The sequence below is a fragment of the Bacillus sp. ME78 genome, from assembly GCF_903970865.1.
Lineage (GTDB): Bacteria > Bacillota > Bacilli > Bacillales > Bacillaceae_G > Bacillus_A > Bacillus_A cereus.
The window spans coordinates 1-57,671 of the sequence record NZ_CAJCKK010000006.1; the positions used below are offsets into that span (position 1 = coordinate 1).

Genomic DNA, 57,671 nt, shown 5'->3' on the forward strand with positions numbered 1-57,671 from the left:
TGATGGCAGAGAGGTCACACCCGTTCCCATACCGAACACGGAAGTTAAGCTCTCTAGCGCCGATGGTAGTTGGGACCTTGTCCCTGTGAGAGTAGGACGTCGCCAAGCAAAAACCTAAGTCGTTTCGACTTAGGTTTTTTTGTGTTTATTTTTATTTATCGAATGTTATAATCCATAAATTTAATAACGCTAAAGACGAAAAAAGAATGAAATAGAGACTGTTTAAAATAATAGCAATGATTTTTTGTGTTCCGGATTTTCCTAATACCGCTAAAGCAATACTTAAAATAGGAAACATTATTTCTATCATAAGTATATATTTTAAATAATGAGATGCTATAAATAAGTATTCAATAATTACAACAATTACTGCGATAGAAAAAATGAATAGGATAATAGCGTAGTTCTTTATTTCACGTTTATCCTCCTTAGAAATTAAATCGTTATAATAAAAGTTCTATTGATGTGTAGAATACAAGATTGTACATATTGTGATTTAAAACATACTGAAGTACTATATAAACGATTATAAGTAAATAGATCTCTAGAAATATATATTCTAATTCCCTTTTCTTCTTGCATATAGTTGCAATTCTTCTTTTGAATATAACTAAAACACGAACGTTATTGACTACTAATAAAAAAACATTCGATTATTTATTGACATCGTTTATGAAATATTGTTAATATAGCCATAGAAACAATAATATAAGACCTCATATAATCGCGGGGATATGGCCTGCAAGTCTCTACCTAACGACCGTTATTCGTTAGACTATGAGGGAAAGTCACTCGGTATTTTTCTATTCACAAGGGATACGTATGCCTGAGTAGAGCGCTTTCTCTCATAGTAAAAGAGAAACTGTTCTATTTCAGGCTTTTTTTATTTGAATCGGGGGGATTCTAATATGAAATCACTAGTTGGAGTCATAATGGGAAGTACATCAGACTGGGAAACAATGAAATATGCTTGTGACATTTTAGATGAATTAAATATACCGTATGAGAAAAAAGTTGTATCCGCTCATCGGACTCCGGATTATATGTTTGAATATGCAGAGACGGCTCGTGAACGTGGATTGAAAGTTATTATTGCTGGAGCTGGTGGAGCAGCACATTTACCAGGAATGGTTGCAGCGAAGACAAATCTTCCTGTAATTGGAGTTCCAGTTCAATCAAAAGCATTAAACGGCTTAGATTCATTATTATCCATCGTCCAAATGCCAGGAGGTGTTCCAGTTGCAACTGTTGCAATTGGTAAAGCCGGTTCAACGAATGCTGGATTACTTGCTGCACAAATACTTGGATCATTCCATGATGATATACATGATGCATTAGAATTGAGACGAGAAGCGATTGAAAAAGATGTGCGTGAAGGTAGTGAGCTAGTATGACGAGAATCATTTTACCTGGAAAAAAAATCGGCATTATTGGAGGCGGCCAGCTAGGAAGAATGATGGCATTGGCAGCCAAGGAGATGGGATATAAAATTGCTGTTTTAGATCCTACAAAGCATTCACCATGTGCACAAGTTGCTGATATTGAAATTGTTGCACCGTATGACGATTTAAAGGCAATTCAGCATTTAGCAGAGATAAGTGATGTTGTCACATATGAATTTGAGAATATTGATTATAGATGTTTACAATGGCTTGAAAAACATGCTTACTTGCCACAAGGTAGTCAGTTGTTAAATAAAACGCAAAATCGTTTTACAGAAAAGAATGCAATTGAGAAGGCTGGGTTACCGTTAGCAACGTATAGATTAGTTCAAAATCAAGATCAGCTTACAGAAGCAATTGCTGAGTTATCATTCCCTTCCGTCTTAAAAACGACGACAGGTGGATATGATGGGAAAGGGCAAGTTGTTTTAAGAAGTGAGGCTGATGTTGAGACAGCAAGAGATCTTGTGGATAAAGCAGAGTGTATTTTAGAGAAATGGGTGCCTTTTGAAAAAGAAGTATCCGTTATTGTGATTCGTAGTGTAAGTGGTGAAACGAAAGTATTTCCGGTAGCGGAAAATATTCATGTAAATAACATTTTGCATGAATCTATCGTTCCAGCTCGTATTACAGAAGAGCTTTCTCAAAAAGCAATTGCTTATGCAAAGGTACTTGCGGATGAATTAAAACTTGTGGGAACACTAGCTGTAGAGATGTTTGCTACAGCTAATGGTGAGATTTACATTAATGAATTAGCACCAAGACCTCACAATTCAGGACACTATACACAGGATGCATGTGAAACGAGCCAATTTGGTCAACATATTCGAGCAATCTGTAATTTACCTCTTGGAGAAACAAATTTGTTAAAACCAGTTGTCATGGTAAACATTTTAGGCGAACATATAGAAGGGGTCCTAAGACAAGTGAATAGATTAACCGGGTGCTATTTACACTTGTATGGAAAAGAAGAAGCAAAAGCACAGCGAAAAATGGGGCATGTTAATATTTTAAATGATAATATTGAAGTCGCTCTAGAAAAAGCAAAGAGTTTGCATATTTGGGACCATCAAGAACAACTGTTGGAGGGAAAAAGATGATTAGTCGTTATACACGCCCTGAAATGGGTGCGATTTGGACGGAAGAGAACAAATTTAAAGCGTGGTTAGAAGTTGAGATTTTAGCTTGTGAAGCATGGGCTGAGCTTGGCGATATTCCAAAAGAAGATGTTAAAAAAATTCGTGAACATGCATCATTTGATATTGATCGTATTTATGAAATTGAAAAAGAAACACGTCATGACGTAGTTGCATTCACTCGTGCTGTATCAGAAACGCCAGCACTAGGCGAAGAACGTAAATGGGTTCATTACGGTTTAACATCTACAGATGTAGTAGATACAGCATTATCTTACATCTTAAAACAAGCGAATGAAATTATATTAAAAGACTTAGAGAACTTTGTAAGCATTTTAGCTAACAAAGCGAAAGAGCATAAATACACAATCATGATGGGAAGAACACACGGTGTTCATGCAGAACCAACAACATTCGGTTTAAAACTTGGTCTTTGGTATGAAGAGATGAAACGTAACGTAGAACGTTTCAAACAAGCTGCTGATACAGTTCGTGTTGGTAAACTATCTGGTGCGGTTGGTACATATGCAAATATCGATCCATTCGTAGAAAAATATGTTTGTGAAAATCTAGGATTAGAAGCAGCACCAATTTCAACACAAACATTGCAACGTGATCGTCACGCACACTACATGTCAACACTTGCATTAATCGCAACATCTATCGAAAAGATGGCAGTTGAGATTCGTGGCTTACAAAAGAGTGAAACACGTGAAGTTGAAGAAGCTTTCGCAAAAGGCCAAAAAGGTTCTTCTGCAATGCCACATAAGCGTAATCCAATTGGATCTGAAAATATGACTGGTTTAGCTCGTGTTATCCGCGGTTATATGATGACAGCTTATGAGAATGTTCCATTGTGGCATGAGCGTGACATTTCTCACTCTTCAGCAGAACGCGTAATTTTACCAGATGCTACAATCGCATTAAATTACATGTTAAATCGCTTTGGTAATATCGTTAAAAACTTAACTGTATACCCAGAGAATATGAAACGCAATATGACAAGAACATACGGCTTAATTTATTCTCAGCGCGTAATGCTTACACTAATCGACAAAGGTATGGTACGTGAAGAAGCTTATGATATCGTACAGCCTAAAGCGATGGAAGCTTGGGAAACACAAGTACAATTTAAAGAGCTTGTAGAAGCTGATGAGCGCATTACAAGCAAGTTAACACAAGAAGAAATTAATGAATGCTTCAACTATGAGCATCATATGCAACACGTTGATACAATCTTTGAACGACTTGGATTAAACGAAGCGTAAAATTTCATATGGCACAGAATAGAGTCATTCTGTGCCATTCTTTATAAAAATATTATTCACATTTTTCAAACTACAGGGGGCTTGCGAAATGCAAAAGCTAGAATTGCTGTATGAAGGTAAGGCAAAAAGAATTTATCGTACAGAATCAGCAGATATGGTTTGGGTAGAGTACAAAGATAGTGCGACTGCTTTCAATGGGGAGAAAAAAGAGACGATTACAGGAAAAGGTCGTTTGAACAATGAGATTACAACTTTATTGTTCAGAAAGTTACAAGAAGTAGGAATTAAAACACATTTTGTTGAGAAGTTATCTGAAACAGAACAACTTGTTAAAAAAGTGAGTATTATTCCTTTAGAAGTTGTCACAAGAAATGTAATTGCAGGAAGTCTTTCAAAACGATTAGGAATGGAAGAGGGAACTGTACTTGCAGAACCAATCGTAGAATTTTACTTCAAAGATGATAATTTAGGAGATCCGCTTGTAACGGAAGATCATATTCGTGTATTAAACGTTGCATCGCCAGAGCAAGTAAGCGTATTACGAGATATGGCTCTACAAATCAATCAAGTGTTGATTGATCATTTCGCAAGCTGTCGTGTAAGATTAGTAGATTTCAAATTAGAGTTTGGTGTAACGGAAGAGGGAGAAATCATATTAGCGGATGAAATTTCACCAGATACTTGCCGTTTATGGGATGAAACGAGCAATGAGAAGTTTGATAAAGACGTATTCCGTCGCGATCTTGGAAATTTAACAGATGCTTATGAAGAGATTTTAAAACGTTTAGGGGGAATTTCACATGTATAAAGTTAAGGTATATGTAACATTAAGAGAAAGCGTATTAGATCCACAAGGAACAGCGGTAAAAGGAGCTCTTCATAGTCTTTCATTCACAGAAGTACAAGACGTTCGAATCGGAAAGTACATGGAACTAACAATTGATAAATCTGTATCTGACTTAGATAGCAAGGTAAAAGAAATGTGTGAAAAACTATTAGCGAACGTTGTAATGGAAGACTTCCGTTATGAAGTTGAGGAGGTTGTCGCACAGTGAAATTTGCCGTAATAGTATTTCCAGGTTCGAACTGTGATGTCGATATGTTCCATGCAATTAAAGATGAGCTTGGCGAAGAAGTAGATTACGTTTGGCACGATACAGAGAATTTAGATGAATATGATGCAATTTTACTACCAGGTGGATTCTCTTACGGTGACTACTTACGCTGCGGTGCTATTTCTCGCTTTGCTAATGCAATGAAAGCAGTACAAAAAGCTGCTGAGCAAGGAAAGCCGATTTTAGGTGTATGTAATGGATTCCAGATTCTTGTTGAATCAGGATTACTACCAGGAGCATTAATGAGAAACGAAAACTTAAAATTTATGTGTCGTACTGTTCAGTTGCGTGTTGAAAATAATGAAACAATGTTTACATCACAATATGAAAAAAATGAAGTAATCAATATTCCAATCGCTCATGGTGAGGGGAATTACTATTGTGACGAAGAGACTCTTAAAAGATTAGAAGAGAATAATCAAATCGCATTCCGTTACGTAGAAAATCCTAACGGTAGCGTTTCAGATATTGCTGGTATTGTAAACGAAAAAGGAAATGTACTTGGTATGATGCCACATCCAGAGCGTGCTGTAGATGAATTACTTGGCGGTGCTGAAGGGTTAAAAGTCTTTCAATCTATCTTAAAACAGTGGAGGGAAACATATGTCGTTAATGCTTGAACCAAATCCAACACAAATTAAAGAAGAGCGTATATATGCGGAAATGGGGCTAACAGACGAAGAGTTTGCCATGGTTGAAAAGATTTTAGGTCGTCTGCCAAATTATACAGAAACAGGATTGTTCTCTGTAATGTGGTCTGAACATTGTAGTTATAAAAATTCAAAACCAGTTCTTCGTAAGTTTCCAACGACAGGTGAGCGCGTTCTGCAAGGACCTGGAGAAGGCGCTGGAATTGTAGATATCGGTGATAATCAAGCAGTTGTATTTAAAATGGAAAGTCATAACCATCCTTCAGCTATTGAACCATATCAAGGAGCAGCAACAGGTGTTGGTGGTATTATTCGTGATGTATTCTCTATGGGAGCACGTCCGGTAGCTCTATTAAACTCACTTCGTTTCGGTGAATTACAGTCACCACGTGTGAAATATTTATTCGAAGAAGTAGTAGCAGGAATTGCAGGATACGGTAACTGCATCGGTATTCCGACTGTTGGCGGCGAAGTACAATTTGATCCATGTTATGAAGGAAATCCACTTGTAAATGCAATGTGCGTAGGTTTGATTAACCACGAAGACATTAAAAAAGGGCAAGCGCACGGTGCTGGTAACACAGTAATGTACGTAGGAGCATCAACTGGTCGTGACGGTATTCACGGTGCAACATTCGCGTCGGAAGAACTATCTGAAAGCTCAGAAGCGAAACGTCCAGCGGTTCAAGTAGGGGATCCATTTATGGAAAAACTTCTTATTGAAGCGTGTTTAGAATTAATTCAATCTGATGCACTTGTTGGAATTCAAGATATGGGTGCGGCTGGTTTAACATCATCATCTGCAGAAATGGCAAGTAAAGCAGGAATGGGTATTGAAATGTACTTAGATGATGTACCACAGCGTGAAACAGGAATGACACCATATGAAATGATGCTATCTGAATCACAAGAGCGTATGTTAATTGTTGTGAAAAAAGGTAGAGAACAAGAAATAGTAGATTTATTTGAGAAGTATGGTCTTGCAGCGGTTACGATGGGGAAAGTAACGGAAGATAAAATGCTTCGTTTATTCCATAAAGGTGAAAAGGTAGCTGAAGTTCCAGCAGATGCTTTAGCAGAAGAAGCACCAATTTATCATAAACCATCAAAAGAAGCAGCATACTTTGCTGAATTCCAAGCAATGAAAATGGAAACGCCAAAAGTAGAAAATTATAAAGAAGCGTTATTCGCTCTATTACAGCAACCAACAATTGCAAGTAAAGAGTGGGTATACGATCAATACGATTACCAAGTTCGTACAAGCACAGTTGTTACACCAGGTTCAGATGCAGCAGTTGTACGTGTACGCGGTACAGAAAAAGGATTAGCAATGACGACAGATTGTAATTCTCGCTACATTTATCTAGATCCAGAAATGGGCGGTAAAATTGCAGTAGCAGAGGCAGCGCGTAATATCGTATGCTCTGGCGGTGAGCCACTTGCAATTACAGATTGCTTAAACTTCGGTAACCCAGAAAAACCAGAAATCTTCTGGCAAATTGAGAAATCAGTAGACGGTATGAGTGAAGCTTGTCGCACATTACAAACACCAGTTATCGGCGGAAATGTATCGATGTATAACGAACGTAGTGGCGAAGCTGTATATCCAACACCAACTGTTGGGATGGTCGGACTTGTACATGACTTAAAACATGTAACAACACAAGAGTTTAAGCAAGCTGGTGATTTAGTTTATATAATCGGTGAGACGAAAGCTGAGTTTGGCGGAAGTGAATTACAGAAAATGATTCACGGAAAAATTTTCGGTCAATCACCAAGTATCGATCTAGATGTAGAATTAAAACGCCAAAAACAAGTATTAGAAGCAATTCAAGCTGGTCTTGTTCAATCTGCACATGATGTTGCTGAGGGTGGTTTAGCAGTTGCAATTTCAGAAAGTGCAATTGGTGCTAACGGCTTAGGTGCTACTGTGAAATTAGATGGAGAAGCAACAGCAGCATTATTCGCTGAATCACAGTCTCGCTTCGTGATAACTGTAAAACGTGAAAATAAAGAGGCGTTTGAGAAAACGGTAGAAGCAATCCAAGTTGGAGAAGTAACAAGTACAAATGAAGTAACAATTCATAATGAAGAAAATGAAGTATTACTTACAGCAAATGTAGATGAAATGAGAAAGGCTTGGAAAGGGGCAATCCCATGCTTGCTGAAATAAAGGGGTTAAACGAAGAATGTGGCGTTTTCGGAATTTGGGGGCATGAAAATGCAGCACAAGTTTCATACTACGGATTGCACAGTTTACAGCACCGTGGGCAAGAAGGCGCAGGCATTGTCGTAAATAATGGAGAAAAAATCGTCGGTCACAAGGGGTTAGGTTTAATATCAGAAGTGTTTTCAAGAGGTGAGTTAGAAGGATTAAATGGAAAATCAGCAATCGGGCATGTACGATATGCAACAGCTGGTGGAAGTGAAGTTGCTAACGTTCAACCATTGTTGTTCCGTTTTTCCGATCATAGTATGGCGTTAGCTCATAACGGAAATTTAATTAACGCAAAAATGCTTCGTCGTGAATTAGAAGCAGAGGGAAGTATTTTTCAAACTAGTTCAGATACAGAAGTACTTTTACATCTTATTAAACGTAGTACGAAAGACTCTTTAATTGAAAGTGTAAAAGAGGCTCTGAATAAAGTGAAAGGTGCGTTTGCGTATCTTTTACTAACTGGAAATGAAATGATCGTTGCGTTAGATCCAAATGGATTCCGTCCGCTTTCAATTGGAAAGATGGGGGATGCTTACGTTGTAGCATCTGAAACATGTGCTTTTGATGTAGTAGGTGCAACATACATTCGCGATGTAGAACCTGGTGAATTACTTATCATTAATGATGAAGGAATTCACGTAGATCGTTTCACAAACGATGTAGAACATGCGATTTGTAGTATGGAATATATTTACTTTGCACGACCAGATTCTAATATTGCTGGTGTTAACGTTCATGCAGCGCGTAAAAATATGGGAAAACGTTTAGCAGCGGAAGCTCCTATTGAAGCGGATGTTGTTACTGGTGTACCAGACTCTAGTATTTCAGCTGCGATTGGCTATGCAGAGGCAACAGGCATTCCGTATGAATTAGGATTAATTAAAAATCGTTACGTTGGACGTACTTTTATCCAGCCTTCTCAAGAACTGCGTGAGCAAGGGGTTAAGATGAAGCTTTCCGCAGTAAGAGGTGTGGTTGAGGGGAAACGAGTTGTTATGATTGATGATTCTATCGTAAGAGGAACGACAAGTAAACGAATTGTTCGTATGCTTCGTGAGGCTGGAGCGACAGAAGTTCATGTAAGAATTGCTTCACCACCTCTGAAATATCCATGTTTCTATGGTATTGATATTCAAACGAGAAAAGAATTAATTGCAGCAAATAATACAGTAGAAGAAATCCGCGAAATGATCGGAGCAGATTCTTTAACATTTTTAAGCGAAGATGGATTAGTAGATGCAATTGGACGTCCATATGAAGGGAAATATGGCGGCCTATGCATGGCTTACTTTAATGGGGACTATCCAACAGCTCTTTATGATTATGAGCAAGAGCTTTTAGAAAGTATGAAATAAGAAAAGTGAAAAAAGCTTCTACTTCTTTTGCTGTAGAAGCTAGCTTTTTTCTTAAAACGGCCCGCCCTGGATGGGGAGAAATTAAAAGACGAGGTGTAAATAACGATGGCGAATGCATATAAGCAAGCAGGAGTAGATATTGAAGCTGGATATGAAGCGGTATCTCGCATGAAAAAACACGTACAAACAACTATGAGAAAAGAAGTACTAGGCGGTTTAGGCGGTTTTGGAGGTATGTTTGATCTATCAAAATTTGCATTAGAAGAACCTGTATTAGTATCTGGAACAGATGGCGTGGGAACAAAATTGATGCTCGCTTTTATGGCAGATAAACATGACACAATTGGTATTGATGCAGTAGCAATGTGTGTAAATGATATTGTTGTCCAAGGAGCAGAGCCGCTTTTCTTCCTTGATTATATTGCTTGTGGTAAAGCTGAACCTAGTAAAATTGAAAACATCGTCAAAGGTATATCAGAGGGCTGTCGCCAAGCTGGTTGTGCATTAATCGGTGGAGAAACAGCTGAAATGCCAGGAATGTATTCTACGGAAGAATATGATTTAGCTGGTTTTACAGTTGGGATTGTTGATAAAAAGAAAATTGTAACAGGTGAAAAGATTGAAGCTGGTCACGTGCTAATTGGCTTAGCATCTAGCGGTATTCATAGCAATGGTTACTCTTTAGTACGAAAAGTGTTACTAGAAGATGGAGAACTATCTTTAGAGCGTATTTATGGACGGTTAGAACTACCTCTTGGTGAAGAATTATTAAAACCAACGAAAATTTATGTCAAACCTATTTTAGAACTATTGAAGAAGCATGAAGTATACGGTATGGCGCATATTACAGGGGGCGGATTTATTGAAAATATCCCACGTATGTTGCCAGAAGGAATTGGTGCTGAGATTGAACTAGGATCTTGGAAAATTCAGCCGATCTTCCATTTGCTTCAAGAAGTTGGGAAACTGGAAGAGAAAGAAATGTTCAATATTTTTAACATGGGTATTGGTATGGTAGTAGCAGTGAAGGAAGAAGATGCAAAAGATGTTGTTCGTCTTCTTGAAGAGCAAGGAGAAACGGCTCGTATTATTGGACGTACTATACAAGGAGCTGGCGTTACTTTTAATGGGGGCACAGCACTATGAGTAGATTAGCAGTTTTTGCTTCTGGAAGCGGATCTAACTTTCAATCTCTCGTTAATGCGGTAGAAGAAAAAAGATTGGATGCAGAAATTAGTTTATTAGTATGTGATAAACCAGAAGCACGCGCTGTTGGACGGGCAAATTATCATCATATTCCGTGTTTCGCTTTTTTAGCGAAAGCATATGAGTCCAAAGAAGCGTTTGAAAAAGAGATATTAAAGAAGCTAGAAGAATATGAAGTTGATTATATTATTTTAGCTGGATATATGCGTTTAATCGGGCCGACGTTACTAGAAGCATACGGCGGAAAGATTATTAATATTCATCCATCATTACTACCGAGCTTTCCGGGTAAAGATGCTGTCGGTCAAGCGTTAGAAGCAGGTGTGAAAGTAACTGGAGTAACAATTCATTATGTAGATGCAGGTATGGATACAGGACCAATTATTGCGCAAGAAGCAGTGGTTGTTTCTGAAGGGGATACGAGAGAAAGCTTACAAAAGAAAATTCAGCAAGTTGAACATAAATTATACGTAAATACAGTGAATCAAATTGTTCAGTCTGTGAAAGAAACAACTGTTAACTAACATACAACCAGGGGTGAAGGATAAATGAAAAAGCGTGCATTAGTAAGTGTTTCAGATAAAACAGGAGTAGTAGAATTTGTTAAAGGGTTACTAGAGCAAGGGATTGAAGTTATTTCAACAGGTGGTACGAAAAAGTTACTAGAAGAAAACGGCTTACAAGTAATTGGTATTTCTGAAGTAACTGGTTTCCCTGAAATTATGGATGGTCGTGTGAAAACTTTACATCCAAATATTCATGGTGGTCTATTAGCAGTTCGTGATAATGAAACACATGTAGCGCAAATGAATGAATTAGGTATTCAAGCAATTGATTTTGTTGTTGTTAACTTATACCCATTTAAAGAAACAATCGCTAAGCCTGATGTAACATTTGCTGATGCAATTGAAAATATTGATATCGGTGGCCCGACAATGATTCGCTCTGCTGCGAAAAATCATAAATTCGTATCTGTAATTGTAGATCCGGTAGATTATGATATTGTGTTAGCAGAACTGAAAGAGAACGGTGAAGTAGCAGAGGAAACGAAACGTAAACTAGCAGCGAAAGTATTCCGTCATACAGCAGCGTATGATGCGTTAATTTCTAACTACTTAACAGAGCAAATGGGTGAAGAAAGTCCAGAAACATTAACTGTGACATTTGAGAAAAAGCAAGACTTACGTTATGGCGAGAACCCACATCAAAAAGCAACTTTCTATAAAGCGCCATTCGCAGCAACTTCTTCTGTTGCATACGCAGAACAATTACACGGTAAAGAATTATCGTATAACAATATTAATGATGCAGACGCAGCGCTTAGCATCGTAAAAGAATTTACAGAACCAGCAGTAGTAGCAGTAAAACATATGAATCCATGTGGTGTTGGAGTAGGAACTAATATTCACGAAGCATATACTCGTGCTTATGAAGCAGATCCAGTATCAATCTTCGGCGGTATTATTGCAGCAAATCGTGAAATTGATAAAGCTACAGCAGAAAAGTTACATGAAATTTTCTTAGAAATTGTTATCGCACCTTCGTTCTCGCAAGAAGCTTTAGAAGTGTTGCAAAGTAAGAAGAACTTGCGTTTATTAACTATAAATATTGAAAAAGCGACAAGTGCAAGCAAAAAACTAACTTCTGTACAAGGCGGACTTCTCGTTCAAGAGGAAGATACGTTATCATTAGATGAAAGTACAATTTCAATTCCAACGAAACGTGAACCTTCAGAGCAAGAATGGAAAGATTTAAAACTAGCTTGGAAAGTTGTAAAACATGTGAAATCAAATGCAATTGTTTTAGCGAAAGATGACATGACAATTGGTGTCGGTGCGGGACAGATGAACCGTGTAGGCTCTGCAAAAATCGCGATTACACAAGCTGGTGAAAAAGCACAAGGTAGCGCACTTGCATCTGATGCTTTCTTCCCAATGCCAGATACATTAGAAGAAGCAGCAAAAGCGGGAATTACAGCAATCATTCAACCAGGCGGATCGATCCGTGATGAAGATTCTATTAAAGTGGCAGATACGTATGGGATTGCTATGGTGTTCACTGGCGTACGTCATTTCAAACACTAATAGAGGATGTTTAAAAAGTCCGGTCAAGATAACCTTCGCATGTCGTCGTTGCATCGCCAGTGCGGTACTCATGTAGGAAAGCTACACTCCGTGTCCTCCTGGCAAATGCGCCTAGACCTGCTCGGTGCTCTTGATCCTCCTTTTTAAACCTTTATTGAGATGGATGTTTAAAAAGTCCGGTCAAGATAACCTTTTATTGATATGAAAAAGCAAACTAGGAGCATAGCTTCTAGTTTGTACTTATTTAATTATTGGGGGATGAAATATGAATGTTTTAGTAATTGGCCGCGGTGGGCGTGAGCATGCTTTAGCTTGGAAGTTTGCACAATCTGCAAAAGTGAAAAAGGTATATGTAGCACCAGGTAATGAAGGTATGCGAGATGTTGCAATACCAGTTGATATTGATGAAAATGATTTTGATGCATTAGTTTTATTTGCCAAAGAGAATAATATTGAGTTAACTTTCGTTGGACCAGAAATTCCACTTATGAATGGAATTGTTGATCGTTTTAAAGAAGAGGGACTTCGCGTATTTGGTCCGAATAAAGCGGCTGCTGTTATTGAAGGTAGTAAAGCTTTTACAAAAGAGCTTATGAAAAAGTATGATATTCCAACTGCGGCGTACGAAACTTTTACCGATTATGAAGAAGCAGTACAGTATATTCAAAAAGTTGGTGCACCAATCGTTATTAAAGCTGACGGATTAGCTGCTGGTAAAGGGGTAACGGTAGCAATGACGCTTGAAGAGGCATTACAGGCTGTGAAAGAAATGCTACAAGATGTGAAGTTCGGCGCGGCAAGTAAGAAGGTTGTTATTGAAGAGTTTTTAGATGGACAAGAATTTTCATTAATGGCATTTGTAAATGGAACAACTGTACATCCGATGGTAATCGCTCAGGACCATAAACGAGCTTTTGATGCTGATAAAGGCCCAAATACAGGCGGAATGGGTGCATATTCTCCAGTACCACAAATTCCAGAATCAGCAGTCCAAGAAGCGATTCAAACCGTATTACATCCAACTGCTCAAGCAATGATCCAAGAAAATCGATCATTTACAGGGATTTTATATGCAGGGCTTATTTTAACAAATGATGGTCCAAAGGTAATTGAATTTAATGCACGCTTTGGTGATCCTGAAACAGAAGTTGTATTACCTCGCTTAGAAAACGATTTAGTTGATGTATGTAATGCTGTATTAGATGAAAGTGAGTTAGTGTTAGAGTGGTCAGAGGAAGCAGTAATTGGTGTTGTACTTGCTTCAAAAGGATATCCAGAAGCGTATAAAAAAGGTGAAATTATTACAGGATTAGATCGTTTAGAAGATGCTATTGTCTTTCATTCAGGTACAGCGATGAAGCATGGGGATTTTGTAACAAATGGTGGCCGTGTACTATTTATTGCTTATAAAGCGAAAGACTTACAAGAAGCGAAAGATAGAGTGTACAAAGAAATCGCAAAGATTGAGAGCGATGGCTTATTTTATCGTAGTGATATAGGATATCGTGCGATTGGGCATGAGATTACGCGAAGCTAACATATGTTAGCTTCTTTTTTTATAGGAAATAGAGTATAGTAGGTTGAATCTTTTCAAGAGATTATAAACTATTTGTATCTATATACACTTTTTCTCTACCTGCTTGCATCTTATTTCTCCAATTAATAATAGTAGTATTGAGATGATTAACGTAAGAGCAGCGACAAGGAGTGGGAGGGAAAAACTTTGCATTTTCTCCGCAATAATACCTGTAAAGATTGGACCGATAATTTGGCCAATCCCATAAACACCTGTCGTATAACCAATGATTTTATTACTTTCATTCGGTCTTATTCGTTTTGCTTCTGTAGTTGTTAAAATTGTAATTCCGACGAATGTAGCACCTAGAAGGAATGCACTTAGAAATGCCCCAAAAAGGTTTGGAATAAGGAGTGGAGAAAGTACACTTATAATTTGGAACATATAGGCGGATATAAGAGCTCGTGTTGGTCCGTACTTCCGAGCAACAGTGGACCAAAGGTAACTAGATGGGATGACAGCAATACCGACAATAATCCAGCTACAAGATGCATAGAAGGGTGATAGTGTAATTCTTTCTACAATGGTGACAAGGAAGGTCCCTGTAATAATATAGCCAAATCCTTCGAATCCGTAAGCTAAAATAAGCCAAAATAAATCGTTTTTTCTATAAGATGTAGCTTGTATAGTACTTTTTGGTTGCTGTATAGTATGTCTACTGTCCTCTCTTAACCATTTCCATACAAGGATAGCTAAACTAAAACTAATAAGTCCTAACCCAATCCATGCACCTTGCCAATTCCAAATTGAGTTGAATAAAGGTGCGAAACTTCCAGAGAAAATAATGCCAATTCCAACACCGCTATAAATCATGCCACCTAGCATGACTTTATTACTTTGAAATAAATAATCTAAAACAATACTAGAGGCAAGAACAAATACAATTGCACTTGTGAAACCACCGATAAAGCGAAGGGGAAACCATAAAAAGATATAAGAGGTTAAGCCCATACAAAGAGTTGAAAGAACATTGAAGAATAAACAGTGGTGTAATATTTTTTCACGATTTTTTATCGTCATGAATCCAATAAAGAATGCCCCAAGTAAATAACCAAGATAATTACTGGACGCTAAATATCCAGCGAGGTCATCTTCTATATGGGCTTGCTTTTCCATAAAAGAAATAATCGGTGTGTAGGCGAACCGACTAATACCCATGACAGCTATTAAAGAACATATCCCAGCTATAATCATTTTCCATGTTTTTGTTTCTTTCATATAATCTCCCTTCTTGAAATATCTTCTAATATATATGATAGAGGAATATATATGGGGCGTAAAATACTGATTTTTTATATGTAATATCAAAATTAATGATATGAACGAAGGGATATGAACGAATGAACTTACAAGATTTTGTAGCTTTTTATATGGTCGCGCAGGAGAAAAGTATTTCAAGAGCAGCTATTCGGTTGAATTTTGTTCAATCAAACATAACAGCAAAAATAAAACGGCTAGAAGCTGAATATGAAACACAATTATTTTATAGGCATCGAGATGGAGTTACATTAACACCAGCCGGAGAAAAGTTGTTAACATACGCTGAAAAAATGATTCAATTATTAAATGAATCAAAAAGGCAAGTGAAACATACAGCGGAGCCTGGAGGAGTATTGAAAATTGGAGCGATGGAAACAGCAGCAGCTGTTAGATTGCCCACGATTTTAGCTAATTATCATATGCGCTATCCAGAAGTGGAAATTATGTTGCAAACGCACAATACGGAAGAATTAACGAAGAAGGTACTCTTATATGAAATAGAGGGGGCATTTGTAGCTGATTGTATAGCTGATCCAGCTTTAGAAAAGATAGAAGTATTCCAAGAGGAAATGATGTTACTTTCAAAGCGGAATGTTTTGTGGGATAACGGATATTCGGAATCGCAGTCTTTTATCGTTTTTCAATCAGGTTGTTTTTATAGAAAAGTTTTAGAAGAATGGTTACTATCTGAAGGGATTGTTCCAAAAAAAATAATGGAATTAAATTCTTTAGACGGTATTATTGGATGCGTAAAAGCTGGACTTGGGGTGTCTATGTTACCACGTGAAGTAGCAGAGCAATTTGATAGCCATAAAGAACTTATTCATACACCGTTAGTACATGAAAACAGGTTTATTCCGACTTATTTTATTTATCGGAAAGATAGTGTGAGAACAGCAGCGTTAAGCAAGTTTATTGATAACTTGCTTTGTATAAAAACAGCCCGCTGAAAATTCAGTGGGCTGTTTGTTCATGCATCTTTATCTTTCTTCAATTTTCCTTTTTGCTTTGCCATTTCTCGAAGTAAATACTCGATGTGTGCATTGACGCTACGAAACTCATCATTTGCCCATTTTTCGATGACTGCGTGTAATTCAGGATCAATACGTAATGGAAAGCTTTTCTTTTTAGGCATAATTACTTATAGCCCTTAGTATAGGCTTCCTGTATTAATAACTGGTTGCGCACCTTTATCTGAAACGATGGCAACTAATAGGTTGTTTACCATATTCGCTTTACGCTCGTCATCTAATTCAAGTACGCCTTCCTCATCTAACATATGGATTGAATCCTTCGCCATCTTCACAGCACCTTCAACAATCTCTTTTCTAGCAGCTAATACCGCTTTTGCTTGTTGACGTTGTAGCATCGCATGGGCAATTTCTGTTGCATAAGCTAAATGTGTTAAACGAGTTTCTAATACTTCTACGCCTGCGATTTCAAGGCGCGCTTCTAACTCACGCTTTAATTCTTCAGAGATTTCTTCAGTATTCCCGCGTAACGTAATGCAAGTTTCATCTTGGAAATTGTCATAAGGATATTTTGTTGCGACGTGGCGGATTGCTGTTTCACTTTGAATTTCTACAAATCGATCGTAATGTTCAACACCGAACATTGCTTTTGCAGAATCAACTACTTTATATACAATAACAGCTGCAATTTCAATCGGATTTCCCTCAACATCGTTTACTTTTAATTTCTTACTATTAAAGTTTTCAACACGTAACGAGACAGTTTGACGGAATGCGAATGGAATTGTTAAAAATAAACCATTTTGACGAATTGTTCCTAAATAATTACCAAAGAACGTAATAACTTTCGCTTGATTCGGTTGAACAATACCGATACCTGTAGCGAGAATTGCCGCTAATATAATAGTTAGTGCTGCTCCTACGAAAATTTCTTGTGCAAGGAAAAATACACCGATAGCAGCTAAAATCAAAATTCCAATAATACCGAGAAAACCATTTACATAAAATACTTGTTTTTCTTTCATATGATCGCCTCCTGATATAAAAATGATATCACTTTTATATCATTTTAAGCAAGGGGTATGCACCTAGTTTTCTGAAATTTATTGATTGATATCTTTTATGTACATTTTAAAGTTAGAAATAAGAATATACGTTCTGTTTTATGGTAAAATAAAGAAGACTTAACCGCCCACTGCAGCAGCTAAGTCCCTTTGAGAGCATCTTGCATCGTGACAAATGATTCAAAGCGGTTTTGCCAGGATTATTTCTTCAATCGCTGACTCAATCTCTTTGTCAGAAGCGTCATAACTTCCCTTTGACTTTGGCTTGTCATGAGCGGAAGTTTGATTCACTTCTTCTTTAGCATGTCCTTTTTCAGCAAAATTCATGCCAGGCATTTTAAATGCGCCCATATTCATGTATTTTCCAAATTTCCACGCTTCAACAATAGGGCAGAAGCGAACAATTCCCTCTGCAACTTTCATTGCACCAATCCATAGAAAAATGTTAGACCAAGTGCACCACGGCTTGCGTACAAGTTTAGTTGCACTACATCCGAAGAGGACAAGCCCAAGTGTAATTCGAATTAGAGCGTTTATTGTCCCGATGTTTTGCTTCATTAGAAAAACACTCCTTTTTATGAAAATTGAAATAGTAAATACTACTTCTCTTATTAGTATCCCGTGTGATTTTTGGGATATGTAATCCAACATTTGACGTTGAAAAAGATGTTGGAATCGGCGTGTGTGTCAGTAGCTTTTTTTGTTATAATGAAAGAATGCATAAAAAGAAGGTGAAATTAAATCCTTTTTTTTGAAAAATATTTAATAGCTATTTTAAAAAATCAAGATAAAAACTAACTGTTATTTTAAACAGAACTATAGATATAACTAGAGAAAAGGAAGGGTGTTTTCATGTACGATATTTCCGGATGGAAACATGTATTTAAGCTTGATCCAAATAAGGAGTTAAGCGATGAATATTTAGAAATGATTTGTGAGTCTGGAACGGATGCTGTTATTGTAGGCGGAAGTGATGGAGTTACAATTGATAACGTATTACACATGCTAGTTAGCATTCGTAGATATGCAGTTCCTTGTGTATTAGAGGTTTCTGATGTAGAAGCAATTACACCAGGATTTGATTTTTATTACATCCCAAGTGTTTTAAATAGCCGAAAAGTAGAATGGGTAACAGGTGTTCATCATGAGGCATTGAAAGAATTTGGGGATATTATGGACTGGGACGAAATTTTTATGGAAGGGTATTGTGTTTTAAATCCCGAAGCGAAAGTAGCCCAGCTTACAGATGCGAAATGTGATTTAACAGAAGATGACGTTATTGCATATGCGCGTTTAGCAGACAAGTTATTACATTTACCGATATTTTATTTAGAATATAGCGGTACGTATGGAGATGTTGAACTTGTTAAAAATGTAAAAGCAGAATTGAAACAAGCCAAGTTATATTATGGCGGTGGTATTTCTAATGCAGAACAGGCGAAAGAAATGGCGCAATATGCTGATACAGTAGTTGTTGGAAATATTATTTATGATGATATAAAATCGGCGTTAAAAACAGTTAAAGCAGTAAAAGGAGAGTAGGTGCAGGCGTATATGAGTATGACAGATAAGTTATTAAACGGTTTAAATCCACAGCAACAAAAAGCAGTACAAACAACGAATGGACCACTGCTACTAATGGCAGGTGCAGGTAGTGGTAAGACACGCGTGTTAACACACCGTATTGCGTATTTGCTTGGTGAAAAAGGTGTAGCACCATGGAATGTACTAGCTATTACCTTCACAAATAAAGCAGCTCGTGAAATGCGCGAGCGTATTGATAAACTTGTGGGACCAGAAGCAGAAGATATTTGGATTTCGACGTTCCACTCTATGTGTGTACGTATTTTACGACGCGATATCGATCGTATTGGTATTAATCGTAACTTTACAATCTTAGATTCAGGTGATCAGCTAACTGTAGTCAAAAAAATTATGAAAGAGCGCAATATTGATCCGAAGAAATTTGAGCCGCGCTCTATTTTAGCGGGTATTAGTAATGCAAAAAATGAATTGTTATCTGCGGATAAATATGCAAAAAAAATTACAATGGCTGATCCATATGAAAAATTAACGAGCGATGTATACACAGAGTATCAAAAACGTCTTTTGAAAAATAATTCATTAGACTTTGATGATTTAATTATGACGACGATTCAGCTATTTGAACGTGTTCCAGAAGTATTAGAGTTTTATCAGCGTAAGTTCCAATATATTCATGTTGATGAGTATCAAGATACGAACAAAGCGCAATATCTTCTTGTTAAACATTTGGCAGCACGTTTTAAAAATCTTTGCGTTGTAGGTGACTCTGACCAGTCTATTTATCGCTGGCGTGGTGCAGATATTTCTAACATTTTGTCATTTGAAAAAGACTATGAGAATGCACAGGTAATTTTGTTAGAACAAAACTATCGTTCGTCACAAAATATTTTAAATGCAGCGAATGCTGTTATTGAAAAAAATACGAATCGTAAACCGAAGAAATTATGGACAGACAATCAAGTTGGAAGTAAAATCTCGTATTATCGTGCCGCAACTGAAAAGGACGAAGCATATTTTGTTGCGAAAAAAATTCGTGACGATCTTCAAATGGGGAAACGAAAATACACTGATTTTGCAGTGCTATATCGTACGAATGCTCAGTCTCGTATGGTCGAGGAGATTTTCCTTAAATCTAACATTCCTTACAAAATTGTCGGGGGAACTAAGTTCTACGACCGTAAAGAGATTAAAGATATTTTGGCGTACTTACGTTTAATCGGTAATCCAGATGATGAAATTAGTTTTGCACGTATTATTAACATGCCAAAGCGTGGTATTGGTGCGACTTCTATCGATAAAATTATTAATTATGGTGTGCAAAACGGAATTTCATTAACTGCTGTATTTGATGAGATTGAGCATGTTGGAGTAAGTGCAAAAATTACAAAGGCAGTAAAAGAATTCGCAAGTTTATTACACAACTGGGTAAATATGCAAGAGTATTTATCTGTTACAGAATTAGTAGAAGAAGTTATTGAAAAAACAGGCTATCGCGATATGTTGAAAAATGAGCGTTCTTTAGAAGCGGAAGGTCGTTTAGAAAACTTAGACGAATTCTTATCTGTTACGCAAACATTTGAATCTCAAAGTGAAGATAAGAGCCTTGTTGCATTCTTAACAGATTTAGCACTTGTTGCTGATATTGATCGTGTAGATGAAGACCCAACTGCTGGTGAAGAAGTTATTTTAATGACGATGCACTCAGCAAAAGGATTAGAGTTCCCGGTTGTCTTTATTGTTGGTTTAGAGGAAGGGATATTCCCTCATACTCGTTCTCTTATGGAAGAGGATGAAATGCAAGAAGAACGTCGTCTTGCTTATGTAGGTATTACTCGTGCAGAAGAAGAGTTATATTTATCTAATGCGCAAATGCGTACTTTATTTGGTAGAACAAGTATGAATGCTGCGTCTCGCTTCATTACAGAAATCCCGGCAGAACTAGTGGAATCATTAAATGAAACAGCGCCGAAGCGTGAAAATTCGTTTGGTGCAAAAGGCAGAACAGCAAGTAGCAGTAAAATGACAACGACAACCACAACACGCTCTCGTTCAGCTTTCGCGCGTCCAGCAGCTAAGACGACAGGCGGTGAGCAAATTGGCTGGGCAGTAGGCGATAAAGCTTCTCACCAAAAATGGGGAATCGGTACAGTTGTAAGTGTAAAAGGTGAAGGTGATGCAAAAGAATTAGATATTGCGTTCCCAAGCCCGATTGGTGTTAAACGTTTGTTAGCAAAATTTGCACCTGTGACGAAACAATAGAAAGGAATGAGGATATGTCAAAAGAGATAGCAAAAAAACGTATAGAAGAACTGCGTGATTTGTTAAATACATTTAATTATCAATATCACGTATTAGACAATCCTTCTGTTTCTGATGCGGAATATGACCGTGATATGCAGGAGCTTATAAAATTAGAAGCAGAGAACCCAGAGTTTATGAGTGAAGATTCTCCCTCCGTTCGCGTTGGGGGAACTATTCTTGATATATTTGAAAAAGTAACACATAAGTCACCAATGTTAAGTTTAGGGAATGCATTTAACGAAGGGGATTTGCGTGATTTCGACAGAAGAGTATGTCAAGGAATTGATGGTGCGAATGTAAGATATATATGTGAATTAAAAATTGACGGGCTTGCCGTTTCGCTTCATTATGAAAAAGGACGCTTCATTCAAGGGGCGACACGTGGTGATGGTGTAACGGGTGAAGATATTACTCAAAATTTAAAAACGATTAAAGCTATCCCACTTCGTTTAAATGAAGAAGTAACGTTAGAAGCACGAGGCGAAGCTTATATGCCGAAGCGTTCATTCGTTAAACTAAATGAAGAAAAAGAGCAAAATGGAGAAGATGTATTTGCGAATCCGCGTAATGCAGCAGCAGGTTCAATACGTCAACTTGATCCGAAAATTGCAGCGAAGCGTAACTTATCTATGTTTGTGTACGGTCTTGCGAATGTAGAAGAAAAAACAATTCCATCGCACAGTGAATCGCTTGATTTCTTAGGTGAACTCGGATTTAAGACAAATCCAAATCGCCGTACATGTGAAACAATCGAAGAGGTTATAGCTTATGTAGAAGAATGGCAAGAAAAACGTCCGCATCTTGATTATGAGATTGATGGAATCGTTATAAAAGTAGATGATGTTGCTCTTCAAGAAAGTCTAGGAACTACAGCGAAGAGTCCACGATGGGCGATTGCTTATAAATTCCCAGCTGAAGAAGTTGTAACGAGACTAACAGGCATTGAATTAAGTGTTGGCCGAACAGGGGTTGTAACGCCGACTGCAGAGCTAGAGCCAGTGAGAGTTGCTGGTACGATTGTTCGCCGTGCTTCTTTACATAACGAAGATTTGATTCGTGAAAAAGACATTCGAATTGGTGACTACGTTGTTGTGAAGAAGGCTGGAGATATTATTCCTGAAGTTGTGAACGTTATTTTTGATAAGCGTACTGGTGAAGAAGAAGAATACCGTATGCCAACGCATTGTCCAGCATGTGAGAGTGAACTTGTTCGTTTAGAAGAAGAAGTAGCACTTCGATGTATAAATCCGACTTGTCCGGCTCAAATTCGAGAGGGATTAATCCATTTCGTTTCAAGAAATGCGATGAATATTGATGGACTTGGAGAACGTGTCATTACACAACTCTTTGATGCAGATTATATTCGTACATTTGCTGATTTATATGCATTGACGAAAGAGCAATTATTACAGTTAGAACGTTTTGGTGAAAAATCAGCAACAAACTTAATACAAGCAATTGAAAATTCTAAAGAAAACTCGTTAGAGCGATTATTATTTGGTCTTGGAATTCGCCACGTTGGAGCGAAAGCAGCACGTACATTTGCAGAGCACTTTGAAACGATGGATGAGCTTGTAAAAGCAACAGAAGAAGAACTAAAAGCAATTAATGAAATTGGCGAAAAAATGGCTCAATCTGTTGTGACATATTTTGATAATGAAGATGTATTAGAATTATTACAGCAGTTTAAAGAGTATGGCGTGAATATGACATACAAAGGTATAAAAATTGCAGATTTACAAAATGTTGAATCTTACTTCGCAGGAAAAACGGTTGTTTTAACAGGTAAGCTAGAAGTTATGGGACGAAGTGAAGCGAAGAAGAAGATTGAGGCATTAGGTGGAAAAGTAACAGGAAGTGTTAGTAAGAGTACGGATTTGGTTGTTGCAGGTGAAGCAGCTGGTTCGAAATTAGCACAAGCGGAGAAACATAATGTTGAGGTTTGGAATGAAGAGAGGTTCTTACAAGAGCTAAATAAGTAAGAGGTGCAAACTTACCATGAAAAAAATAGCATTAGCGATATTAAGCCTGGGCCTACTTGTAAGTGGGTGTAGTGCAGGTGCCGACAAAGATGAAAAAGTGGCTGAGAAATCGGGGAAAGCAAAAGAACAATCAGTTGTTCCAAAATACGCTATTTCGGATGAATATTATAAGACGACTATTCCATTTGATGGTGGAAATGCACGTGGTTTAGTGGTGCAAGGGCTAAATAGTCGTCTTGATATAGATGAATTTGAAACAGGATTAATGCGAATTGCAAAAGAATCATTTAATACGAAAGATAATTTTTTAAAAGGCGGAAGTGCTCTAGATACTCAAGTGATACAGATGCTTGTTAAAAGAAAACGTACAGATGCTGAACAAAAGGAACTAGAGGACAAATTAAAAAAAGATGCAGTTAAATTTCCTAATATAGGATTAAACCCTGCATTAGGAACGGGATCCGAATCACTAGAAGTGAAAAATAAAAAAAATCCAATATATATTTCAAATATTTTAGAGCATGATTATTATGTGAAAAAAGGCGATAACAGCGAGGAACGTGTTGGTATGGTAGTTGGATTAGCAATGAATTCTGTTCAATATTTTAACGAAGAGCATGGTTATCCACGTGAAGCTGCCATCCCGGATGAAAAGATGTTAGCTGAAGGGAAAAAAATGGCGCAAGAAATTTTGAAAGTCATACATCAAAAACAACCTGATACAAAAAATATTCCGATAACATTTGCGATTTATCGCCAAGCTCCAAAGTCTTCGCTCGTACCAGGTAACTTTGTTTCTTATGCAAATGTAGAAAAAGGTAGTGAAACGGTTGAAGATTGGAAACAAATTAATGAGAAATACTATTTGTTCCCATCAGAGCAAGCGAAAACAGATAATAAACGTGAAGATCTTGCAAGAGTATCCAACTTTAAGGCAAAACTAAGCGATTATTTCCAAGGCGACTATACAGCTGTTATTGGTACTGGTATGTATAGAGATGATGAATTAAGAGAAATGAAGCTTGATATTCCTGTCCAGTTTAATGGAAAAGCTGAAATAATTGGTTTTACACAATATGTGGCAGGGCTTGTTATGGAATACTTCCCGAATTATATGAAAGTACAAGTAACGATTAAATCTGTAGAACGCCCAGAAGCTATTATTATACGTGAAGCAAAACAAGATGAACCACTTGTGAAAATTTTAGATTAAATATGAAGGCTGTTCCTCTATGGAACAGCTTTTTTTCTTATGTAATTTTGTTATAATTTAAAATGTTGTAAATAATAGGGGTAAGGGGTAAAGTTCATGGAAGAATTAAGTTTTCAAGTCATTATTTTATTAATTGCATTCGGTTTTTTAGCAGCTTTCATTGATTCCGTTGTTGGAGGAGGAGGGTTAATTTCGCTTCCTGCGCTTATGTTTGTTGGCTTATCGCCGGCTTCAGCAATTGCAACGAATAAATTAGCGGCAACAATGGGGACGTTTACGAGTGCGATGTATTTCATTCGATCAGGAAAAGTTGATTTTAAAATTGTAGGAAAGTTAATCCCGTTAACTATTGTTGGAGCTGTTGCAGGTGCTTTAGTAGTAAAATTTATTCCATCGGATATTTTACGCCCATTAGTACTTGTAATGTTGGTATTTATTGCTATTTATATTATTGCAAAAAAGAATTGGGGAAGTGTGTCTACCTATAAGAAGATGACGCAAAGAAAAACATTAATATTTTTCTTTGTTATTTTAATGATAGGATTTTATGATGGATTTTTTGGACCAGGGACAGGGTCATTTTTAATTTTTGCATTTTTATTAATTGGTTTGGATTTTATTCAAGCGGCAGCATCTGGAAAACTTTTGAACTTTGTTAGTAATATTGTATCTTTAATTACTTTTTTATTTTTAGACATAATTCATTTTGAATACGGTATTATCATGGGATTATCAATGATCTTAGGTGCTTATTTGGGATCGAAGTTTGCGGTTCAAAAAGGCGTTGGATATGTAAGGACTTTATTTTTATTAGTTACTATATTATTGATCGGGAAAAATGTTTTGGAATATACTCATATTTTGTAGATTCATACGCATGTATGAATCTCTTTTTTTTATTATATTTTAAAAATTTATTAATTTTTAAAATATAAGTCTAGGAATATTTGAATAAATCTAAATTATCGTGTAGAATAATGTTGTAAAATGTAAACGTTTTTCTAAGGGGAGGCTAAAAAAATGGTAGTAGCATACAAACATGAGCCATTTACAGATTTTTCAGTGGAGGCTAACAAATTAGCGTTTGAAGAAGGTTTAAAGAAAGTAGAATCTTATCTTGGACAAGACTATCCATTAATTATTGGGGGAGAAAAAATCACTACAGAAGACAAAATTGTTTCTGTAAACCCTGCAAATAAAGAGGAACTTGTTGGTCGTGTTTCAAAAGCAAGCCGTGAGTTAGCTGAAAAAGCAATGCAAGTAGCGGATGAAACATTCCAAACTTGGAGAAAATCAAAGCCAGAAATGCGTGCAGACATTTTATTCCGTGCTGCAGCAATCGTTCGTCGCAGAAAACATGAATTCTCTGCTATTCTTGTAAAAGAAGCAGGTAAGCCATGGAATGAGGCAGATGCTGATACAGCAGAAGCAATCGACTTTATGGAATATTATGGTCGTCAAATGTTAAAATTAAAAGACGGTATTCCAGTAGAAAGCCGTCCAATTGAATATAATCGTTTCTCTTACATTCCATTAGGAGTAGGTGTTATCATTTCTCCTTGGAACTTCCCATTCGCAATTATGGCAGGTATGACAACAGCTGCTTTAGTTTCTGGTAACACAGTATTACTAAAACCAGCTAGTACAACTCCTGTAGTAGCAGCGAAATTTATGGAAGTATTAGAAGAAGCTGGCTTACCAGCTGGCGTAGTAAACTTCGTTCCAGGTAATGGTTCTGAAGTTGGTGACTACTTAGTAGATCATCCTCGTACACGTTTCGTAAGCTTCACGGGATCTCGTGATGTAGGTATCCGTATCTATGAGCGTGCAGCGAAAGTAAACCCAGGCCAAATTTGGTTAAAACGCGTTATCGCTGAAATGGGCGGTAAAGATACAATCGTTGTTGATAAAGAAGCAGATCTTGAATTAGCAGCTAAGTCTATCGTTGCATCAGCATTCGGATTCTCAGGACAAAAATGTTCTGCATGTTCTCGTGCAGTAATCCACGAAGATGTATACGATTACGTATTAAATCGTGCTGTTGAATTAACAAAAGAATTAACAGTTGCTAACCCAGCAGTATTAGGTACAAACATGGGTCCTGTTAATGACCAAGCTGCATTCGATAAAGTAATGAGCTATGTTGCAATTGGTAAAGAAGAAGGTAGAATCTTAGCAGGTGGCGAAGGAGACGATTCTAAAGGCTGGTTCATCCAACCAACAATCGTTGCTGATGTTGCAGAAGATGCTCGCTTAATGAAAGAAGAAATCTTCGGACCAGTAGTAGCATTCTGTAAAGCAAAAGACTTCGATCATGCACTTGCAATTGCAAACAATACGGAATACGGTTTAACAGGTGCTGTTATTACTAACAACCGTGACCATATTGAAAAAGCACGTGAAGACTTCCACGTTGGTAACTTATACTTCAACCGTGGATGTACTGGTGCAATCGTAGGTTACCAACCATTCGGTGGCTTTAACATGTCTGGTACAGACTCTAAAGCTGGTGGACCTGATTACTTAGCACTTCACATGCAAGCAAAAACTACTTCTGAAACTTTATAAGAAATAGTAGAGGAGCTCTTCACAAAATGTGAAGAGCTCCTTTTAAAATTGAACCCCCATATATTACCGTCGTTCGAAGAGAATGAGCTAAAACCTATTAATAGCGGGATAAACATGTAAACAGAAATAAAATAATGAGAAAAGTTGACGTATTAGTCATATTTTTTAGTATTCATTTTGAGAATTTCCTGTATAATACAATTTGAAAGAAAATCTATGGTTCGACAAGGAACACTCCTTTCGGTTTTGCTCACTGAAAGGAGTGTTTTTTTATGTAGCTAAAAATTCTTTCGTGCTTATTACATTTGCATATACGCCATTTAAACTAGCTAAAATTGTATTGTGAATATAAACAGCTGGTATAGTAGCGTTCTTAAAAGAAAGGTCTTTTGTAGCACAAGCATCGTGTATAACGGTACATTGAAAACCAAAATCAAATGCAGCCCTTACTGTAGCATCAATACACATATGAGTCATCATCCCGCATACGACGACATGTTCAATGTCTAAACGCTGTAATTGCTCTAGAAGATTAGTTTCTCGGAAGCTATTTGGATAATGTTTGACTATAACTGTTTCTTCTCTAAGTGGACGTACGCTTTCGTGAATATGTACACCTTCTGTATTAGGTAGGAAAAAAGTAGCGTCATCTTTTATAGCTACGTGTTGGATATGAAAAATAGGTTCGCTGTTTGTTCTAAAGTGTTGTAATAACTGATTAGCATATTCGCTTGCTTCTACTGGATTACGCAATTCCATCTTTCCATTTGGAAAATAATCGTTTTGAATATCGACGAGTAAAAGAGCTGTTTTCATATATTTATCTGCCTCCGAGTTTCATATTCAAATAAATTTATTCAATTCGTAGAGAGGATTCTCCTGTTTAAAAATATGAGGAAGAAGAATTTTAAAGAACCTTGAAAGTTACTATTTTCTCATGAATTTTCATCTTAAAATTTTAATAAAGGAATAATTAATATTTTTCTAAAAAATGTATTGACTCTTATTATTCTGAGTTCTATAATGAGAATTAATTAAATGACAATTAAATCGATACATTCTTATCCAGAGAGGTGGAGGGACTGGCCCTACGATACCTCAGCAACGGGTTTTTTAATACCGTGCTAACTCCAGCAAGCCATATAAAGGCTTGGAAGATGAGAAGTTGTGAACGAGTACATATAAGTGCTCTCCTTCTTATCTTTATGGTTGATAAGAAGGAGAGCACTTTTTATTTTACCTCGAAAGCTCTACTTCAAGTTTTTACAGCATATAGGAGGGGAAAAAATGATTTCTTTTAACAATGTAAGTAAAGTGTATGAATCAGCTGGGCAATCTGTTCATGCGGTGGAGGATGTAACATTATCAGTTGAGAAAGGCGAAATTTTTGGCATTATCGGTTTTAGTGGCGCTGGAAAGAGTACATTATTACGCTTAGTAAATATGTTAGAGAGACCAACGTCAGGAACGATTGCAATAGATGATAAAGATATTACATCATTATCGATGAAAGAATTACGCAAACTAAGACAAAGAATCGGAATGATTTTTCAAAGCTTTAATTTATTTAATTCAAGAACAGTGTTTGGGAATATTGCTTATCCATTAAAGTTAGCGAAATTGCCAAAGAACGAGATAAAGGAACGAGTGAATGAACTGCTGAAGTTTGTAGGGTTAGAAGATAAAGCAAACTATTATCCAGAACAGCTATCAGGGGGACAAAAGCAACGTGTTGGTATTGCTAGAGCACTTGCGACATCGCCAGATATTCTTATATGTGATGAGGCAACATCAGCCTTAGATCCAGAAACGACGACAGAAATTCTAAACTTATTAAAGAAAGTAAATCGAGAATACAATTTAACAATCCTTCTTATTACACATGAAATGCATGTTGTGAAAGAAATTTGTCACCGTGTAGCTGTAATGGAGAAGGGAAAAGTTATTGAAGAAGGAAAACTGTTCGATGTTTTCACGCAACCAAAAACAAAGACGACTCAAAACTTTGTACGTTCTGTTATTAATGATCATTTACCAGAAAGTGTTCTAGCGAAAATTCAAAATGGTGGTCAAATTTATCGTCTAACATTTACTGGTGAGGAGACAGGACAGCCGGTACTATCATATATCGCAAAAAACTATAACGTCGATGTAAATGTACTGTACGGAAATATTATTGAACTTCAAAATGTGCTATTTGGAAATCTGCTTGTAGAATTGCAAGGTGAGCAGAGGGAAATTCAAAAAGCATTACAACATCTAAGACTGCAAGTGCAGCTGAAGGAGGTAGAAGCTCATGCGAGTTGATTGGAGTATATTTTGGCCGCGCATACTAGATGCGACGGGGGATACCCTCTTAATGGTAATTGTAACCCTTATATTCGCTACAATTCTGGGTATACCTCTAGGTTTACTTTTATATGTAACGAGAAAAGGAAACTTTTTAGAAAATAAATGGGTCTTTTCTATTCTTAACATCATAATTAATACAATTCGTCCAGTACCATTCATTATCTTTTTAGTAGCTTTAAGTCCACTAACGAGAAGCGTTATCGGAACGACGATTGGAACAGCAGCAGCAATTTTCCCGATGACGTTAGTCGCATCAATTGGTATTGCTAGAATGGTTGAAACAAACCTTGTTTCAGTTCCGAAAGGAGTAATTGAAGCAGCGCAAGCAATGGGCGCCTCGCCAATTAGAATCGTTTTTGAAATCCTTGTACCAGAAGCGTTAGCACCATTAATCTTAGGTGTCACATTTATGACAGTTGGTTTAATTGAATTTTCTGCAGTTGCTGGGCTTGTCGGTGGTGGCGGTCTTGGTGACTTGGCAATGACATATGGTTATCAACGTTTTGATACATCAGTTATGTTTGTAACGGTTGTTTTACTTATTATTCTCGTACAGATAGCTCAAAATTTAGGAAACTACTTTGCGAAAGTCTTGTTACGTAGATCATAAAAAGGAAGAGAGGAAAAGAAAATGAAGAAAATTTTAGCATTTGCATTATCAGCGATTGTAGGAGTCTCAGCATTAAGTGGCTGCTCAAGTGGAGACACGGGTGCAGGAGCGAAAGAAAAAGTAGTTCGCGTCGGTGTAACTGGAACGGATGGAGACGCTTGGGAAATTTTGAAGAAAAAAGCTGAAAAAGAAGGGATTAAGATTAAACTGGTGGAGTTCTCTGATTATACAACTCCAAATAAAGCTTTAGCTGATGGAGATATTGAATTAAACTCATTTCAGCATATTGCTTTCTTAGAGCAATTTAAAAAAGAGCATAAGTTAGATATTACAGCTGTTGGTACAACACAAATTGCGCCAATGGGTTTATACTCTGAAAAATATAAGAAGGCAAATGAAATTCCAGATGGTTCAGAAATTGCAATTCCAAACGATCCAACGAACCAAGCACGTGCATTAAAACTTCTTGATGCAGCTGGAGTATTAAAGCTTAAAAAAGATTTTGGCTTATTTGGAGATCCAAGCGGCATTGCTGAAAATCCGAAGAAGTTAAAAATCACGCCGGTTATCGCACAGCAAACACCTCGTGTGTTAAAAGATGTAGCGGCATCAGTTATTAATAACGGTGTTGCTGGTCAAGCTGGATTAGATCCAGCGAAGGATCCTATTTTCTTAGAAGATCCAAAGAATGAAAATGCGAAGCCATATATTAATATTTTTGCAGCTCGTACGAAAGATAAAGATGATCCAACACTGAAAAAAGTAATTGAATTATACCATTCAAAAGAAGTAACAGATGCAATTAAGAAAGAAACAAATGATGGTTCAATTTCAGTAGATCTTTCACTTGAGGAGCTTGAAAAAATCGTAAAATAATCATTGGGTTTAATGGACTAACAGAAGGAACCCCTCCGCTGTTAGTTCGTTCAACATATAAACTTAACAAACAAACCCTAATTCTGTACCTTCCAATTTTGTATAACATAGAATCCAATGTTTGTTAAGTAGAGTGATAGACCAGGAACTTTCCTGGTCTTTTTTTATGAATGAAAGTAGCTAGCGAACAGTAAGTTAATCCAAATTATAATGGGATAAGAAAATAAGCTGAAAAGGATTGTAATTACGAATTGCTTTTGATGAATTAAGTGTTTTTTTGATAAAAAAAGAAAATAGAAAAGAGAGTAATGAAAAATGCTGATATTACGCCGGGGTTATAGGAGCGATAAATGAAAAACAAAATAATATGTTGAACAGAGTTGAAGAAGATGGCCCCTTGTATAAAAATAATCCAGCATATAGAAGACAAGAAGTTAAGTTGATATAGAAAGACGATAAGTAATACAAAGATTGTTAATACGGAAATGGCAATGAAAAATTGTTGGCTAGTTATAAGATGAATTGAAAATTGATTAGCAATATATTGTGGCATTTGGAAAGCTTCTTCAAGGTTATGAATGAAAAATAATAAAGGAATGATCCAGAGTATAGTAGTGGAATGTTTTTTCATCAACTTACATCACCCCAATAAAGTATAGAAAGCCTAAAAAAGGCCCTCTATACAGAGATAGTTATTCAATAATGATATTTTTTAAATTATTTTCATAATGCTCTCGTTCTTTCGGATAAGCAGCTAGCTCCTCTTGCAAAATATTTAATATTTGCTTAGCTGATTGCTGGATTGGATTAGGTAGTTCTTCTAATATATGCATCCCGACTTTTACTTTTGTACGAATTACCCTTCGTAGTAGTTCCTCATGCATGCACTACACCTCCAAACCGAATGTTTAGTATATCTTCTTCAAATTTTGCTCCTTGAATAGAAAGGTGTGTTAACGTTTTTGGCAATGTAATATTTCGTTTCACAGAGCCAGCTCGAATAATTAGCTCATCACCTTTTTGATTTAAGGAAAGTTCACTTTTGTTTGAGAAGGGAATAGAAAGAATGAAAATATAATCATCGCCATCTTTTCTTACATATTGTGTGCGGCCGTTAAATTTAACTTCAGTAGGACAATGATCAGTTTTAAATAAAGCATCTCCTACACGCTCTAACATAGGTAAACCAACAACTTCTTGTTCAAACATTGGAGCTTCGTAAATAGGAAGTGGATCAAAACTATTTTGAATTAATGTTTTATATTTCTTTTGCGTATCTTTCCATGCTTGAAAATAAGGATCGGTGACGGTGTTAGGGATGACGCGATTAATCATAATGGCATCTACGTTATAATCGTATAAATTTAAATAAGTAAAGCTACGCTGAGCTTCTTTAATGACCATTTTTTCAGGATTTACAACGATGCGGATACTTGTTACTTCTCGGTTTGATAAAATATCTCTCATTTCTCCGAGCTGTTCAAGTGTATTTGTTAATTCGTCCATAATATCGTCGGTTGGAAGAGGGACACCAAGGAGTGGTTGAGCTACAGGACGAACGACTTTTAAAACTTTTCTTTTAATAGGAAACAATTTTTCCATCCACCAGCCGAGCATGTCTGGAAAGCTTAGCATTGCTAATGTTTCTCCTGTTGGAGCACAATCAATAATGATAACATCATATGTGTTTTGTTTATAATAATCGAGTACGCGAAGTAAGCTAATTAAATCTTCCATACCAGGAAACATCGTTAATTCTTCTGTTGTAATATCATCGGCTGCTTTGGAAGTGAAGAGTAGTGTAATATATTTCTGTAATTTTCCCCATCCTTTTTCCATCTCATAAATCGTATTAATTTCTTGTGCCCACAAATTTTCACGAATTTCTAATGGCTCAGAAGATAGCTTTATACCAAATGAATCTCCTAAACTATGAGCAGGATCTGTACTCATGACTAAAGTTTTTAATCCTTGTTTTGCGCTTTGAATTGCTGTTGCTGCTGAAATGCTAGTTTTTCCTACGCCGCCTTTACCTGTATACAAGATAATTCTCATCATTCATATCCCCTTTGTTTCGAATGTCGAATATTACGAGTGTCGAAGTAAATGATTGAATAAAAACCCAGATAGGGTTTTATTCAATCGGAATGTTTTTCATTTTAGGTGTAGAAACCTTTTCTTCTGTTTTTTGCTGTGAGGTAGCAATGTGATTCATAATCTTTTGGAAGATTTGTAGTAAGAATGCTTTTTCTTCTTCTGACAATGCTTCTGTCACTAAGCTAAAGTAATGGGCTGCATTTTGTTTTACTTCTTGAACGAGCATTACGCCGGTTTCTGTTAACCGAATTAATACAATACGTCGGTCGTTTTCATCACGGTAGCGTTCAATATATCCCTTTTTTACAAGACGATTTACAACGCCCGTCGTTGTACTCATCGGTATATCAAGAAGGTCAGCAATTTTCGTCATTGTAATATCTGTATTTCGTTCCATCCAAAGTAAACAAAATACTTCTGTTTTGGAAAGTGTTAAATCAAGGCTTACCCATTCTTCAGGATAGAAAAGTTTCTTGGCGTTATCTAGCAGTAAGTCTAAAAAATGTTCATATTGCAACAATTAATTCCACTCCCGTATATTTCGAGGTTCGTAATATTTATTTTTATTTTATGCAGAATAGAAATAAATGTCAATCGTTTTGATTGTTTTTTTCAGATTAGGCAGAAAACTTTCTTTAAAATAGTATTCTTTTATGATAGATTTATAAATATAAAACTAGAATTTACATAAAAATCCATCATGGTAAATATACTTATCTATAATGGGTATACAGCTAACGAGGGGGAGAACGATGAGAAGACGTAATACGCAAGCGTTCACGTTTTTAGCATGGACTTCATTTGTTTGTGCGCTTTCAGGTATGCTAATTGGGATTTATACGTTAGATGAAACGCTTAGTGTAAAAGGATACTATTTAATTGGAACATTATTTTTAACGATGTCTTGTTTTGTATTACAAAAAACAATTCGTGATAATGAAGAAGATAACGAGAGATTTCCGAAAAATAAACCGTTAGATAAAGAGTAAATTGTAAAGAAAGGCATTTGCCTTTCTTTTTTTATGTAAAAATGGCGTAAGTACTCTGTGTTGACTTGCTTGAAGTACTGAAAATTTGGTATCATCAATAGTATTGTAGATTGAACGATATATTATGGAGGTGGCCTAGCCGTGTCAAGAATTTCCGTTGAGAATGTAAAGCACGTAGCACATTTAGCACGTCTTGCAATTACTGATCAAGAAGCAGAAAAATTTCAAAAACAACTAGATGCAATTGTTACATTTGCAGAACAGTTAAATGAATTAGATACAACAGATGTAAAACCAACAACTCATGTATTAACTATGAAAAATGTTATGCGTGAAGATGTACCAGAAAAAGGTTTACCAGTCGAAGAAGTATTAAAAAATGCACCGGATCACAAAGATAATCAAATCCGTGTTCCAGCAGTATTAGAATAGAGGAGGGGAATTTCGATGTCATTATTTGATCATTCAGTATCAGAGTTACATAAGAAGTTAAACAACAAAGAAATTTCCGTTACGGATTTAGTAGAAGAATCTTACAAACGTATTGCGGATGTTGAAGATAACGTAAAAGCTTTTCTTACATTAGATGAAGAAAATGCACGCGCAAAAGCGAAAGAATTAGATGCAAAAATCGGCGCTGAAGATAATGGTTTATTATTCGGTATGCCAATTGGTGTAAAAGATAACATTGTAACTAACGGTCTTCGTACAACTTGTGCGAGCAAAATGTTAGCAAACTTCGATCCAATTTATGATGCGACAGTTGTGCAAAAGCTAAAAGCTGCTGACACAATTACAATCGGTAAATTAAACATGGACGAGTTCGCAATGGGTTCTTCAAATGAAAACTCAGGATTCTACGCTACGAAAAACCCATGGAACTTAGATTACGTTCCAGGCGGATCTAGTGGTGGTTCTGCAGCAGCTGTAGCAGCAGGAGAAGTACTATTCTCTCTAGGTTCTGATACGGGTGGTTCTATCCGTCAGCCAGCTGCATATTGCGGTGTTGTAGGTTTAAAACCAACTTACGGACGCGTATCTCGTTACGGATTAGTAGCATTCGCATCTTCACTAGACCAAATCGGACCGATTACACGTACAGTAGAAGACAATGCATACTTATTACAAGCTATTTCAGGTATTGACCGCATGGATGCAACTTCTGCAAACGTTGAAGTTGGAAACTATTTAGCTGGTTTAACAGGCGATGTTAAAGGTTTACGCATTGCTGTACCGAAAGAATACTTAGGCGAAGGTGTTGGCGAAGAAGCTCGTGAGTCAGTACTAGCTGCTTTAAAAGTATTAGAAGGTATGGGCGCAACTTGGGAGGAAGTATCTCTTCCACACTCTAAATACGCTCTAGCAACGTATTACTTACTATCTTCTTCTGAAGCATCTGCTAACCTTTCACGCTTTGATGGCGTGCGTTACGGTGTTCGTTCTGATAATGTAAATAACTTATTAGACCTTTACAAAAACACACGTAGTGAAGGTTTCGGTGATGAAGTTAAACGTCGTATTATGCTTGGTACATTTGCTCTTAGCTCTGGTTACTATGATGCATATTACAAAAAAGCACAACAAGTACGTACATTAATTAAGAACGACTTTGAAAATGTATTTGCTAACTATGATGTTATTATTGGACCAACAACACCAACTCCGGCATTTAAAGTGGGAGAAAAAGTTGACGATCCAATGACAATGTATGCAAATGACATTTTAACAATCCCAGTAAACTTAGCGGGTGTTCCAGCGATTTCAGTTCCATGTGGATTCGGTGCTAACAACATGCCACTTGGTCTACAAATCATTGGTAAACACTTCGATGAAGCGACAATTTACCGCGTTGCACATGCATTTGAGCAAGCAACAGACTATCATACAAAAAAAGCAAGTCTGTAAGGAGGCGAGCATAGATGAATTTAGAAACAATTATTGGTTTAGAGGTTCACGTTGAGTTAAAAACAAATTCGAAAATTTTCTCTGCGAGTCCAACAGAATTCGGAGCGGAGCCAAATACACAAACAAGTGTAATTGACTTAGGATACCCAGGGGTACTTCCTACTTTAAATAAAGAAGCAGTTAACTTTGCAATGAAAGCTGCAATGGCATTAAACTGTGAAATCGCAACGGAAACGAAGTTTGACCGTAAAAACTATTTCTATCCAGATAACCCGAAAGCTTACCAAATCTCTCAATTTGATAAGCCAATTGGTGAAAATGGTTGGATTGAAATCGAAGTAGACGGTAAAAAGAAACGTATCGGTATTACACGTCTTCATTTAGAAGAAGATGCTGGTAAATCAACGCATACAGCTGATGGTTCATTAGTAGACTACAACCGTCAAGGTATGCCTTTAATCGAGATCGTATCTGAGCCAGATATGCGTACGCCAGAAGAAGCATATGCATACTTAGAGAAGTTAAAATCAATTATTCAATACACTGGTGTATCTGATTGTAAGATGGAAGAAGGTTCCTTGCGTTGTGATGCGAACATTTCTCTTCGTCCAGTTGGACAAGAAAAGTTCGGTACAAAAGCGGAACTGAAAAACTTAAACTCATTCACTTACGTACAAAAAGGTCTTGAGCATGAGCAAGTGCGCCAAGAAAAAGAATTGTTATCTGGTGGCATCATCCAACAAGAAACACGTCGTTATGATGAAGCAACGAAGAAAACAATCTTAATGCGTGTGAAAGAAGGATCTGACGATTACCGTTACTTCCCAGAGCCAGACTTAGTTGAACTTTACATCGATGATGAGTGGAAAGAAGCAGTTCGAGCTTCTATTCCAGAACTTCCAGATGCACGTAAAGCTCGCTACGTTGCAGAACTAGGCTTACCAGCTTATGATGCACACGTGTTAACATTAACGAAAGAGATGTCTGATTTCTTTGAAGCAACTGTTGCAGACGGTGCTGATGCGAAATTAACATCGAACTGGTTAATGGGTGAAGTACTTGCATACTTAAACAAACAACAAAAAGAATTAAAAGACGTTGCATTAACGCCTGCTGGTTTATCTAAAATGGTTCAATTAATTGAAAAAGGTACAATTTCTTCTAAAATCGCGAAGAAAGTATTTAATGAATTAATTGAAAAAGGTGGAGACCCAGAAGAAATCGTAAAAGCGAAAGGTCTTGTTCAAATTTCTGACGAGGGTACACTTCGTAAAGTTGTAACAGAAATTCTTGATAATAATGAGCAATCTATCGAAGACTTTAAAAACGGTAAAGACCGTGCAATTGGCTTCTTAGTTGGTCAAATTATGAAAGCTACAAAAGGACAAGCAAATCCACCGCTTGTTAACAAAATCTTACTTGAAGAGATTAATAAGCGATAATAGTAGTGACTTTTAAAGATTAAGCAGAAAAACACCCGTACATGGGTGTTTTTCTAGGTTAATCAAACGTTTGTTTAAATGAGACAAAATCGTTTAAACAAACGTTTGATTAACTGTCAAAAGTGGAAAAATGTTTGTATAGCAACTATGGTATGATAGTTGCAAAAAGGTGGGAATAATGATAAATCTAAACATAGAGGTTTTTTTCATCTCATGAAATAATAGATAGTTATTATTCGTTATATGTAAATTTTTATGGAAGAATGGATAGAAATAAAGTGAAACTTTAATCAGTAGGAGGTTCATCCAACACTGATTATTAGCCCTCACCAATCGGGCATTTACTGCCTGCAAATAGCGGGATAAATTTTTGGGTCAAATAAAAAAACCATTGAAATGAATATTTACTTTTGATGGACTACACGAATCGGGTTCTTACTGCCTGTTTGAGCGGGATAAAAGAAGGATAGCAAGATGAGAGGAGGTAGGCATGGGAATACTGAATAGAAGTTCAGTATGTTCTTTTTCGATACATAAAGAAATTTCCTGTGCTAATAAATGATGAAGCGAGCAAGAATTATTTATAATCCTACTTCTGGGCGTGAGCTATTTAAGAAGAGCTTACCAGAAGTATTACAAAAATTAGAACAAGCTGGCTATGAGACATCTTGTCATGCGACAACGGGTCCTGGAGACGCTACTGTGGCGGCGAGGCAAGCTGCGGATCGTAAGTTTGATGTTGTTATTGCGGCTGGTGGCGACGGTACGTTAAATGAAGTAGTAAACGGTTTAGTTGGGCATGAATTCCGTCCGAAATTTGGAATTATTCCAGTTGGAACGACAAATGACTTTGCACGTGCGATTGGTGTACCTCGTTCTATTGAAGAGGCAGCAGATATTATTTGCGAAGGAAAAACAGTGCCATTAGACCTTGGTAGAGCGAACGATACATATTTTATTAACATCGCTGGTGGCGGTCGTATTACAGAATTAACATACGAGGTACCGAGTAAGTTAAAGACAGTATTAGGACAACTTGCTTATTACCTAAAAGGTATCGAGATGTTACCATCATTACATCCAACATATGTTGAAATTGAGTATGATGGAAAATTACTACAAGAAGAAATTACAATGTTTTTAATTACGAATACTCGTTCAGTAGGTGGATTTGAAAAGGTAGCACCGTATGCATCTATTAACGATGGGTTATTTGATCTATTAGTACTGAAAAAAGGTTCTATCGCTGATTTGATTAAAGCAGCAACACAAGCACAACGTGGTGAACATATTAACAATCCAAAAGTGTTATATACACAAGCGAACCGAATTAAAGTACATTCACCAGATAAACTAATGATTAATTTAGATGGTGAGTATGGTGGAGATGCACCGATGGAATTCGAAAATATATATCATTGTTTAGAACTATTTGTTCCTGAACATCAAGAGGATGCCCTGTGAAGGCATCCTTTTTTACTTTGTTAAAATGAATTGTAAATTGGGAGTTAGTTTGATTTTTATGGTATTTTTACAATTCTTTTATTTTACATCCATATTTTATTGATACACTGGAGGAGATAAGAAACGAGAGGTAGGATGCTATGGAGAAGGTAAAAGCAATACTATTTGATAAAGATGGGACATTAATGGATTTTCATTCAATATGGATAAAAGTAGCTGAAGAACTTGTAGCTGAATGTATAAGTTTATATCATTTACCAAGTACAATAGGGCAGACCTTATTAGAAGAGATTGGTGTAGAGGGAGCATTTGTTAATCCGAGGAGTGCAATAGCTGCTGGAACAAGCCTTGATGTAGCGAAGGGGCTTTGTAATTATATTGAGTCTGCTAGAGAAGAAGAGATGCATCATTGGGTAAGTGAGAAGTTATTTTCCCTTATGTATGAGTATCGTTCGCATATGAAAATGACAGCGGATTTACCGAAAGTGTTACAGGCATTAAAAGATAAAGGATTTATATTAGGGGTTGTCACGGCGGATGATTTTGCACCAACAGAATTATTTTTAAAACAATATAAGTTGGAGAACTTTTTTGATTATATTATAGCCTCGGATACATTCCCTGCGCAAAAACCAGATAAAAAGATTATAGAAGTGTTTTGTGAGAAATTTAATTTAGAATCATGTCAGGTTGCGGTTGTTGGAGATACGCCAACGGATTTACATTTAGCTAAAAATGGCGGTGATTGCTATGCAATTGGAGTCCTTTCTGGTACGGGGGATCGTCCAACATTAGAACCACTTGCTGATTTAGTGTTAGATTCTGTTGGGGAGTTTATTTCTCAATCGGGTGAGTTTTTCTGGGAGAAAGAAAAGTCTAATGTGTAAGGAAAATAAGTCTATAAAGACTCTTAATGAGTCTTTATAGACTTATTTTTTATGCCTGGATACAAAGAATATAGGATAAATGCTAGAAAAGAAAGTTGGCATATATTTTGCAATAAGAAGAGAAAACAATGTAAAGAAAAGGATGGGGTACGCAATGAATACAAAAAAATTTGCTAAAGTAAATGAACAAATTCCAGGACCGAAAGCGGCATCTTTATTGGAACGCCGTCAAAATATAGTACCAAAAGGAGTAAGTAACGGCATCCCAACGTTTGTACAATCTGCAAATGGTGCTCTTGTAACAGATGTTGATGGCAATCAGTACATTGATTTTGCAGGAGCAATCGGGACAATTAACGTAGGACATTGTCATCCAACGGTTAAAGAGGCGCTCCATAAACAAGTCGATCAATACATTCATACTGGATTTAATGTCATGATGTATGAGCCATATATTGAATTAGCGGAAAAGCTTGCGGCATTGGCACCAGGAAGTTTCGATAAGCAAGTCCTATTTTTAAATAGTGGTGCAGAAGCAGTTGAGAACGCGGTGAAAATCGCTCGTAAATATACGAAGAGACCTGGTATTATCGCATTTTCTAAAGGTTTCCACGGGCGTACATTAATGACAATGACGATGACAAGTAAAGTGAAGCCATATAAATTTGGGTTTGGTCCCTTTGCTCCAGAAGTATATAAAGCGCCATTTCCATACGAATACCGTCGCCCAGAGGGATTAACGGAAGAGCAGTATGATGATTTTATTATTGAAGAGTTTAAGAACTTCTTCATATCGGAAGTAGCACCAGAAACAATTGCAGCTGTTGTAATGGAACCTGTTCAAGGGGAAGGTGGATTTATCGTCCCAAGTAAGAAATTTGTTCAAGAAGTACGTCGCATTTGTTCAGAGAACGGCATCTTATTTGTAGCGGATGAAATACAAACAGGCTTTAGTCGTACAGGAAAATATTTTGCAATTGATCATTATGATGTCGTTCCAGATTTAATTACAGTGTCTAAATCATTAGGGGCTGGTGTACCGATAAGTGGTGTCATTGGACGTAAAGAAATTATGAATGAATCTGCACCAGGTGAACTCGGTGGAACGTATGCAGGAAGTCCATTAGGATGTGCGGCTGCCTTAGCTGTTCTCGATGTAATAGAAAATGAGAAATTAAATGATAGAGCGATAGAATTAGGAAAAGTCGTAATGAACCGATTCGAAGAGATGAAAAATAAATATCATTGCATTGGTGATGTGCGTGGGTTAGGAGCAATGTGTGCATTTGAGGTCGTTCAAGATCGTAAGACGAAAGCACCTGACAAAACGTTAACGGCTAATCTATGTGCAGAAGCAAATAAGCGCGGGTTACTGTTATTATCAGCAGGAACATATGGAAATGTTATCCGTGTGTTAATGCCTTTAGTTATTACAGATGATCAACTTGAAGAAGGTTTAACAATAATTGAAGAATCATTGCAAGCTTGTTATGAGCAAACGAACATCGCTCGCGTTTAAAAACGGAAGTATAAATAGCAAACATTCTAGCTGACTCTATATTAAATGCAGAAAATTCACTTTATAATAAAGGTAGTGAAGTGGATCGATGTATTTGAAGTTAGGGGTGGCTAGGATGGTTGCAGAAAAGGAACGAGTGTTAATGGATTTAAAAGATGTATTTGAATATGCGTTTGACGAAATTTTTGTTACAGATGAGCAAGGGATCGTTGTGCGTGTAAATAGTACATGTGAAAGGCACTACCAACTAGCTGCAGAAGAGTTAGTTGGTAAGCATGTAAAAGAACTACAAAAGGATGGAATCTTTTATCCATCAGCGACATTAGAAGTGATTGAAAAAAAGAGGCCAATTGAACTCGTTCAAACTACAAAATCAGGAGAGTATTTACACGTTCGTACAAGGCCTGTTTTTGATGATGAGGGAAATTTAAGAAGAGTGATTAGTTATTCTCGCGACCTTACTGAACTCTATCAATTACGTCAAAAGGTAGAGGAAATGGATAATCAGCTAAAAACATATAAAAAAGAATTAAGAGAAACATATGAGCATGAAGGACTTATTTTTAAAAGTCTAGCTATGCAAAAAATAGTCGATACAATCAAAAAAGTATCTGTAGTGGATAGTACTGTTCTCGTTTTAGGCGAGACTGGAGTAGGAAAAAGCCGATTAGTACGCCATTTACATGAAGTGAGTCACCGTAAGAATGAAAGTTTCTATGAAATTAATTGTGCGGCATTGCCAACTAATTTAATTGAATCGGAGCTCTTTGGATATTCAGGTGGATCTTTTACAGGTGCGAATCGTGAAGGGAAAAAGGGACTATTAGAATCCGCGCATAAAGGAACTCTTTTTTTAGATGAAATCGGTGAAATGCCGATTGAAATTCAAGCGAAGCTTTTGCAAGTATTGCAAGAAAAAACATTTCGTCCTATAGGCGGAAGAGAATTAAAAAAAGTAGATGTTCGAATTGTGGCGGCAACAAATAGAGATTTAAGCGAGATGGTGAAACAAGGAACATTTCGGAAAGATTTATACTATCGTTTGAATGTTATTCCAATTGCAATTCCCCCGCTTAGAGAGAGAACAGAAGATATTTTGCCGCTTATTTATCATTACTTGCAGCACTTTAATAAAAAGTACGGACGTGATGTGAAACTAGCGCCGAGTACGTTACAAATGTTTGTCGGATATCCGTGGGAAGGAAACAATAGAGAAATAGAGAATGTAATTGAGAGAATTGTTATTACTGTCGATGATGTTGTAACGGTAGAGGATTTGCCACTCTCTATGCAAGAGGCTGCAGTTGAACAATCAGGGCAAAGTCTTTATAAAATGCTGGAAGAGGTAGAGAGAAATATTATTCTTAAAGCGTATAAAACGTATGGATCAAGTTATAAAGTGGCTGAGTTTTTGCAAATTAGTCAATCTGCTGCTACTAGGAAAATTAAGAAGTTCATAGAGGAGGAAGAAAACATTGGATAAAAAGGCGACTTTCGTGAGTATAGATAAAAAGGCGATGTATATAAATGGTGAGTGGATTACACTACAAGAACAAATTGAAGTAAATAATCCTGCGACGAAGGAAATATTTGCAACTGTACCAAAAGGCGGAGTAACAGAGGCAAAGCAAGCTGTTGATGCTGCGCATGAAGCTTTTAAAACGTGGTCTAAGTTAACGGCAGCAGATCGTGCCACGAAGTTAAAAAAGTGGTTTACGCTTATTGATGAAAATAAAGAAGAGATCGCAGCGATTATGACGAAGGAACAAGGAAAGCCGTTTGCAGAAGCGCTTGGTGAAGTAAATTATGCAAACAGTTTTGTTGAATGGTATGCAGAAGAGGGGAAACGCGTATACGGTGAAATGATTCCTGCTTCTCATCCGAATAAGCGCATTTTAGTTATGAAGCAACCAGTTGGCGTTATGGCAGCTATTACACCTTGGAACTTCCCAGCTGCTATGATTACGAGAAAGGTAGCCCCAGCGCTTGCAGCAGGCTGTACAGCCGTTGTGAAACCGGCAAGTCAAACGCCATTAACTGCATTGAAATTAGCTGAATTAGCCCATGAAGCAGATATTCCAAAGGGCGTAATCAATATCGTAACAGGTAGTGCAAAAGCAATTGCTGATACATGGATGGAAGATGGTCGCGTTCGAAAAGTGTCCTTTACAGGGTCAACGGAAATCGGGAAAGAGTTAATGGCTAGTGCGGCGCAAACGATGAAAAAAGTTTCGCTTGAGTTAGGGGGACACGCTCCGTTTATCGTAATGAATGATGCAGATTTAGATAAAGCAGTAGAAGCGGTGATTGGTTCGAAATTCCGTAATGCAGGACAAACGTGTATATGTACAAACCGAGTATTCGTTCAAGAAGAAGTATACGAAGTATTTGTAGAGAAGTTCCAAAAGGCAGTAGGGCACTTGAAAGTAGGAGACGGTTTCGGTGACGGAACGACTGTCGGGCCACTTATTGATGAGAATGCAGTTTCAAAAGTACAAGAACATATTGAAGATGCTATTCAAAAAGGTGGAACAGTCTTATATGGTGGTCAAAAGGTCGCAGAGTTAGAGGGACATTTCATTCAACCGACTGTAATTGGGTTGGCAAATGATACGATGCTTTGTATGAATGAAGAAACATTTGGGCCAGTGGCACCAGTTGCGAAATTTAAAACAGTTGATGAAGTAATCGAACGTGCAAATAATACACCATACGGTTTAGCTGCGTATATTTTCACGAAAGACATTAGCCAAGCATTCCAAATTAGTGAAGCGTTAGAGTACGGTATTATCGGTCTAAACGATGGTCTTCCATCAGTTGCACAAGCACCATTCGGTGGATTTAAAGAAAGTGGTATCGGCCGTGAAGGAGGCCATTTCGGCATCGAGGAATATTTAGAAATTAAATATATTTCATTAGGACTATAAGTAGTATACTAGAATCTCTATAAGGTAACAGAGAAGGAGATTCTAGTATGGTATATTGGCTATTATTACTTGTTACAATTATTTTTGAAGTAGCTGGAACAATCGCAATGAAACTATCAAATGGTTTAACAAAGCTCGTTCCAAGTGTACTTATTTTCGTATTTTATGGAATTTGTTTCAGCGTATTTGCTATCGTCGTTAAAAAGATTCATTTAAGTATTGCTTATGCCATTTGGTCTGGCGTTGGAACGTTACTTATTACAATCATTAGTGTGTACTTTTTTAAAGAGCATATTAGCTTATTCCAAGCATTTTGTATTCTCTTTATTGTTTTGGGTGTCATTGGTCTTAAGGTTTCATCGGCATCATGAAAGCTATCTTTTGTAGAAGATAGCTTTTTTCTATTTGTGCAGTTAGCAATTAATACGACAAAATATGACAAGAAAGAGTAAAGCGTTTTGTTATGATACATATGAAATATTGTCTTATGTGGAGGAAAGAGTATGTTAAAAAAGGTAAGTCAAATTGTTTTAATTTTTGGCATAGCTTTTAGTTTAAGTGCTTGCACTGAGACTAAAGATAGTAATGAAAGTAAACAAGAAGATGTTCAAGATAAAGTGTATAAAATAGGGGAGACAGTAGACGTAGATGGTTTGCAAGTAACTATCGATTCAGTTAAATTAGGATATCCGGATTATGATGAGAATAAAAAGAAAGAGGAGATTTTGGGGATTATTTTCAAAGTAGAAAATAATAGTAAAAAGGAAATACCTTTTGCATTTTATGAATTTGAGATTACCGATAAGAAAGGTACAAGATTTAAAGAATATAATAACCCTGATAGCTTTATTAGTAAAAAGTTAGCATCAGATGAAAAAATTCAAGATATCATGCTATTTGACGTAGCGAAAGAAAATACGTATATCGCTACGTATAGACCGGAGTTTACGCATGAAAATAGAACGATAAAATTTGAATTGAAACCAAATAAATAAAGAAACACATTGGATTATCCAATGTGTTTCTTTATGGTAATAAATTTAAAACGCCCAGTTACCTTTACGGAAGATAGGCTCATGTCTGCCATCAGCAGTAATACCGTCAATATCAAGCTCAGCTGATCCAATCATGAAGTCGTTGTGTGTGATACTAGCGTTTGCGCCGTTTTCAGCAAGTTCTTCTTTAGACATTGTTTTTCCGCCAACTAAGTTAAATGCATAAGCATTTCCGATTGCAAGGTGGCAAGATGCATTTTCGTCAAATAGTGTATTGTAGAATAAAACATTTGTGTTTGAAATTGGTGAGTCATGAGGTACTAAAGCTACTTCTCCTAAGAAGTGAGAACCTTCATCTGTTTCTACTAAATGTTTTAAAGCTTCTTCACCAGCTTCAGCTTTATAGTCTACGATACGTCCGTTTTCAAATGTTAACGTGAAATTATCGATAATATTACCTGCAAATACTAACGGTTTTGTACTAGAAACTTGGCCGTTTACACCTGTTTTAAGTGGCATTGTAAATACTTCTTCAGTTGGAATATTAGCCATAAATGGTACGTTCTTTTCATTTAAGCTACCAGCACCAGCCCATACATGTTTTTCTGGAAGTTCGATTGTTAAATCTGTTCCAGGACCTGTATAGTGAAGAGCTTTATAATGCTTTTCGTTTAAGTAATCCACTTTTGTATGTAATGTTTCATCATGTTCTTTCCATGCTTCTACAGGATTTTCTAAATCAGCACGAGTAGCTTTGAAAATAGCATCCCATAACTTTGCTTCTTGTTCTTCTGGCGCTACGTCAGGGAATACTTTCGCAGCCCATTCTTTCGTAGGAACAGAAATTACACACCAGCTTACTTTATCGGCTTGTACGTAATCACGGTATACTTTCATCGCTTCTCCAGCTACTTTATGAGCTGTTGCAATACGCGATGCTTCTACACCTTTTAATAAATCAGGGTTTTCTGCATAGATAGACATAAATGCAGCGCCTTCTTTTGCTAATTCTTCACGAGCATGTGCTTTCCAAGATGGAAATTCAGCGAAAGCTTCTTCAGGAGCTAGATCGAACTTTAAGCGTGTTAACGTCTCATCATTCCAATCTACATATACGTGTTTTGCACCAGATTTATATGCTTTTTCTGTAACGAGGCGTACAAATTGTACAGCTTCAAGAGGTGCACTAATTGATAAAGTTTGTCCAGGTTGAATATTAACACCAACATTAACTGCAAGAGCAGCATATTTCTCTAACGTTTGTTCAAATGACATATGTATAATCTCCTTTAATTTGAAAGATTTCTTACTATATATAATACAAGAAAATTCTAAAAATATATATAAATATAAAGTAAAAAGAGAGCTCAAAATGTATTGAGCCCTTATATTTACTTAATTGAAGAAGCAAACTGCTCTACAGTCGTTGTATGGTGTATACGAACGCGCTTCATCTTTAACAATTCATCAGGTTCACCCTTCGTAATGAATTGCCCAGGCTTTGTCGTCGTCGCAAATTGATAATACTTCTTCGTTTCTGTAACAACCTTATCATCTACATGACCGAATGGATAAGCAATCGCGATAACAGGCTTACCTGTTATTTTTTCTAGTTTTTCTTTTGAACCTTTTAACTCTTCCTCATAGTTTGTAATTTTCGGTAAGTCTGCATGTGTTGCAGTATGAGATTGCACCGAGAAAATGCCGGAATCAACCATTTCTTTTATTTCAGAAGTAGACAATGCTCCTTCTACATCAACGTTATCAACAATCATATATTCTGTTGCTGCCGGTTTAAAAGTATCATCTTTTAGCTTTTGTAAAACGCGAAATGCATTCATATTATTTTTCATACCGTCATCAAATGTAACGAAAATCGGTTTATTTACTTTATTTATATCGCCCCAGCGTTCAAACGTTAACAGCGTATAACCATTGTCCTTTAAATGTTTCATTTGTGCTTCAAAGTTAGCTGGTGATACGAATAAGTCTTTAATACCTTGACCATGATAATCATCAATTGCGTGATACATAAGAACAGGAACCTTTTGTTCGAAAGTAATAGTAGATTTCGTAAGCGGGATTGTTTTCCCATCTTCTTTCATTCCTGTTGCTTCAATTTGGAACTCACCGCGTTTTCCTTCAAATTCCTTTATATCAAAAGGAAGTGTGAATTGCTTCTCTTTTTCTTTAGAAGAAAAAGATTTAGCACTTTCCTTGCCATCAGCTGTGCGCCAAATTTTATATTGTACTTCATTTAAAGAATCTTTTATGTCTGTAATATGAATACTTGTGTTTGTAGATTCGTGTGTAACTGCATTATATGAGATTTTACCTTGTTTTTGCACAGTCTCTTCTTGTTTCTTAATCCCTTGAGCCGTTTTCTCTTTTTTAGGTTCTAGACTTACATTGTTAGTATTACAGCCTGCTAGAATGGCAGACGTACATAAAGCAATTGCTGCGTATTTTCTCATGAAAATCACCTTCTATTGTGTAGTATGTTGCATATTGACATTAAAATCCCCACCGCTATAAGAGTGGTGGGGATATACCCTTGTTCATCATATCATTTGAAGAAAATGAGAGGAATATGATTTTTAGGAGGCTATTAAGGTAATAGATTAGTGACTTTGAATAGATGTATTTTTTTGTTTCTTATTAGAATTAATAATAATATAACCGACTACAAAGATAAGAGGAATAACGAAGACATAGATAGGCATTCCCCATACATAATAGCTTTTCAGCGTTAAGACTAGTAAATGTAAGAAATCGAAAATTGCGTGGGCTTTCATAATATCCTCCAATGGTTTTTTGAAAATTATAACATTTTAAACTTGTTATTTGTATAATTTGGAAAGTGATTTAAGCTAATTTTAAAGTAAGAAGAAGACTTATTAATATGCAATTTTGCATACAGATATGGATTTTATTAAAATATAAAGATTTTATACTATAATAAAAACCGCTATAAAACTAAGTAAGAATAATGTATGGAGTGGAGAATAGAAATGAAATATAAAAAAATAATATATATCTTTTTCATATCACTATTTATAGTTGGTTGCCAAAGTGAAGTGAGTAAAGCGAATAGTGTGGAAGAGTATATTCCATCGCATCTTATGAATGCGGAAGTGACGGCGGATATCATGACACTAGAGATGGATCGTGATACACGTAAAAAAGTAGAGGTTATTACTAAAAAGATGAGTGATCATGTGAAGAATGATAAAGAGTGGTACGTAAACTACATATCAGGGCATATAGATAAACAGGTGAAGCCGTATCATCCTAACTTTGGTATTACAGAAGAAGAATATAACTTTTTTAGAAACGCCGTTGAGAATAGTAGTTTATCTAATACAAGTGATGGAAAACTTCAATTTAAGCAAAAAAGTAACCATGAAATTGAAATTGTTTCAAGTAGAAACCTAGAACTATTCCAGCATCTAGTAATTGATACAGAGAAGAATATAATAAAAACTTCTTTTGGAGAATGTCAGTATGTTGGAGAAATAAAGCCATCTTCAGAAAAAAGAATATTAGGTCGAGTAAATGGCAAACAATGGATGTTACAAAAAGAAAATTTAATCTATTTATTCTCTTTAGGAAAGCTTGAAGGAGAAGATAAATCTGTTATGGTTATTTCAGTAAAAGGCATACACGAAGGAAAACTTATTAGTAACGAGGAAGTAGTCGAATTCCGTTCGGTTTCATAAAGAATCAAAAAAATCACCTTACTTGTTAAAGTAAGGTGATTTTTTATTAAATAAACAATCCAGCGATTGTCGCAGATAAAATAGAAGCAAGTGTTGATGCAAATAGCATTTTCCAACCAAATTTAGAAACAACGCTTCCTTGTTTTTCAGAAAGGGCACGGATTGTACCAACGATTGCACCAATTTGGCTAATACTTGCGAAGCTAATTAAGAATACTGTAACGATTCCAACTGTACGTGGAGCTAATGTTGTAGCTGTGTCTTTTAAATCAAGGATTGCTACAAACTCATTTAAAACAATCTTTGTACCCATAATACCACCAGCTGGGATAATATCTTGAGTTGGAATACCCATTAAGAATGCGAATGGAGAAAGTACGTAACCGAAGATTTGTTGTAAAGTAACAGCATGTCCCATTGCACCTGAAGCAGCACTAATTACGTAGTTTACAACTTCCATCACACCGATAAAGGCGATCATTAATGCGGCAACGATACCAGCTACTTTTAAACCATCAAGCGCACCGTTAATCATTGCGCCGATAAAGCTGTCTCCGAATAGAGTTCTATCAAATTTCTGAATCACTTCATCTTCTTTTTTCGTATCAACTGGTGTTAATAACGAACAAACGATTAAGCTTGAGAATAAATTTAGCGGAAGAGCTGCTAGTACGTATTTTGCATCTAACATCATTACGTATGATGCTGTAACAGAAGCAGAAACGGAGCTCATCGCAGAACAACAAATGATAAACATACGGTTTTTATTGAAATGCTGTAAATCGTTTTTAATAACGATTAACGCTTCACTTGAACCGAAGAATACAGAGTTTACTGCGTGGAATGATTCAACGCGTGGTAAACCAGTAATTTTTGAAATAGCACCGCCGACAACGCGAACGATGAATGGTAAAACACCTAAATAACTAAAGATTGAAAGTAGTGCTGAGAAAAATACGATAATTAATAATACGTTTAAGAAAAAGACAAAATCTCTGTGAATTCCATTAAAGAGAAAATCGACACCTGTCGTACCAAGTTTAATTAGTTTGTTGAAAACTTTACTAATGAAAATAATGATTTGTTGACCAACCTTTGTAGCAAACATAAACCAACCGATTAAAATTTGGAAACCAATCATAATTGCAATTGCACGGAAGTTGATTTTACTTTTGTTGTTTGACAAAGCAAAACATAAACCTAACACGGCAAGAATACCGATAATGCTCATTACATATTGCATGTAGTTGCCCCTTTCAGAAGTTCGTATAAAGTTTGTACATAAAACGCTCGTTATATTACTAAAAATAAAAGAACGAGGTTTTATGTCATACGTAAGATGTCTGACCTTTTAGAAAAATAAAAATAAAAAAAGACCCATATGGATTCACTTTCATCTATGAGAGAAAGCTAATCAATATGAGTCCTTTTTTGCGCATAGGCTAATATTCATTAGTTTTCCCCATAGTCCAGCAATTTAAGGTTGCCGGGTAGAAACTCTCGATCCATATTATCAAGTATATATGAGGTAACATCGTCCGTATTAAATTAGTAGTAGCGTAACATTAACAGAGAAGTATCGTCAATAGCTTTTTTTCTTCCAATAGAAAAAGACCATATAAGTATGATAAAATGTAACGCAGTGTTATGAAAAAGAGAGGTCGGAAAATGAGTACTAAAATGACGCCACCAGTTGAGAAAAACGAGTTTATAGATGTAGTATTTGAAGATTTAACACATGATGGTGCCGGTGTTGCGAAAGTAAAGGGCTATCCTATTTTCGTTAAAAACGGATTACCAGGTGAAGAAGCACAAATTAAAATTATTAAAGTGAAGAAAAACTTCGCATTTGGTCGTTTAATGAAGCTTCATACAGAAAGTCCATATCGTAAAGATGCTGAATGCCCAGTATATAATCAGTGCGGCGGTTGTCAGCTTCAGCACTTAACTTATGAAGGACAATTACAAGCGAAAGAAAAACAAGTACGTGACGTTATGCAGCGTATCGGAGGACTAGCTGATGTTCCTGTTCATCCTGTACTTGGCATGAAGAATCCGTGGGTATACCGTAATAAAGCACAAGTACCAATCGGAGAACGTGAAGGCGGACTTGTAGCTGGTTTTTATCGCCAAGGAACGCATGACATCATTAATATGGAATCATGCTTAATTCAGGCAGAAGAAAACGATACATTAATCCAAGAAGTAAAACGTATTTGTGAAAAGCACGGTATCACTGCGTACAACGAAGAGCGTAACAAAGGAACACTTCGTCACGTAATGGCTCGTTACGGACAAGTAACAGGGGAAATTATGCTTGTCTTCATTACGCGTACAGCAGAATTGCCGAACAAAAACGCAATCATTGAAGAAATTGCAGCGAAATTCCCAGAAGTAAAATCAATTGTTCAAAACGTAAATACGAAGCGTACAAACGTAATTTTCGGAGACAAAACGACAGTACTATACGGATCAGAATATATTTATGACTTTATCGGTGACATTAAATTTGCGATTTCAGCACGTTCATTCTATCAAGTAAACCCAGAACAAACGAAAGTGCTATACGATAAAACGTTAGAATACGCAAAATTAAATGGTAACGAAACAGTAATCGATGCCTATTGCGGAATCGGATCAATCTCGTTATTCCTAGCGCAAAAAGCGAAAAAAGTGTACGGCGTTGAAATCGTCCCAGAAGCAATCGAAGACGCAAACCGAAACGCAGCACTAAACAACATGACAAACGCTGAATTTGGCGTAGGAGAAGCAGAAGTAGTCATTCCAAAATGGTACAAAGAAGGCGTAATCGCCGACACAATGGTCGTAGACCCACCGCGTAAAGGCTGTGACGAAGCGTTACTAAACACAATCATCGACATGAAGCCAAACCGCGTCGTATACGTATCGTGTAACCCAGCAACATTAGCACGTGATTTAAAAGTACTAGAAGAAGGCGGATATAAAACACAGGAAGTACAACCTGTTGATATGTTCCCGCATACGACTCATGTCGAGTGTGTGGCTTGGCTTAAGTTAGTATAATAGGAAAGCAGTTGATATAGGAAAATCTATACCATCTGCTTTTTGGTTTACAAAAATACCATTCATAAGCGATTTTAGTTAAAATAAATATTGCTGATTTTCACAAATTATAAATTGAGATTTTGAAATTGTATTCATAGTGAGAGGATTTGAATTTAAAATGATAGATAATTTTTGGCGTGAATTACCACGACCATTTTTCGTACTTGCACCAATGGAAGATGTGACAGACGTTGTTTTCCGTCACGTAGTAAGTGAAGCAGGTCGTCCGGACGTATTTTTCACAGAGTTTACAAACTCGGATAGCTATTGCCATCCAGAAGGTATGAAAAGTGTACGTGGCCGTTTGATTTTTACAGAAGATGAACAACCGATGGTAGCACATATTTGGGGAGATAATCCTGAATACTTCCGTCAAATGAGTATCGGTATGGCAGAGCTAGGATTTAAAGGTATCGATATTAACATGGGTTGCCCAGTTCCGAACGTTGCATCAAGAGGAAAAGGCAGTGGCCTTATTCTACGTCCAGACGTTGCAGCAGAACTTATCCAAGCAGCAAAAGCGGGCGGACTACCTGTCAGCGTAAAAACAAGACTTGGCTTTAAAGAGTTAAGCGAGTGGGAAGATTGGTTAACGCACATTTTCAAACAAGATATTGCAAACCTTTCTATTCATTTACGCACAAGAGAGGAAATGAGCCAAGTAGATGCGCATTGGGAACTAATTCCGGAAATAAAAAAATTACGTGACCGCATTGCACCAAATACGTTAATAACAATCAATGGAGACATCCTTGATCGTAAAATGGGGCTGGAACTAGCTGAAAAATACGGCATTGATGGCGTAATGATCGGACGAGGCATCTTCAAAAATCCATTTGCTTTTGAAAAAGAGCCAAGAGAGCATAGCAGTAAAGAGCACCTAGATCTTTTAAGACTACAACTTGATCTTCAAGATCAATATGCAGAAGTACTGCCACGCTCAATCACAGGGCTTCACCGCTTCTTCAAAATTTATGTAAAAGGCTTCCCTGGAGCTGCTGAATTGAGAAATCAATTGATGAGTACGAAATCGACTGATGAGGTGCGTGCTTTGTTGGATAAGTTTGAGGATAGTGTTGGTGTGGCTCAGGATAGTGAGACGGTTTAACTTTTAAGCAGTTAAATCATTTCATGTATGACATGAGTGAGTTGAAAATAAGCGTAGAGCTGGAAAAGAACAGTGTATTTGAGAAATCAAAGCACTGTTTTTTTCTTTTAGTTAATGTTAAGAGAGAAATCTTTTTATAGGCATATAAAAAACACGTAAGAGCTGTGTAGATACAATGATAGAGAAAAGTTCGGGTAAGACTATAAAACATATCTTTAAAATGTTAAAGTATTAATTTAGCGGATAATAACTAAAAGGTTAGATTAAACATGATAATTTAAAGCACGTTATAGGATAAACTTTAACTGCTGAATAAATAATCAACATTTCAGGAGGAAACCCAATGGCAATGAGCAACAACGATATATTAAAAAGAGTACGATACGCTTTAGACATAAGAGATATAGATATGGTAGAAATCTTTAAACTTGGCGGGATGGAAGTAACGAAAGAAGACGTAGTTGATATGCTTACAAAAATAAAGAGGGCTCCTCAGCATGAAGCTGAAAATGATGAGGTAGCTGAAGATGAGTACGTATTAACATGCGATATGATGATGTTAGAGGCATTTTTAAATGGATTTATTACTTTAAAAAGAGGAAAGCAAGATCCGAAACCAGGGCAGCCTGCACCTGTACAGAGCAAGGAGAGTGCCAATAACCTTCTTCTAAAGAAAATGAAAATCGCACTATCTTTAACGAGTGAGGATGTACTTGATATATTAGATAGCGTAGGCGTTACGGTAACAAAAGGAGAGTTAGGCGCTCTATTAAGAAAAAAAGGTCATAAAAATTACAAAGAGTGCGGCGATAGATACGCAAGGAATTTCATTAAGGGATTAGGTGTAAAGTATAGAGGGTGATAAGCTTGCTAAAGCAGTAAATGATATAATAGGTAGAGTAGGACGTTCGTATCCTACTCTTTTTTATTTGTAAAAATACTATGCTAGGTGATGAAATGGTACATACATATTTAGGTGAGACAATTAATTTTCATATAACTTATAAGAAGAAAAAGTCCGTGCGTCTTTTTGTGGATTCGTATGGAAATGTGGAAGTGCAGGCTCCGAAAGGAACACCTGTTGAATACTTAGTCCAGTTGCTAGAGGAGAAGTGGGATTGGATTCAGACAACACGTAAGGAAATGGCGGAGCGAGCGCATGGACCACAGGAAAAGGATTATGATCAAGGAGAGGGCTTTTTGTATTTAGGGAATACGTATCCGATACAGATTTCCCAAGATGCAAGCATTGAGCAAGACAATGCGATTTTTGAAGGGGATAAGTTACATATTTATGTAAAAGAGCTAAAGGATGAGAAAATACAGCAAGCTTTAAAACGATTTTACTATAAGCAGTGTAAGTCATTAGTAGAGAAGAGTATTAAAGCGCATCAAAGTAACTTTAAAACAAAACCACGTTCTATTCGTATTACAGATAGTAGTCGTACTTGGGGTACTTGCGATTCGAATTTACAACTAACATTCAATTGGAAGCTAGCAATGGCACCACAGCGAGTAATTGACTATGTAGTTGTTCATGAAATGTGTCATATGGTTCATTTAAATCATGATCGATCTTTTTGGCGTCTTGTCGGGAAGATAATGCCTGATTATAAAGAAATGGAGAATTGGTTAGCGTTATCTAGTTGGAAGATGACGGTTTAGGAAGGGATATCGATTTTTGTCTGTAAATCGATATTTCTTGTCGAATCGTTGATATATTGTGAGTTTTGATAGATATATTTTAAAAATCGTTGATATATTGTAAGTTATGATAGATATATTCGAAAAATCGTTGATATAATTTCATTTACTACAGGATTGTTCAACAAATCGAAAAGAGAAGAGGTCACAGCAGACATCTCCTCTTTTCGAGTATATAGATTATCGCCCAAACTTCACAATGAAAGTATCTGCTGTTTTCTCCATCTCATACCCGAGATACCCCTCCGAAAGCAAAGCCTGCTGTCCACTAGCATCACTCATTAGAATACTTTGAATATCCGTCCAATCGCTTTCTTTATCTCCGCGCAATTTCTTCACAAAAACATACCGCAGACTACCACCATATTTCTCCTTTAGTGCAGCAATCGCCATCCCTTGCGCAAACTTATCCTTCAAACTCGGGATGTTAAAAGGAGCAACGGTGCAGCATACATAATCATATTTGCTATCTTCTTTTTGTAATTCGTCCATGATGACGTTTGCTAATATTTTTTGCATCCCATTTCCTCGGCAGTTCGGATGAACGTTTGAGATTTCTTGATAGATAACGCGGTGTAGTTCACTTTCTGGCAAACCAATATCGAGCCCTAAATGTTCATCATCGATAGGAGGGACGAGTAGAGCGCGAAATGCGATGAGTTCGTTTTCGATAAAAGCACCGATCATCATGCCGTTTCCTTCTAGAATGTATTGAAATTCTTCTAACGATAGTGGTTGTAAACGACTTTTATCTTCTAGTGCTTCAACTACAATGTTTTGTAGTGATAAAATTTGTTCGATGTGCTCTAGTGATAGTAATGTAACGTGAAATGGATTGTTATTTTGTTTTAATGTTCCTTCGTATAGAACCGCCATATGATAGTCCTCCTTTAGCTTACAACGTCTTGAAAGACGGTGAGTTCTTGTAATGTATCTTCGTTTATTTCAATGCCGAGTCCAGGCTTTTCGTTTAAGCGAATGAATGGTACGTCGTAATGTAAGTTTCCGATGTCTTTTGTGAATTTTAATGGCCCTGTTAGCTCTACGCTCGTAATGATTTTCTTTGAGAAAGCGACATGGAATCCTGCGGAAGAGGCAACAGATGATTCGACCATTGATCCCACTTGGCATTCAATGCCTGCCATTTCTGCTTGATGAGCGAGCTTTACAGCTGGATATATGCCGCCGCATTTCATTAGTTTTATATTTACTTTATCAGCAGCTTCTAATTTAATAATTTGGCGCATTTCACGAGAACTTTTTAATCCTTCATCAATCATAAGCGGGAGGTCTGTTTTAGAACGAATATGAGCCATGGCATCAATATCGTCCGCGATAACAGGTTGTTCAATCCAGTCAATGTTTAAATGTCCTAATGAACGTAGTGCTGTTAATGTGTTTGCGCTATTTTTCCAGCCTTGGTTTACATCAACGCGAATAGCGATGTCATTTCCTACACGTTCTCGTACAGCTTCAATACGTTTTACATCTTCTTTTACATTTGTACCAACTTTCATTTTGAAAGATTGGTAACCTTTTTGAATCATAGAAGCAGCTTCTTCAGCCATGTTTTCTGGATCGGCAATACTTAAAACGTGAGTGACAGGGAATTCTTCATGGTAGCGCCCGCCAATTAATTGATATACAGGTTGATTTAGTTTTTTGCCCATTATATCAAAACAAGCAATATCAATTGCGGCTTTCGCTGTTGGAACACCGTAAATTGTATTGTCCATCATGTCGTGTATTTTTTCGATATTCATTGGATTTTGCCCGATTAGAGCAGGGGTTAGCGTATGTTTTAAAGTATGGAAAGTACTTTCCCATGATTCACCTGTGACGTGATCATCAGCAACGCCTTCACCGTAACCGATAATACCTTCATCCGTTTCCATTTTGACGATAATAGAGGGCATATCAGAATAAGAGCCATAACTAATAACAAACGGATTGCGAAGCGGTAAACGAATTGCGTAAAGATGAATAGCTGTAATTTTCATTGAATAGAAACCCCTTCCTGTTTACAATAGTTTTATACATTTGATATAGTTGACGTTAAATAGTCGTTAATTAATGATAAGGAGTTAGAGAAAATGATGATAAAAATTGCAGTTGTCGGTTCAAAGGAATTTATGGACAACCTTTTTCCCATTGCTCAAAAATTAGAAGGAATAGAAATTGATCCATATATTTACCTTCATCCGGCGGAATCTTCTGAACTATTAAAGTGTTTAAAGCCTTGTGATGTCATCTTTTTCTCAGGTGCTTTACCTTATTATATGGCAAAAGAAATAAGAGAACAATTACGAATTCCAAGTATATACTTACAGCAAGACGAGACAACTGTCGCATCTTCAATTCTTTCTATCATGTATCATCAAAGTATTCAACCACATAACATTTCCATCGATTTAGTAGACCGCTCTTTTATTACAAATGTGTTCCATGATATCGGTATAAAAGAAAGCCCGCAAGTGTTGGATTATGAAAATATGCTGTGGAGTAAAGATGAGATAAATAGAGTTATCGATTTTCATGTAGCTAAATATCAATCTGGAGAGGCTCATTTAGCTTTAACTAGTATTCACGCTGTTTACGACGAGCTTCAAAAAATAGGTGTTCCTTCAGAGCGTATGATTGATCCAACACAATCCATTATACATGGGCTAAAAGATGCAAAAATAAAAGCTGAGTTAGCAAAAAGCTATTCAGCTACTGTTGGTGCTTGTATTATTTCTTCCTTAGAATTACGAACGAGTTTGCTTGAAAAACTAGATGTCATTTCAAAAGAACTACGTGGTTCATTTAAACAAGTGGATGAAATGACATGCATTTTGTATACAACTCGTGGTGATATCGAATCAATTATTAAAACAAATGCGATAGATAACTTGTTTGCGAGCGTAGAAGGAACGATAGCTATTGGATTTGGTTATGGGAAAACCGTGAAAGAAGCGGAGCAAAATGCAAAAATTGCTCAAAGTTTTGCAAAGAACAATCCAATAGATCGTTGTTTTTATATACTAACAAGTGATA

The 57,671-nt window shown here is 36.6% G+C and carries 54 protein-coding genes, 1 rRNA gene, 1 pseudogene and 3 riboswitches (1 of these 59 running past the window's edge); of the genes and pseudogenes, 40 read left to right on the top strand and 16 right to left on the bottom strand.

The annotated features are described in order from the left end of the window. Nucleotides 1–108, top strand: a 5S ribosomal RNA gene (gene rrf, locus H6481_RS09565); the annotation flags it as partial. A 43-nt stretch (nt 109–151) separates the two neighbouring features. On the opposite strand, the gene H6481_RS09570 is transcribed toward rrf, so the two are convergent. Next, nucleotides 152–412, bottom strand: a complete 261-nt coding sequence (locus tag H6481_RS09570; protein WP_071731348.1) for a hypothetical protein — start codon at nt 410–412, stop codon at nt 152–154. Nucleotides 413–696: 284 nt separating this feature from the next. After that, nucleotides 697–798, top strand: a riboswitch (purine riboswitch). A gap of 110 nt (nt 799–908) precedes the next feature. On the opposite strand from H6481_RS09570, the gene purE reads away from it, so the two are divergent. From purE to purD, 12 genes are all read left to right on the top strand, one after another. Further along, nucleotides 909–1,394, top strand: a complete 486-nt coding sequence (gene purE, locus H6481_RS09575; RefSeq protein ID WP_000839367.1) for a 5-(carboxyamino)imidazole ribonucleotide mutase — start codon at nt 909–911, stop codon at nt 1,392–1,394. Continuing rightward, nucleotides 1,391–2,542, top strand: a complete 1,152-nt coding sequence (purK, locus tag H6481_RS09580; RefSeq protein ID WP_182811551.1) for a 5-(carboxyamino)imidazole ribonucleotide synthase — start codon at nt 1,391–1,393, stop codon at nt 2,540–2,542. Before purE ends, purK begins: the two co-directional genes overlap by 4 nt. Continuing rightward, nucleotides 2,539–3,846 carry an adenylosuccinate lyase gene (gene purB, locus H6481_RS09585; RefSeq protein WP_000625682.1) on the top strand — a complete coding sequence of 436 codons (1,308 nt, stop codon included), beginning with the start codon at nt 2,539–2,541 and terminating at the stop codon, nt 3,844–3,846. The genes purK and purB overlap by 4 nt, the downstream gene beginning before the upstream one ends. A gap of 88 nt (nt 3,847–3,934) precedes the next feature. Then, entirely contained in the window at nt 3,935–4,654 is a 720-nt protein-coding gene (purC, locus tag H6481_RS09590) for a phosphoribosylaminoimidazolesuccinocarboxamide synthase (protein WP_001170549.1), read from the top strand. Continuing rightward, the gene (gene purS, locus H6481_RS09595; RefSeq protein ID WP_000278823.1) at nt 4,647–4,901 is read left to right on the top strand and encodes a phosphoribosylformylglycinamidine synthase subunit PurS; all 255 of its coding nucleotides are present in this window, start codon (nt 4,647–4,649) and stop codon (nt 4,899–4,901) included. The genes purC and purS overlap by 8 nt, the downstream gene beginning before the upstream one ends. Next, nucleotides 4,898–5,581 carry a phosphoribosylformylglycinamidine synthase subunit PurQ gene (gene purQ / locus H6481_RS09600; RefSeq protein ID WP_000666785.1) on the top strand — a complete coding sequence of 228 codons (684 nt, stop codon included), beginning with the start codon at nt 4,898–4,900 and terminating at the stop codon, nt 5,579–5,581. Before purS ends, purQ begins: the two co-directional genes overlap by 4 nt. After that, nucleotides 5,565–7,784 (top strand): phosphoribosylformylglycinamidine synthase II, encoded by a 2,220-nt coding sequence (gene purL, locus H6481_RS09605; RefSeq protein ID WP_071731346.1) that lies wholly within the window; start codon nt 5,565–5,567, stop codon nt 7,782–7,784. The genes purQ and purL overlap by 17 nt, the downstream gene beginning before the upstream one ends. Beyond that, the gene (purF, locus tag H6481_RS09610; RefSeq protein ID WP_000879026.1) at nt 7,769–9,184 is read left to right on the top strand and encodes an amidophosphoribosyltransferase; all 1,416 of its coding nucleotides are present in this window, start codon (nt 7,769–7,771) and stop codon (nt 9,182–9,184) included. The genes purL and purF overlap by 16 nt, the downstream gene beginning before the upstream one ends. A 105-nt stretch (nt 9,185–9,289) precedes the next feature. Further along, nucleotides 9,290–10,330 (top strand): phosphoribosylformylglycinamidine cyclo-ligase, encoded by a 1,041-nt coding sequence (gene purM / locus H6481_RS09615; protein WP_001262441.1) that lies wholly within the window; start codon nt 9,290–9,292, stop codon nt 10,328–10,330. Further along, entirely contained in the window at nt 10,327–10,914 is a 588-nt protein-coding gene (purN, locus tag H6481_RS09620; protein WP_182811554.1) for a phosphoribosylglycinamide formyltransferase, read from the top strand. Before purM ends, purN begins: the two co-directional genes overlap by 4 nt. 24 nt (nt 10,915–10,938) lie before the next feature. Continuing rightward, nucleotides 10,939–12,474 carry a bifunctional phosphoribosylaminoimidazolecarboxamide formyltransferase/IMP cyclohydrolase gene (gene purH, locus H6481_RS09625; RefSeq protein WP_000745406.1) on the top strand — a complete coding sequence of 512 codons (1,536 nt, stop codon included), beginning with the start codon at nt 10,939–10,941 and terminating at the stop codon, nt 12,472–12,474. A 265-nt stretch (nt 12,475–12,739) separates the two neighbouring features. Beyond that, nucleotides 12,740–14,011 carry a phosphoribosylamine--glycine ligase gene (purD, locus tag H6481_RS09630; protein WP_065481573.1) on the top strand — a complete coding sequence of 424 codons (1,272 nt, stop codon included), beginning with the start codon at nt 12,740–12,742 and terminating at the stop codon, nt 14,009–14,011. A gap of 78 nt (nt 14,012–14,089) precedes the next feature. Here the strand turns inward: purD and H6481_RS09635 are convergent, their stop codons facing one another. Continuing rightward, nucleotides 14,090–15,268 carry a YbfB/YjiJ family MFS transporter gene (locus H6481_RS09635; protein ID WP_098818302.1) on the bottom strand — a complete coding sequence of 393 codons (1,179 nt, stop codon included), beginning with the start codon at nt 15,266–15,268 and terminating at the stop codon, nt 14,090–14,092. A 122-nt stretch (nt 15,269–15,390) separates the two neighbouring features. On the opposite strand from H6481_RS09635, the gene H6481_RS09640 reads away from it, so the two are divergent. Next, nucleotides 15,391–16,260, top strand: a complete 870-nt coding sequence (locus tag H6481_RS09640; RefSeq protein WP_001053119.1) for a LysR family transcriptional regulator — start codon at nt 15,391–15,393, stop codon at nt 16,258–16,260. Nucleotides 16,261–16,280: 20 nt separating this feature from the next. Here H6481_RS09640 and H6481_RS09645 read toward each other — a convergent pair whose 3' ends face one another. The 3 genes from H6481_RS09645 to H6481_RS09655 form a co-directional block, all read right to left on the bottom strand. Further along, complete coding sequence (locus H6481_RS09645) at nt 16,281–16,445, bottom strand: toxin-antitoxin system HicB family antitoxin (protein ID WP_182811557.1); 165 nt, start codon at nt 16,443–16,445, stop codon at nt 16,281–16,283. Between the two features lie 15 nt (nt 16,446–16,460). Further along, nucleotides 16,461–17,306 (bottom strand): SPFH domain-containing protein, encoded by an 846-nt coding sequence (locus H6481_RS09650; protein ID WP_000660675.1) that lies wholly within the window; start codon nt 17,304–17,306, stop codon nt 16,461–16,463. A 219-nt stretch (nt 17,307–17,525) separates the two neighbouring features. Then, nucleotides 17,526–17,903 carry a DUF2892 domain-containing protein gene (locus tag H6481_RS09655; RefSeq protein ID WP_000812340.1) on the bottom strand — a complete coding sequence of 126 codons (378 nt, stop codon included), beginning with the start codon at nt 17,901–17,903 and terminating at the stop codon, nt 17,526–17,528. A gap of 294 nt (nt 17,904–18,197) precedes the next feature. Between H6481_RS09655 and H6481_RS09660 the strand changes: the two genes are divergently transcribed. The 6 genes from H6481_RS09660 (at nt 18,198) to pruA (ending at nt 26,954) form a co-directional block, all read left to right on the top strand. Then, nucleotides 18,198–18,887, top strand: coding sequence for a heptaprenylglyceryl phosphate synthase (locus H6481_RS09660; protein WP_000272109.1), 690 nt, complete (start codon nt 18,198–18,200; stop codon nt 18,885–18,887). 12 nt (nt 18,888–18,899) lie between these two features. Next, entirely contained in the window at nt 18,900–21,149 is a 2,250-nt protein-coding gene (pcrA, locus tag H6481_RS09665) for a DNA helicase PcrA (RefSeq protein WP_002094226.1), read from the top strand. 14 nt (nt 21,150–21,163) lie between these two features. Next, nucleotides 21,164–23,173, top strand: a complete 2,010-nt coding sequence (gene ligA, locus H6481_RS09670) for an NAD-dependent DNA ligase LigA (RefSeq protein WP_023520911.1) — start codon at nt 21,164–21,166, stop codon at nt 23,171–23,173. Nucleotides 23,174–23,189: 16 nt separating this feature from the next. Next, nucleotides 23,190–24,386, top strand: coding sequence for a CamS family sex pheromone protein (locus H6481_RS09675; RefSeq protein ID WP_000717010.1), 1,197 nt, complete (start codon nt 23,190–23,192; stop codon nt 24,384–24,386). Between the two features lie 96 nt (nt 24,387–24,482). Next, nucleotides 24,483–25,253 (top strand): TSUP family transporter, encoded by a 771-nt coding sequence (locus tag H6481_RS09680; RefSeq protein WP_000391979.1) that lies wholly within the window; start codon nt 24,483–24,485, stop codon nt 25,251–25,253. 153 nt (nt 25,254–25,406) lie between these two features. After that, the gene (gene pruA, locus H6481_RS09685; protein WP_098686118.1) at nt 25,407–26,954 is read left to right on the top strand and encodes an L-glutamate gamma-semialdehyde dehydrogenase; all 1,548 of its coding nucleotides are present in this window, start codon (nt 25,407–25,409) and stop codon (nt 26,952–26,954) included. A 270-nt stretch (nt 26,955–27,224) separates the two neighbouring features. Here the strand turns inward: pruA and H6481_RS09690 are convergent, their stop codons facing one another. After that, nucleotides 27,225–27,770 (bottom strand): cysteine hydrolase family protein, encoded by a 546-nt coding sequence (locus H6481_RS09690; protein WP_065229664.1) that lies wholly within the window; start codon nt 27,768–27,770, stop codon nt 27,225–27,227. 242 nt (nt 27,771–28,012) lie between these two features. Continuing rightward, nucleotides 28,013–28,118: riboswitch (SAM riboswitch) on the top strand. A 123-nt stretch (nt 28,119–28,241) separates the two neighbouring features. Here H6481_RS09690 and H6481_RS09695 point away from each other — a divergent pair. Genes H6481_RS09695 through H6481_RS09705 form a run of 3 tightly spaced genes read left to right on the top strand, consistent with a single transcriptional unit; the run spans nt 28,242 to nt 30,792 of the window. After that, a complete protein-coding gene (locus tag H6481_RS09695; protein ID WP_098686117.1) occupies nt 28,242–29,261 on the top strand; it encodes a methionine ABC transporter ATP-binding protein in 1,020 nt (339 codons plus the stop codon). After that, on the top strand, nt 29,251–29,916 hold the full coding sequence (locus tag H6481_RS09700) for a methionine ABC transporter permease (RefSeq protein ID WP_001261865.1): 666 nt from the start codon (nt 29,251–29,253) through the stop codon (nt 29,914–29,916). Before H6481_RS09695 ends, H6481_RS09700 begins: the two co-directional genes overlap by 11 nt. A 21-nt stretch (nt 29,917–29,937) precedes the next feature. Continuing rightward, nucleotides 29,938–30,792 carry a MetQ/NlpA family ABC transporter substrate-binding protein gene (locus tag H6481_RS09705; RefSeq protein WP_016083725.1) on the top strand — a complete coding sequence of 285 codons (855 nt, stop codon included), beginning with the start codon at nt 29,938–29,940 and terminating at the stop codon, nt 30,790–30,792. Between the two features lie 164 nt (nt 30,793–30,956). On the opposite strand, the pseudogene H6481_RS09710 reads toward H6481_RS09705, so the two are convergent. From H6481_RS09710 to H6481_RS09725, 4 genes and pseudogenes are all read right to left on the bottom strand, one after another. Further along, a pseudogene (locus H6481_RS09710) lies at nt 30,957–31,423 on the bottom strand (HXXEE domain-containing protein). A gap of 61 nt (nt 31,424–31,484) precedes the next feature. Beyond that, a complete protein-coding gene (locus tag H6481_RS09715; protein ID WP_000544109.1) occupies nt 31,485–31,676 on the bottom strand; it encodes a DUF3926 domain-containing protein in 192 nt (63 codons plus the stop codon). Then, nucleotides 31,669–32,850: an ArsA family ATPase gene (locus H6481_RS09720; RefSeq protein ID WP_002182396.1), complete on the bottom strand. Its 1,182-nt coding sequence runs from the start codon at nt 32,848–32,850 to the stop codon at nt 31,669–31,671. Before H6481_RS09720 ends, H6481_RS09715 begins: the two co-directional genes overlap by 8 nt. Nucleotides 32,851–32,926: 76 nt before the next feature. Further along, nucleotides 32,927–33,409 (bottom strand): MarR family transcriptional regulator, encoded by a 483-nt coding sequence (locus H6481_RS09725; RefSeq protein WP_000942489.1) that lies wholly within the window; start codon nt 33,407–33,409, stop codon nt 32,927–32,929. Nucleotides 33,410–33,641: 232 nt separating this feature from the next. Between H6481_RS09725 and H6481_RS09730 the strand changes: the two genes are divergently transcribed. From H6481_RS09730 to H6481_RS09780, 11 genes are all read left to right on the top strand, one after another. Continuing rightward, nucleotides 33,642–33,878, top strand: coding sequence for a YiaA/YiaB family inner membrane protein (locus H6481_RS09730; protein WP_001254393.1), 237 nt, complete (start codon nt 33,642–33,644; stop codon nt 33,876–33,878). A gap of 141 nt (nt 33,879–34,019) precedes the next feature. Next, entirely contained in the window at nt 34,020–34,310 is a 291-nt protein-coding gene (gene gatC / locus H6481_RS09735; protein ID WP_000086999.1) for an Asp-tRNA(Asn)/Glu-tRNA(Gln) amidotransferase subunit GatC, read from the top strand. 15 nt (nt 34,311–34,325) lie between these two features. After that, entirely contained in the window at nt 34,326–35,783 is a 1,458-nt protein-coding gene (gene gatA, locus H6481_RS09740; protein WP_000051441.1) for an Asp-tRNA(Asn)/Glu-tRNA(Gln) amidotransferase subunit GatA, read from the top strand. A gap of 14 nt (nt 35,784–35,797) precedes the next feature. Continuing rightward, nucleotides 35,798–37,225, top strand: a complete 1,428-nt coding sequence (gene gatB / locus H6481_RS09745; RefSeq protein WP_001047685.1) for an Asp-tRNA(Asn)/Glu-tRNA(Gln) amidotransferase subunit GatB — start codon at nt 35,798–35,800, stop codon at nt 37,223–37,225. Between the two features lie 558 nt (nt 37,226–37,783). Beyond that, nucleotides 37,784–38,689: a diacylglycerol kinase gene (locus H6481_RS09750; protein WP_000977679.1), complete on the top strand. Its 906-nt coding sequence runs from the start codon at nt 37,784–37,786 to the stop codon at nt 38,687–38,689. 140 nt (nt 38,690–38,829) lie between these two features. Next, entirely contained in the window at nt 38,830–39,576 is a 747-nt protein-coding gene (locus tag H6481_RS09755) for an HAD family hydrolase (protein WP_182811561.1), read from the top strand. A 154-nt stretch (nt 39,577–39,730) separates the two neighbouring features. Then, nucleotides 39,731–41,095, top strand: a complete 1,365-nt coding sequence (gene gabT, locus H6481_RS09760; RefSeq protein WP_063546281.1) for a 4-aminobutyrate--2-oxoglutarate transaminase — start codon at nt 39,731–39,733, stop codon at nt 41,093–41,095. Between the two features lie 115 nt (nt 41,096–41,210). Beyond that, nucleotides 41,211–42,578, top strand: a complete 1,368-nt coding sequence (locus H6481_RS09765) for a sigma 54-interacting transcriptional regulator (protein WP_000225140.1) — start codon at nt 41,211–41,213, stop codon at nt 42,576–42,578. Next, a complete protein-coding gene (gabD, locus tag H6481_RS09770) occupies nt 42,571–44,022 on the top strand; it encodes an NADP-dependent succinate-semialdehyde dehydrogenase (RefSeq protein ID WP_063546285.1) in 1,452 nt (483 codons plus the stop codon). Before H6481_RS09765 ends, gabD begins: the two co-directional genes overlap by 8 nt. Before the next feature lie 47 nt (nt 44,023–44,069). Further along, nucleotides 44,070–44,393: a multidrug efflux SMR transporter gene (locus H6481_RS09775; RefSeq protein ID WP_000263262.1), complete on the top strand. Its 324-nt coding sequence runs from the start codon at nt 44,070–44,072 to the stop codon at nt 44,391–44,393. 132 nt (nt 44,394–44,525) lie between these two features. Beyond that, nucleotides 44,526–45,017: a DUF4352 domain-containing protein gene (locus H6481_RS09780; protein ID WP_182811564.1), complete on the top strand. Its 492-nt coding sequence runs from the start codon at nt 44,526–44,528 to the stop codon at nt 45,015–45,017. 45 nt (nt 45,018–45,062) lie between these two features. Here the strand turns inward: H6481_RS09780 and H6481_RS09785 are convergent, their stop codons facing one another. The 3 genes from H6481_RS09785 to H6481_RS09795 all read right to left on the bottom strand — a co-directional run bounded on the left by H6481_RS09785 (nt 45,063) and on the right by H6481_RS09795 (nt 47,812). Beyond that, complete coding sequence (locus H6481_RS09785; RefSeq protein WP_000007349.1) at nt 45,063–46,292, bottom strand: aminopeptidase; 1,230 nt, start codon at nt 46,290–46,292, stop codon at nt 45,063–45,065. Nucleotides 46,293–46,408: 116 nt separating this feature from the next. Then, nucleotides 46,409–47,491, bottom strand: a complete 1,083-nt coding sequence (locus H6481_RS09790) for a polysaccharide deacetylase family protein (RefSeq protein ID WP_078401478.1) — start codon at nt 47,489–47,491, stop codon at nt 46,409–46,411. A gap of 147 nt (nt 47,492–47,638) precedes the next feature. After that, nucleotides 47,639–47,812, bottom strand: a complete 174-nt coding sequence (locus H6481_RS09795) for a hypothetical protein (protein WP_000643594.1) — start codon at nt 47,810–47,812, stop codon at nt 47,639–47,641. A 216-nt stretch (nt 47,813–48,028) separates the two neighbouring features. Between H6481_RS09795 and H6481_RS09800 the strand changes: the two genes are divergently transcribed. Then, on the top strand, nt 48,029–48,736 hold the full coding sequence (locus H6481_RS09800; protein ID WP_079245002.1) for a hypothetical protein: 708 nt from the start codon (nt 48,029–48,031) through the stop codon (nt 48,734–48,736). A gap of 46 nt (nt 48,737–48,782) precedes the next feature. On the opposite strand, the gene H6481_RS09805 is transcribed toward H6481_RS09800, so the two are convergent. Continuing rightward, nucleotides 48,783–49,979 carry a nucleoside transporter C-terminal domain-containing protein gene (locus H6481_RS09805; RefSeq protein WP_001200494.1) on the bottom strand — a complete coding sequence of 399 codons (1,197 nt, stop codon included), beginning with the start codon at nt 49,977–49,979 and terminating at the stop codon, nt 48,783–48,785. A gap of 202 nt (nt 49,980–50,181) precedes the next feature. Next, a riboswitch (purine riboswitch) is annotated at nt 50,182–50,283 on the bottom strand. Nucleotides 50,284–50,404: 121 nt separating this feature from the next. On the opposite strand from H6481_RS09805, the gene rlmD reads away from it, so the two are divergent. From rlmD to H6481_RS09825, 4 genes are all read left to right on the top strand, one after another. After that, entirely contained in the window at nt 50,405–51,781 is a 1,377-nt protein-coding gene (rlmD, locus tag H6481_RS09810; RefSeq protein ID WP_063546289.1) for a 23S rRNA (uracil(1939)-C(5))-methyltransferase RlmD, read from the top strand. A 160-nt stretch (nt 51,782–51,941) separates the two neighbouring features. Continuing rightward, nucleotides 51,942–52,931 carry a tRNA-dihydrouridine synthase gene (locus H6481_RS09815; RefSeq protein WP_000566708.1) on the top strand — a complete coding sequence of 330 codons (990 nt, stop codon included), beginning with the start codon at nt 51,942–51,944 and terminating at the stop codon, nt 52,929–52,931. A 343-nt stretch (nt 52,932–53,274) separates the two neighbouring features. Further along, the gene (locus H6481_RS09820; protein ID WP_001251731.1) at nt 53,275–53,793 is read left to right on the top strand and encodes a DUF1456 family protein; all 519 of its coding nucleotides are present in this window, start codon (nt 53,275–53,277) and stop codon (nt 53,791–53,793) included. 95 nt (nt 53,794–53,888) lie between these two features. Further along, complete coding sequence (locus tag H6481_RS09825) at nt 53,889–54,596, top strand: SprT family zinc-dependent metalloprotease (protein ID WP_000233754.1); 708 nt, start codon at nt 53,889–53,891, stop codon at nt 54,594–54,596. Nucleotides 54,597–54,815: 219 nt separating this feature from the next. Here the strand turns inward: H6481_RS09825 and H6481_RS09830 are convergent, their stop codons facing one another. Both H6481_RS09830 and H6481_RS09835 read right to left on the bottom strand, forming a co-directional pair. Continuing rightward, complete coding sequence (locus tag H6481_RS09830) at nt 54,816–55,511, bottom strand: hypothetical protein (protein WP_000279914.1); 696 nt, start codon at nt 55,509–55,511, stop codon at nt 54,816–54,818. A 14-nt stretch (nt 55,512–55,525) separates the two neighbouring features. After that, the gene (locus tag H6481_RS09835) at nt 55,526–56,635 is read right to left on the bottom strand and encodes a dipeptide epimerase (protein ID WP_000704494.1); all 1,110 of its coding nucleotides are present in this window, start codon (nt 56,633–56,635) and stop codon (nt 55,526–55,528) included. Nucleotides 56,636–56,728: 93 nt separating this feature from the next. Here H6481_RS09835 and H6481_RS09840 point away from each other — a divergent pair, with 93 nt between their 5' ends. Continuing rightward, nucleotides 56,729–57,671, top strand: the 5' portion of a protein-coding gene (locus H6481_RS09840; RefSeq protein WP_000972797.1) for a hypothetical protein. The gene runs 329 nt beyond the window's last position; only the first 943 of its 1,272 coding nucleotides appear in the window; its start codon is at nt 56,729–56,731; its stop codon lies off the right edge, out of view.

Coding starts and splice junctions, on each gene's coding strand:
- H6481_RS09820 (WP_001251731.1), top strand. CDS start 53,275: ATGGCAATGAGCAACAACGATATATTAAAAAGAGTACGATACGCTTTA.
- H6481_RS09690 (WP_065229664.1), bottom strand. CDS start 27,770: ATGAAAACAGCTCTTTTACTCGTCGATATTCAAAACGATTATTTTCCA.
- gatA (WP_000051441.1), top strand. CDS start 34,326: ATGTCATTATTTGATCATTCAGTATCAGAGTTACATAAGAAGTTAAAC.
- H6481_RS09700 (WP_001261865.1), top strand. CDS start 29,251: ATGCGAGTTGATTGGAGTATATTTTGGCCGCGCATACTAGATGCGACG.
- H6481_RS09800 (WP_079245002.1), top strand. CDS start 48,029: ATGAAATATAAAAAAATAATATATATCTTTTTCATATCACTATTTATA.
- ligA (WP_023520911.1), top strand. CDS start 21,164: ATGTCAAAAGAGATAGCAAAAAAACGTATAGAAGAACTGCGTGATTTG.
- purN (WP_182811554.1), top strand. CDS start 10,327: ATGAGTAGATTAGCAGTTTTTGCTTCTGGAAGCGGATCTAACTTTCAA.
- purC (WP_001170549.1), top strand. CDS start 3,935: ATGCAAAAGCTAGAATTGCTGTATGAAGGTAAGGCAAAAAGAATTTAT.
- H6481_RS09750 (WP_000977679.1), top strand. CDS start 37,784: ATGATGAAGCGAGCAAGAATTATTTATAATCCTACTTCTGGGCGTGAG.
- purK (WP_182811551.1), top strand. CDS start 1,391: ATGACGAGAATCATTTTACCTGGAAAAAAAATCGGCATTATTGGAGGC.
- purE (WP_000839367.1), top strand. CDS start 909: ATGAAATCACTAGTTGGAGTCATAATGGGAAGTACATCAGACTGGGAA.
- H6481_RS09795 (WP_000643594.1), bottom strand. CDS start 47,812: ATGAAAGCCCACGCAATTTTCGATTTCTTACATTTACTAGTCTTAACG.
- H6481_RS09775 (WP_000263262.1), top strand. CDS start 44,070: ATGGTATATTGGCTATTATTACTTGTTACAATTATTTTTGAAGTAGCT.
- H6481_RS09660 (WP_000272109.1), top strand. CDS start 18,198: ATGTACGATATTTCCGGATGGAAACATGTATTTAAGCTTGATCCAAAT.
- H6481_RS09730 (WP_001254393.1), top strand. CDS start 33,642: ATGAGAAGACGTAATACGCAAGCGTTCACGTTTTTAGCATGGACTTCA.
- H6481_RS09675 (WP_000717010.1), top strand. CDS start 23,190: ATGAAAAAAATAGCATTAGCGATATTAAGCCTGGGCCTACTTGTAAGT.
- H6481_RS09695 (WP_098686117.1), top strand. CDS start 28,242: ATGATTTCTTTTAACAATGTAAGTAAAGTGTATGAATCAGCTGGGCAA.
- H6481_RS09640 (WP_001053119.1), top strand. CDS start 15,391: ATGAACTTACAAGATTTTGTAGCTTTTTATATGGTCGCGCAGGAGAAA.
- purD (WP_065481573.1), top strand. CDS start 12,740: ATGAATGTTTTAGTAATTGGCCGCGGTGGGCGTGAGCATGCTTTAGCT.
- H6481_RS09790 (WP_078401478.1), bottom strand. CDS start 47,491: ATGAGAAAATACGCAGCAATTGCTTTATGTACGTCTGCCATTCTAGCA.
- H6481_RS09705 (WP_016083725.1), top strand. CDS start 29,938: ATGAAGAAAATTTTAGCATTTGCATTATCAGCGATTGTAGGAGTCTCA.
- H6481_RS09755 (WP_182811561.1), top strand. CDS start 38,830: ATGGAGAAGGTAAAAGCAATACTATTTGATAAAGATGGGACATTAATG.
- H6481_RS09785 (WP_000007349.1), bottom strand. CDS start 46,292: ATGTCATTTGAACAAACGTTAGAGAAATATGCTGCTCTTGCAGTTAAT.
- H6481_RS09715 (WP_000544109.1), bottom strand. CDS start 31,676: ATGCATGAGGAACTACTACGAAGGGTAATTCGTACAAAAGTAAAAGTC.
- H6481_RS09680 (WP_000391979.1), top strand. CDS start 24,483: ATGGAAGAATTAAGTTTTCAAGTCATTATTTTATTAATTGCATTCGGT.
- H6481_RS09825 (WP_000233754.1), top strand. CDS start 53,889: ATGGTACATACATATTTAGGTGAGACAATTAATTTTCATATAACTTAT.
- H6481_RS09720 (WP_002182396.1), bottom strand. CDS start 32,850: ATGATGAGAATTATCTTGTATACAGGTAAAGGCGGCGTAGGAAAAACT.
- H6481_RS09830 (WP_000279914.1), bottom strand. CDS start 55,511: ATGGCGGTTCTATACGAAGGAACATTAAAACAAAATAACAATCCATTT.
- purF (WP_000879026.1), top strand. CDS start 7,769: ATGCTTGCTGAAATAAAGGGGTTAAACGAAGAATGTGGCGTTTTCGGA.
- H6481_RS09655 (WP_000812340.1), bottom strand. CDS start 17,903: ATGAAGCAAAACATCGGGACAATAAACGCTCTAATTCGAATTACACTT.
- H6481_RS09815 (WP_000566708.1), top strand. CDS start 51,942: ATGATAGATAATTTTTGGCGTGAATTACCACGACCATTTTTCGTACTT.
- pruA (WP_098686118.1), top strand. CDS start 25,407: ATGGTAGTAGCATACAAACATGAGCCATTTACAGATTTTTCAGTGGAG.
- pcrA (WP_002094226.1), top strand. CDS start 18,900: ATGAGTATGACAGATAAGTTATTAAACGGTTTAAATCCACAGCAACAA.
- purL (WP_071731346.1), top strand. CDS start 5,565: ATGTCGTTAATGCTTGAACCAAATCCAACACAAATTAAAGAAGAGCGT.
- H6481_RS09645 (WP_182811557.1), bottom strand. CDS start 16,445: ATGCCTAAAAAGAAAAGCTTTCCATTACGTATTGATCCTGAATTACAC.
- H6481_RS09780 (WP_182811564.1), top strand. CDS start 44,526: ATGTTAAAAAAGGTAAGTCAAATTGTTTTAATTTTTGGCATAGCTTTT.
- gatB (WP_001047685.1), top strand. CDS start 35,798: ATGAATTTAGAAACAATTATTGGTTTAGAGGTTCACGTTGAGTTAAAA.
- purH (WP_000745406.1), top strand. CDS start 10,939: ATGAAAAAGCGTGCATTAGTAAGTGTTTCAGATAAAACAGGAGTAGTA.
- rlmD (WP_063546289.1), top strand. CDS start 50,405: ATGAGTACTAAAATGACGCCACCAGTTGAGAAAAACGAGTTTATAGAT.
- H6481_RS09635 (WP_098818302.1), bottom strand. CDS start 15,268: ATGAAAGAAACAAAAACATGGAAAATGATTATAGCTGGGATATGTTCT.
- H6481_RS09765 (WP_000225140.1), top strand. CDS start 41,211: ATGGTTGCAGAAAAGGAACGAGTGTTAATGGATTTAAAAGATGTATTT.
- purB (WP_000625682.1), top strand. CDS start 2,539: ATGATTAGTCGTTATACACGCCCTGAAATGGGTGCGATTTGGACGGAA.
- purS (WP_000278823.1), top strand. CDS start 4,647: ATGTATAAAGTTAAGGTATATGTAACATTAAGAGAAAGCGTATTAGAT.
- H6481_RS09835 (WP_000704494.1), bottom strand. CDS start 56,635: ATGAAAATTACAGCTATTCATCTTTACGCAATTCGTTTACCGCTTCGC.
- H6481_RS09805 (WP_001200494.1), bottom strand. CDS start 49,979: ATGCAATATGTAATGAGCATTATCGGTATTCTTGCCGTGTTAGGTTTA.
- H6481_RS09650 (WP_000660675.1), bottom strand. CDS start 17,306: ATGAAAGAAAAACAAGTATTTTATGTAAATGGTTTTCTCGGTATTATT.
- purM (WP_001262441.1), top strand. CDS start 9,290: ATGGCGAATGCATATAAGCAAGCAGGAGTAGATATTGAAGCTGGATAT.
- gabT (WP_063546281.1), top strand. CDS start 39,731: ATGAATACAAAAAAATTTGCTAAAGTAAATGAACAAATTCCAGGACCG.